We start from the raw sequence: 54454 nt of genomic DNA on the forward strand, positions 1-54454 counted from the left end.
CGCCGTCGACCACGACCTTCTCTCCGGACGCCGCCCGCACCGCGCTGTACGACGACGCGTATGCGCTCTTCCTCGCGACGCGCGATGCTCTGCGCCCGCACTGGGGCGGACTCCGCCGCCTCCGCGAGAGCGCCGAGCAGCATCCCGCTCCCGAGTCCTCGGCTCACTGACCACCACCTGAAAGAAGACACATGACTGAAACGTCCCGCCCGAAGGTGCTCATCACCGCTCCGTTCGACGCCGGCATCGCCGATTCCCTCGCCGACGCCTTCGACGTCACCCTGATCGACCCGACCATGGACGGCGGATCCCTCGCCGACCGTGGAGTCGACGACGCGCTCGCCGCAGCGGATGTCGTCATCGCCGAGCTCGACGTGGTCGACGAGAGCGCGCTCGCAAAGGCGCCCGAACTCAAGGCCGTCGTCTCCTGCCGTGCCAAGCCGGCGAACGTCGACCTCGACGCCTGCACGGCCCGCGGCATCCCCGTCTTCACGACCCCCGGCCGCAACGCCGAGGTCACGGCCGATCTGAGCTTCGCCCTGCTCCTGGCCACCGTCCGCAAGGTGAGCCAGTCGGAGCGCTGGCTGCGTGCCGGCAACTGGACCGAGGACGACGTGTTCGAGCCCTACGAGGTCTTCCGCTCGATCGGGCTCGGTGGGCGCACGCTCGGCATCCTGGGCGGCGGCGCGATCGGCCGTCGGATGGTCACTCGCGCCCGCGGATTCGGCATGACCGTCAAGGTGTACGACCCGTTCCTCGCCCCCGATGCGTTCGGCGACGAGGCCAGCGTCGTGCCCCTCGACGAGGTGCTCTCGACCTCCGACATCGTCACCGTGCACGTGCCGCTGATGCCCGAGACCGAGGGGCTTCTCGGTGAGCGCGAGCTCGCGCTCCTCCGCCCGGACGCCTATCTGATCAACGCCGGCCGCGCCGCGATCATCGATGAGGAGGCACTGATGGCCGTCCTGCGCGACGGCCGGATCGCCGGTGCCGGCTTCGACGTCTACTACCAGGAGCCGCTCCCGCAGGATCACGAGCTCTTCACCTTCGACAACGTCACGCTGACGCCGCACATCGCGGGCGCCTCGGATGACGTCATCGTCGAGCACTCGCGCATCGCTGCGGCGGCGCTGCGGGGCTGGGTCGCCGGGCAGCGCGTTCCCGGAACCGCGAACGAGAAGGCTCTCGCCGCCGTCGGCTGAGCGTCTGAACGCGGGGAGCGGATCGTGCGTCGCGCGGTCCGCTCCCCAGCGCGTCAGTCGAGCAGCGCCGTGACGGTGTTCGAGTCGGTCACGAGCATGTTCACCATGCCGCTCGAGAGGGCGGTGCGAACGGCGTCGAGCTTCGCCGCGCCCGCCGCGATCGCGAGGCGGTGCGGGATGGCGCGCAGCTGATCGAGGTCGAGCCCGACGACGCGGGAGTCGAGCTCGCCGCGGACCGGGGCTCCGTTCGCATCGAAGAAGCGTCCGCCGATGTCGCCGATCGCTCCGGCCTCGAGGAGCGCGGCTCGCTCGCGCTCGCTCAGCGACCCGAAGAGCAGCCCGCGGCTGTCGTGCGTGCTGCCGATGCCCGCGATCAGGGTGCTGGCCTCGGCCGCTCGTGCGAGCACCTCGCGCACACCGGGGTCGGCGTAGGCACTCTCCGCGGCCTGCGGCGTCGCGGCGACCAGGGGGGCCGGGAGGTGGAAGGCCGATCCGTCGGTGCGGCGTGCCAGCGCGAGGGTGAGCTCGTGCGGGTTGGCACCGTTCGCGAGACCACTGCTCGATCCGGTGAGGGGCACGAAGCGGGCGCCGAGCGGTCGGGCCGGGAAGGCATCGACCACGGCGGCGACTGCCGTGGAGAGACCCATGGCGACCGTGGTGTCCTTGTCGATGACGCTCGCGAGCGCCTCTGCGCCGACCGTCGCCATCGCGCGGGACGCCTTCGCGGGGTCGTCCACGCTCGGGGCGATCCAGGCCTGGCGCAGTCCGTAGCGGCTGAGCAGTGCCTGCTCCTCGGCGGCGAACAGCGATTCCTCGACGTGCACGATGATCTCGACCATGCCGCTGTCGCGGGCCTCGGCGAGCAGTCTCGTGACGCGGACGCGGGACAGGCCGAGTGCGTCGGCGATCTCCTGGTGCGTGAGCCCCAGCTCGTAGTACATGCGCGCCACGCGACCCATCAGCATGCTGAACATCCTCCCACGCCGACTCCTCCGGTCCTGCTTGACAATTCCGCGACGCGTGCCCAAGATGTCCATGGGCATTCGTTCACGATGCTGAACAAATGTACACCACATCCCGAAATCTCTACGCGCTCAACGAGGAGACACCCATGGTCACCCCCGCATCACCTCCCGCCGAGGGCCGCTTCGCGCGCCTCCTCAGCTCTCAGGGCATCTCGCGGCCCATCGCCTGGGGCTTCGTCGCCCTGACGATCTTCATGATCGGCGACGGCATCGAGGCCGGCTTCCTCTCGCCGTACCTCGACGAGCGCGGCTTCGACGGCGGTCAGATCGCCCTCCTCTGGTCGGTCTACGGCATCGTCGTCGCGGTGGCCGCCTGGTTGAGCGGCGCCCTGGCCGAAGCCTGGGGCCCCAAGCGCGTCATGATGCTCGGCTTCGGCATCTGGGTCGTCTTCGAGGTGCTCTTCCTCGTGTTCGGCGTCATGGCCGGCAACTTCGAGATCATGCTCCTCGCCTTCGGGATCCGCGGGCTCGGCTACCCGATGTTCGCCTACGGGTTCCTGGTCTGGGTCACGATCGACACCGACGAGCAGGTGATGGGTCGCGCCGTCGGCTGGTACTGGTTCTTCTCCACGCTCGGACTCGGCGTGCTCAGCTCCTACTTCGCCGGGGCCGTCATCCCGATCATCGGCGAGCTCGCGACGCTGTGGATGGCGCTCGCCTTCGTGGTCGTCGGCGGAGTGATGGTGCTCGTGCTGCTGCGCAATCCCGTGACCAAGAAGGTCACCGTCGCCAGCAGCGTGAAGGGTGTCGTCAGCTCCCTCACCATCGTCGCGACCAACCCGAAGGTCGGCGTCGGCGGCGTGATCCGCATCATCAACACGCTCTCCTTCTATGCGTTCGTCGTGTTCCTCACGACCTACATGGTCCGCGACGTGGGCTTCGACCTGGCGCAGTGGCAGATCATCTGGGGCACGATGCTCGCCGCGAACGTGGCCGCGAACCTCCTCTCCGGCTACCTCGCCGACTGGATCGGTCGCGTGAACGTGGTCGCCTGGGCCGGTGGCATCGGATGCTTCGTCACCGTGCTCGCCCTCTTCTACGTGCCCACCCTGATCGGACCCAACTTCTTGGTCACGATCGCGATCGCCATCGTCTACGGCCTGGCCCTCGGCATGTTCGTGCCGCTGTCGGCTATCGTCCCGCTGCTCGCCCCCAAGAACAAGGCTGCCGCGGTCGCCATCCTGAACCTCGGCGCCGGCCTCAGCCAGTTCATCGGGCCGGTCATCGCGGGCCTCGCCGCACCCATCGGCGTCGAGGGCACCGTCTGGATCATCGCCGTGCTCTACCTCGTCGGCTTCGGCCTGACGTTCCTGCTGAAGGCGCCCAAGGAGGCGGATGACGTCGTCTCGGCGAACCTCGCCCCGAGCGCCGTCGCCGCCTGAATCCCCCACCCTGACAAGGAGTCACCCATGACCACGCGTGTGGAATCACTCATCGAAGAACTCTCGGCCGTCGGCGTCGACATCGTCGCCCGCGGGCTCGCCCTCGCCTCCGGAGGCAACATCTCGGCGCGCATCGATGAGGACACCTTCGTGGTCACCGGCTCCGGCACCTGGCTCGACAGGCTCACGCCCGAGGACTTCTCGGTCATGAGCCTGTCGGGTGAGGTGATCAGCGGCTCCCCGAGCCCTTCGAGCGAGTGGAAGCTGCACCAGCGCAGCTACGCCACACGGTCCGACGTCAACGCCGTGGTGCATGTGCACCCGCAGCACGCGGTGCTCCTGAACGCCCTGGGTCACGACGTGCGACTGATCACCCTCGACCACGCCTACTACGTGCGCTCGGTCGGGACCACTCCGTACTACCCGAACGGATCGGATGAGCTCGCCGACTCCGCCGCCGAGCAGGCCGCACACCACGACTGCATCATCATGGGGCACCACGGCTGCTCCGCCCTCGGCGACTCCGTGAGCATGGCCTTCCGCCGCGCGCTCAACCTCGAGGAGGCGGCCACCGCGACCTACCGCGCGCTGCTTCTCGGTGACACCGAGACCGCCTTCCCCGCCGAGGCGCTCGCCGCCCTGCACCACGCCTGAACAGGAGCCGCGATGACGACCGTCCCCACGCACATCAGCATCGATCCCGATATCAGCGAGGCGACGAAGCGCTTCCTCGCCCAGCCTCCTCGCCTGCTCATCGACGGAGAGCTCGTCGAAGCCCACTCCGGGCGCACCATCGACATCGTCGACCCGGGCACGGGCGCCGTCATCGCCCGGTCGGCGGCGGCGGATGCGGTGGACGCCGACCGCGCGGTGCAGGCTGCGCGTCGCGCCTTCGCACCGGATGCGCCCTGGCGGAAGATGAGCGCGCTCGATCGCGGACGGATCATCCTGCGTCTCGCCCGCCTGCTCGAGGAGCGCGCCGACGAGTTCGTGGAGCTCGAGGTGCTCGACGGAGGCAAGCTCAAGGGTGCCGCCGCGAGCGTCGATCTGCCGCTCGCGATCAACCACTTCGAGTACTTCGGCGGCTGGCCGTCGAAGATCGAGGGCAACACGATCCCCGTGTCCGTGACGGATGCGATGGTGCGCACCGAACGTGTCCCGGTCGGAGTCGTCGCGCAGATCGTGCCCTGGAACTATCCGCTGCTCATGGGTGTGTGGAAGATCGCTCCCGCGCTCGCCGCGGGCTGCACGATCGTCATGAAGCCCGCCGAGAACACCCCGCTGTCTCTGCTGCGCCTCGGGCAGCTCGCGCTCGAAGCGGGCATGCCGAAGGGCGTCCTCAACATCCTCACCGGATACGGTGCCGAGGCCGGCGAGGCGCTCGTCGACCACCCCGACGTCGACAAGGTGGCCTTCACCGGATCTACGGCTGTGGGTACGCGCATCGCCCAGCGTGCCGCTCCGATGGTGAAGAGAGTGACACTGGAGCTCGGCGGCAAGAGCCCGAACATCATCTTCGACGACAGCCCGGTCGAAGAGGCGGCGGCCGCTGCGGCCAGCGCGATCTTCTTCAACGCCGGTCAGGCCTGTGCGGCGGGCTCGCGGCTGTACGTGCAGAAGCGCTCGTACGACGACGTGGTCGGTCGGCTCGCCGACATCGCCTCGTCGATGACGGTCGGCCATGGCTTCGACCCGTCGGCGCAGATCGGGCCGGTCATCTCCACCCGTCAGCACGAGCGCGTGCTCGGCTACATCGACGGCGCTCAGGAGCAGGGGGCCACGGTCGCCGCGGGAGGATCCGCCTTCCCCGATGCCGCGATCCCCGGTGGCTTCTACATCCGTCCGACCGTGCTGACCGACGTGGACGACACCTTCACCGCCGTGCGTGAAGAGATCTTCGGCCCCGTCGTGGTGGCGCAGCCCTTCGACGACATCGACGAGATCGCGCGCCGGGCGAACGACTCGCCCTACGGCCTCGCGGCGGGCATCTGGACGCGCGACATCAGCAAGGCGAACCGACTCGCACGACTCCTGCAGGCGGGAACCGTCTACATCAACATGTATGGTGCGACCGATGCGGCCGCCCCCTTCGGCGGATTCAAGATGTCGGGCTACGGCAGGGACATGGGCCACGCCAACCTGGAGTCGTACCTGGAGACGCGCACGGTCTGGACCAACCTGGCGCACTGATGTCGCCGATCATCCCCGCTGCGTGATCGGGCCCGAGTGGCGTGCTGAGTCCGGCTCGCCACTCCGGGGCTTCCCGACGAAGGGAAGTCCGAGTCGCCACGCGACGAGAGCCGCGGCGGCGAACACCGCGCCCAGGATCGAGGATCCGGCCCATCCCCACGCGCTGAAGGAGACGGTCGTGGTGACGGCGCCGACGGCAGACCCCAGCGAGTAGAAGACCATGTACCCGCCGATGGTCGTGGAGACTCGATCCGGATGCAGCGCGGTGAGAGTGTGCTGGTTGCTGACGTGCACGGCCTGAACCGCGAAGTCGAGCACGACGATGCCGACGATCAGCAGCGTCAGTGACCAGGGGAGCTGTGCGATCAGCACCCAGGAGACGATCAGGGCGAGGAGTGCGAGTCCGGTGACGCGATTCGCCTCCCCGCCGTCCGCCCAGCGGCCCGCGCGAACGGCGCCCAGAGCACCCGTCAGGCCGGCGAGGCCGAAGAACCCGATCTGCGTCTCGGAGAGCTCCCAGGGCGCGTCCGACAGAGGAAGCGCCATTCCGCTCCAGAGCGTTCCGAACGAGGCGAAGAGGAAGAAGGCGATCGCGCCGCGGCTGAGGAAGACGGGTTCGGTGAGCAGGCGGCCGATGCCTCCGACGAGGTCTGCATATCGACGGGCGGGTGGACGCACGTCGGTGGGCAGTAGACGTAGTGCTGCGACCCCCAACACGATCGAGAGGGCCGCGAGGACGACGTAGACGCTGCGCCACCCCCAGAGATCGGCCATCATGCCGGCGATCAGCCGCGACCCGAGGATGCCGACCACCACGCCCGACGTCACGAAGCCCAGGTTCCGTCCGCGCTCGCCGGGATCCGACACCGCTGCGGCGTAGGCCACGGTCGTCTGCACGACGACGGCGAAGATCCCCGTGAGTGTGAGGCCGGCGAACGCGACGCCCGCGGCCGGGGCGACTGCGACCGCGAGCATCCCGGCGGCCACGAGGCCGAGATGGAGGGCGATCAGCCTCCGCCTGTCGAAGCGGTCGCCGAGGGGAACGAGCAGGACGAGTCCCACGAGGTAGCCCAGCTGTCCCGCCGACACCAGCCAGCCGAGCGCATCGGTCGGCAGCTGAAGGTCTCGCCCCATCTGCGCGAGCACGGGCTGCGCGGCATAGACCGTCGCGACGGCGACGGCGCAGATGGCGGCCAGCAGTGTCTTCTTCCGGAGATCCACACAAGTCCTTTGGTTTCAAATTGCTACCAAAGTGACCGTAGGGCATACTGGTTGCAGATTGCAACTCTTGGAGATCTCATGAGCGATGCCCCCGATCGTCCGCAGTGGACCGATCCGACCTGTCCCGTCGCGCGCACCGTCGACCTGGTCGGCGACCGCTGGAGCATGCTGATCATCCGCGATGCCATGGACGGCGCCCGCACGTTCACCGACTTCCAGCAGCGCACGGGGATCGCGCGCAATATCCTCGCCGACAGGCTCCGCCGCCTCGCCGCGTACGGGCTCGTCGAGCAGGTCGATGCTCCCCCGGCCAAGCGGAAGCACTATGAACTGACCGCTGCCGGCGAGGAGCTCTTCCCGGTGATCCTCGCCCTGCGGGGTTGGGGAGAGCGCCATGCCTTCGTTGCCGGGGAAGCTCATTCAACTCTCGTCGATGCGGCGGGTGAGCGGGTGGTCGCATCTGCGCCCCTCGGCGCCGACGGTGCGCCGCTGACCAGTGGGAACACCCGCGTCGTGAGGTGAGTGCGTCCTGCCTTCGCGACGAAGTCGGCCCGGTAGGACCCTGGGTCCGGGCTTTAGGGCGCTGCTCTGCGGTTTCTGACAGGGTGGAACGCAGGACCTGCCCCTGGACGATGAAGCGGTGAACGATGAGTGGACCTGATTCCCCGGTGATCGGGGTCGACGACGCACCGTCGCGGTGGTCACCATGGTGGCTGGCATCCGGAGCGCTGTTCATGGCCTCGGCCCTGCTGGCCGCGTTCCGCAGTCTTCCGGGTTCACTTGACCTGGGTGCTCTCAGCGGGGTCTCGACCGCGGTGACACTGACCTTCAGTCTCGCGCTCGTCGCCGCCGGCGTCGGAGCTGCGCGCCACGACGACACCCTCCGCCTGCCGAGGGCAGCGATCATCTCGCTCTTCCTCCTCGCCGTCTGGCTCCCCGTGGCCCCGCCAGCGCTGACCGCTTCATTCGGAATCGCCTCGGCGGCACCGCTCTACCTGAACGCTCTCGTCGAGCTGGGGCTGAGCGGTGCGATCGTCGCCGGAGTCCTCCGCAGTCCGCTGCCGAAACCCTGGAGGTTCATTCCGGCGATTGCGCTCGCCGCCGTGGTCTTCGGGTCGCTGCTCCAGGGCGCCTTCCTGTCCGGCAGTGTGACCGACCAAGGCGCGATGATCCTCGTCTCGAACGTGCTGACCTTGGCGCGCATCCTCGCCACCGGAGCGCTGGGCGCCGTGGCGCTCCGGGCCGCGCGTTCGCGTGCCGGGTCAGTGGTCGTGTTCGGGGGATCGGTCGCGTCCTGAACCCCGGCCGGCGGCCCGTTCGTCAGGCGACAGTGAGGTACCCGCTCGAGGAGTCGTCCTCGACGAGGGTGTATGACAGCACTCCGTCTCCGTGCGCTCGCGTTCGGCGCCACACTCGCTCGTGACCGCCGGTGGCGTAGTCGAGGACGATCCATCGGGGCGCCTCGGGATCACGTCGACCGACGATGTAGGAGACGCTGCCGAGCCCGGTCGAGCAGAGGTGCGCGACGAACTGATCGGCAGCCGGTCTCTTCGGCGGCGTGCGGCACAGGTCCGTCGGGCGGATGCGCAGGGTCAGGTCCGCCTGCGCCGGCCGGGCCTTCACGCGGCACCCCCGGCACGGGCGCCCAGCTCGGCGAGATCGCGGAGGCCGTGCGCGTCGAGATAGGCGCGGATCGTGTCCTGGACGATGCGGATCTGCGACTCGTTTCCCATGGCGGCCTGCATCGCGCCCATCGTGGGCGTCGGCTTGCCGTTCACGCGTTCGAGCGCCTCCCACACGATGTCTTCGCGTGAGCCGCGGCCCATCGAGTGCGGCATCGAACTGAACACCGGGTTCGGCTTCCAGCCGGATCGGGTCTCTTCCATCAGCGGTTCCTCTCGTCTCGCCGGACGCGGTCGAATGCGGGTGCACTCGGTCTCGTGCGCGGGCACGCCGAATAGCCCTGGGGCGAGGTGCCCCGGTGGACGGCGCGCGGTCCTGCGGCCAGGGGTCTTCCCGAAGACTGTCGGATGTCGACGCGGGAAGGACGATCTGGCCGTCCGGTTCCCTCCGACCGTATCACGTTATTTTGAGTCATTCAAAATAACGACGACGATGAAATGCGAAAGGGCCCGATCCGCTGCGGATCGGGCCCGGTCATCCCCTGCGCGTCAGCGTCGAGGGGCGTCGTTCCACGACCAGATGTCGTCGCCGCGGAGCACTGCGTCGGCGCCCCCGTCGCAATAGATGGTCTGGCCGGCCATGTGGGTGTTGGCCGGGCTCGTCAGCCACATCAGCAGTTCGGCGATGGACGACGCCGGCTGGTGGTAGTTGAGCGGCATCGGCACCGCGGCGTCGACCTGCGCCAGACCCTCCGGGTTCCCGAGCAGCCCTGCCGTCATCGGCGTGGTGACGGTGCCGGGGGCGACGGCGTTCAGCGGAATCCCGGCGCCGGCCCATGCCGGTGTCACGGATTCGCGGCGGACCCAGCGCGACAGTGCGCGCTTGCTCGACGAGTAGTTCAGGAATCCGGCCTCCGGGGTGGTCGCGAGCTGGTCGCCGATCTCGAGCGCCAGCGTCTCGTCGCCGCTCAGCGCGGCGTCGACGAGTTCGGCCGATACCGGCTGCAGCGAGGCCATCGACGAGACCACGGCGGCGCGCGGCTGGTCCGCCAGGCTCAACGTCGGCTGAAGCGCTTCCAGGAACTCGGTCACGCCGAAGTAGTTGATGGCCATCGTCTTCGAGATCGGCGCGGCGATGCCGGCGCACGCGATCACCGCGTCGATCATGCCGCCGGCGGCCGTGATGGCCGCTTCCGCCGCCGCCCGGCGGCCGTCGGGGGTCGACAGGTCGCCGGAGACCTCGACGCCGGCGAGGTCCACGCCGATGACGGTGTGTCCCTGCGCGCGGAGCAGCTGAGCAGTGGTGGCGCCGATGCCGGATGCGGCGCCCGTGATGACGTAGGTGCGTGTCATGTTTCCTCCTGAGTTGATGGGACGGTGTCGGGTGGAACGGGGGAGACCGTCGCTCGAGACGCTCCCGGCAGCGCGACGACGAAACGACTGAGGCTGGTCTGGAAGTCCGCGATCTCGTGCGGAGTCCAGCCCGCGAGGGCCTCTCCCACCATCTGCTGCCCAGCGGCCACGAGTCGCGCATATGATTCGATGCCGTCATCCGTCAACCGGACCACGACCGTGCGTCCGGAGCGGATTCGATCGAAGAGCCCCTGGGCGGACATGCGGGAGACGAGCTTCGAAGCGGTCGGGCGCGACAGAGACGCTCGTTCGGCGAGCTCGCTGAATCCGAGGGAGCCGCCGCCCGCACCGACCGTGTACAGCGCGCGGACCTCGGTGGCATCCAGAGGGGCGTCGAGCTCCGCGGCGACCGAAGCCTGCAGGTCGTTGCGGCTCCATTCGGCCACCACCCGCACGAGCGAGTCACGGATGCTCTCGATCTCTCTGTCGATCGCCACAGTTCGACAATATCAGCTCAGTTGCGTGAGGCAACTGTTGATGCCGCGCATCCGGGAGTGGCGGGCGACCTTCCCTGGTGCTCCCGAATGACGGTGTGATCAGCGTGACGATCACCACGCCCGCGAGCGAGGGAGCCGAACCGCCGACCTCTCAGGTCGCCGCGATCACGAACGTGTACCCGGTGCTGCCTCCGGATCCGACTCCGGATGGCGGCGGCGGTGACGGCGGCGCGATGCCGGCGACCGGGCTGGACGGGTCCTCCGCGTCGTTGTACGCCGCGCTCGGAGCACTCCTCCTCTTGGCGGGAGCTGTCCTGATCCGCCGGCGACGGGGCGATCTGGTCGGTCGGGGGGTCAGTCCTCAGGAATGACGATCATGCTGAGGCCGACCCGGCGCCGCCCCTCGCCCTGCTCTGTCGTGTAGGGAGCGATCAGCGTGGCCAGTCCGGCTTGCAGTTGCTCCAGCGCGGCCTCGTCCACATAGAGCGGGACGGAGCCGAAGCCGAGGAAGCCACGCGCGCCCGGAGCCTCCTGGTCGGCGAAGCGGTCGAATCGGCCGGCGAGATCGCCGAGAAACGTGAGGAATGCGGAACGGAGCTGCAGGTCGCTCATCGCCTGCAGCTCGGCCTCCGGCACGTGCGCCATACGGTCGCCGAGGGTGAGCGTGCGCTCGGTCGTGCCCCGCACTTTCCGCTCTTTCGCCACGGCGAGGACGCCGGCGTCGATGAGGGCGGCGACATGCCGGTAGAGCGTGGGCTGCGACACGTCGGGGATCGCGTCGCGGAGCTCGGCGGTCGTCAGGTCGCGTCCGCCGAGCTGCTGGACGATGCGGATGCGTACGGGGTGCAGGATGACGTCGGCGATCGAAGTCTCTGGGGTCACGGGACGCCTCCATTATTATCACTGTGATAATGTTCTCGTTCTGTAGTCAGTTTACGGGGAGGGATCAGATATGGCAGCCATCGAGGTCACGGGTGTGACCAAGCGCTACGGCACGGTCGAGGCGGTGTGCGACGCCGACTTCGCCGCCGAGAAAGGTCGCATCACGGGTCTTCTCGGTGCGAACGGCGCGGGCAAGTCGACGACACTGCGGGTGCTGCTCGGACTGGCCCGCCCCGATGCCGGGTCCTCGCTCATCGACGGCGTCCCCTACCGAGCGCTGCACGCGCCCGCGCGCACGGTGGGTGCGCTGATCGACATCGCCGGCGCGAACCCGAGGATGACCGCCCGCGCGCACCTGCGCACGTACGCCGCTCTCAGTCGGCTGCCGAAGACGCGTGTCGAGCAGGCTCTCGCCGAAGTCGGCGCTCTCGAGTACGCCGACCGACGCATCGGGACGTTCTCGACCGGGATGCGCCAGCGCCTCGGGCTGGCGACCGCCCTCCTCGGAGAGCCCGAGATCCTCGTGCTCGATGAGCCGCTCAACGGACTCGACCCCGCGGGGATCGCCTGGCTCCGCTCCTTCCTCCGCGACTTCGCCGACGCCGGGGGGACGGTTCTGCTGTCGTCGCACGTGCTGAACGAGCTCGAGCACACGGTCGACGACGTCGTGGTGCTCGACCGGGGCCGCGTCCGCTGGTCCGGGACGCTCGCCGAGACGATCTCCGGGCGCGAGTCGCTCGAGGCGGCCTTCCTGCAGATCACCCAGGAGGTGGCGGCGTGAGCGTGCTGCGCGGAGAGCTGATCCGCGTCACCTCGACCCGGTTGCTGCTGTGGACAGCGGTCACGGCCGTCGTGGTCGCCGCCTTCCTCTCCGGGGTGCTCGCGATCGTCGGGCCGGAGAACGCCAACCCGCCCATGCCGGGCATCGACACCGCCGAGGGTGCGGGCCTGATCCTCGGCCTCTCCACCGTCACCCTGTTCATCCCGGCGCTGATCGGCACTGTGGCCGTGACCGGCGAGTATCGGCATCGCACCATCGGGACGACCTTCCTGGCCGTACCGCGCCGCGGGCGGGTGCTGGGCGCGAAGCTCGTGGTGTTCGCGCTGGTCGGCCTCGTCTACGGGGTGCTGTCCTCGCTCACGACGGGGCTCGTCCTCGTGTCGGCCGCGGCTGTGCGCGGTGTCCCTCTCGCGATCGGCGTCGATGACCTGCTCCAGTCTCTCGGCAAGCTGGCGGTCGCCTCGGCGGTGTACGTGCTGCTGGGTGTGGCGATCGGTGCGCTCGCACGCAACCAGATCGTCGCCATCGGCATCGTGCTCGGGTACTTCTACTTCCTCGAGAACGTGATCATGATCGTCCCCGGAGTCAACGCCCTCTACCCGTACCTGCCCGGCGGCGCGACGGCGTCGCTCACGCGCTTCACGTTCCTGACCGATGCGATCTCCGAACAGACGCCGCTCGCTGCCGCCCCGCTGGTGTCGCCGATGCTCGGCGCGCTCATCCTGCTCGGATACACGGCCGTGGGTGCTCTGGTCGCCCTGGCGGTGCCGCTGCGGCGGGACATCGCCTGATCATGCCCCGCCGCACGCCTCAGCTGAACAGGACGATCACGTAGACCGCGAACGTCACCAGGTGCGCGGCGCCGTGCATCGCGGTCACCCGCTTCGCCGCGAACGTCGTGACCGAGAGCAGCAGCGTGACGCCGAGCATCAGCAGGTTCGCCGGAGACTCCGCCAGGACGACCGTCTGACCGGTGAGCATCCCGATGATGAGAACCGCGGGGATGGTGAGGCCCACCGTCGACACCAGTGCTCCGTGGCACAGATTGTTGACGCGCTGGGCCTCACCGCCGAGTGCTGCCCGCACCGCCGTGATGGACTCCGGCAGGAACACGATGCCGGCGATGAGCACGCCGGCGAGGGCGACCGGAGCGCCGAGCCGGCCCAGACCGTCGTCGAGCAGCGCCGCCATGTCGTGCGACAGGAGCACGATCGGGATGACGGTGACCACCAGGAGCCCGAGGCGCACGAGGACCTCCGTGCGATGCTCGGCCAGCACCTGCCGGATCCCGCCGGCGTTTTCCGCCTTCTCCTGACGCTCGGCGCTCTGCAGCAGCCGGGGATCGACCTCGGTGAAGTCGCTCGCCTGTGCGCCCATCTGCCGGTAGAGGAAGAACGCGTAGAGCACGAGGGTGAGCACGATGATGGGGATCTCCTGCCCCGTCGTGTACGAACCGTCCGCGCCGATCAGGGCAGGGAGTCCGAACGCGAGGGCGACCAGCACCACCAGCATCGACAGGTAGGCCGAGGTGCCGGTGCGGTTGTGGGCCATGCCGCGGTGGCGGAGCCCGCCGAGGAGGAGTGCCAGACCGATCACGAGGTTCATGATGATCATCGCGACGGCCATGACCGAGTCGCGGGCGATGGTCGCATGCTCGCCCGGTCCGAGCATGACGGCCGAGATCAGGATGACCTCGATCAGCACGATCGAGAGCGTCAGGACCAGGGATCCGTAGGGGTCGCCGAGTCGATGTGCGAGGGCCTCGGCCTGTTTCACCACGCCGAATGCGCAGACGAGGATCACGGCGATGATCCCGAGGAGAGCGATCACGAGGACAGGTCCCGGCACAGGCGGCGCCAGCACCGGGTGGAGGAGGAGGAGAGCCGCGAAAGCGCCCCATCCGAGGGCGACTCGGACGATATCCGTGACGCCGATCAACTGCTTAAGCTCCGTGCGTGACATCGCCGGACTCCTTCGAGGTGGGGCCGTCCCCGACTGATGACCGCGAGCGGGTCGTCCCGGTCGCAGCGTTGTGTCAACGCACTTTCTGACTCCACAAGCTTAGCAAAAATTTCCCGATCAGGAGGAAATTTGACTTCCGCTGGGCGCTGGCTATGGTCGGAGGTTACGCCAGCCACCGAAGGGGAAGCGAGTAACCATGTCCGGAAAGTCCATCCAGGGTCGCGACAGCAAGAAGGCGCCGCAGCTCTCGCTCAAGGAGAAGCGAGCTGCGAAGCGGGAGAAGAACGCACCAGCCGAGTTCATCAAGCCCCGCAAGGGCGCGAAGGGCTGACGGGGATCCGGCCCGGCCGGCGGCGCATCGTCCCGGATGCGGGTGATGCGCCGCCGGCGTTCGGGCGTCAGCGGAAGACGCGGGTGATGCCGCTTTCGAGCTGCGTGAGCTGGATGAAGAGCACGAAGCGAAAGAGCGGCTTCATCAGCACGCGGACGATGCGACGGCCGCCGCGGCTCGGAGGGGTCAGCCATGTCAGGGTCACGCGGAGTTGCATTCCGCCGGCGGCATGTTCGAGCGCGAACGCCACCGACCGCGGATTCGAGCGCGCTGCATCGGGGTGAGTGAAGAGCCACTGGATGCTCGTCGGCTCCTCGCGCTGGGCGATGTGCACGCGCTGGCGCCGGAACTCATCCTTGACCTGCATCGGCTTGCCGTCGGGCAGGGTCGTCGCGGTCTCCGCCTCCCACGACCCGCTCGTCTCGTCGTCCGCATCGACCGCGGCGATGCCCTGGTCCCACTCGGGGATACGGGCGGGAGCGGACAGCAGCGCCCACACATCCTCGATCGGCGCAGGCACGAAGACCGAGCGGGAACCGGAGAGGTTCTGATGGCCCGCCGGGGCAGGGGTGATGAGGCGAAGCCGCTGCACCTCGTCCAGCCGGGTTCGCAGAGTGTCGGGATCGGCATCGAGTCGTCTCAGGATCTGGTCGATGAGCCCGCTCGGCTCGTCGACCAGAGCGCGGAGCACGGCTGCCGAGTCACCGCGCCGCTCGCCGCTCGACGCGTCTTTCAGCACCGTGATCGCGCGATCCGTCCATTCATAGCCGCTGGTCTCGTGGAAGACGATGCGACCCGGACTGTCCGGATCGGTGGCGATGCCCACGAGCCCGAGTTGAGACGCGTGCTGCGCCGCGACGGCTGCGCGCGCCGCCTCCAGGCTGACGCCCATTCCGCGGAGGGTCTGGCCGCCGGTCTCGGAATCGATCGTCAGCGCGAGGAGGAGGTGATCGATGTCGGTGTCGCGGACGCCGAAGCGCGAAGCCTCTTCCATCGCCGCGAGCGAGAGGGTGTGCATCGTGGCGGCGGCGTGCGTGATCCGGCTCATGAGTTCCTCCGAGGGACGGTGATGGTGGGGTCGATCCGCTTCGAGTGCTTTTTGTGCACTGCCTGCCTCGTGACGCCCAGGGCATCGGCGATGGCCTGCCAGCTCATGCCGGAGCGGAGTCCGGCTTCGACCTGGCGCAGTTCGAGTGCGTCGGCGAGGGTGCGGAGCGAGGCGACGGCACGCAGCCCCGCGCGTGGGTCGGTCGTGTCCGCGGCGATCTGTGCGACATCGAGGGATTCCATGCTGTCAACCTACGTTGCTCGACGCAAGAATGTCAACCCGAGTTGCTTAGATTGTCACGACGTGAAGTGTCCCTCGGCCGATGATCACGGGTACCGAGCCTGGATCTCGAGAATCTCCTGCGGCGTGGGCGCGGTTTCGACCGAGACACGGCGCTGGAGCGTCTGGAACGGCGTCAAGCCCTCACCGGTCGGCGCGGGTTCGATCTTCTGCTTCCAGGTCGGCTCGATCACGTCGAGCATGTAGCCCAGCTGGGCACCTGTTTCGTAAGCGATGTCGCGTTCCAGGATCTCGAACTGCTCGTTTTCCTCGATGTAGTCCAGAACAGACACGAAGGTCGCGGTCCCGCCGGGCTGGGTCGTAAGGATGTTGATATCGCCATGCGTGAGGTCGGACATGCGTCGTTCGACATACTTCGCCGTGCCTTCGATCGCCTCGGTGTTGTCCTGCACGCGCAATTCCGGCCACTTCTCATAACGTGCGACGCGGATCTGCGCGAGGTCGTGGGCGGCGATCTCCATGCGGGCGGGATCTGTGACACCAGTGGCGGAATCGAGGATCGCGAACTCGGTGCGCAGCATTGCCAGCTGCTCGGCTGACGTCGGGTAGTCGAAGATGCGGTCGCCCTCCGCCCCGCGGTCATACGTCCATTCCTGCTGCTTGCCCACGTGGAAGGCTTCATGGAGCAGGAAAGTCCCGAATTCGTGGGCAGGGTCGCCGGCTCCGTCCAGGACGTCGGCGGAGTACTTGAAGGTCAGCACGGGAGTGTCCCCGAGCGTCTCGATGGTGAAATTGAAAGGCGCCCAGAACGGCAATGATGCTGTCCCGAGGGTCTTGGTCACGCGCACATCCTCCGGCAAGGAGCCGTCGGGAAAGTCGATCTTCTGCATTCCCGTGGTGTCGATCACGTCCGACATGTTGATGAGGTAGGCATAGTGCCAGATGACACCGCCCACCTCGTCGCGGCGGATCAGTGTCAGGGGCTGTTCGTCGAAACGGTAGCCCGTCGACCAGATCGCCGCAGGGTCGGCCTGGAACTGCTTGTAGAGGGTGCTCAAAGACGTGAACATGCGCTGATCGGTGTCGTCGAGCTCTGCATAGTGCGTGCCGGGGAGCTTCTTGACGCCGAACCACACCACGGCCGCGCCGACAACCACGAGGATGACCACCACGATGAGTGCGATCCACCCGCGCCTGAGTCTTCTGGAGGCGGGTGCGCCCGCCAGCGCGGTTCGTTCGGCCATGATTCTCCCCCTGTCGGTCTTCGGGACCGCGTCCCGACAACACCGCCTAACATTATAGATGGCGAACCTGGGAGCGGAGAGTGATACGCCAGCGCCGGCACCGCTGTCAACGGGCGTGTGCTGCGGCCGGAAGCGGCGGATCGTGGTCGTTCCGAGAGAGGAGACCACGATGTCGAATCCTGATCAGCCACCTGCCCACGAGCACGACGACATGCCAGATGCTGCCCGCGACAGCATCGCCGCGCACCTGGCCGAACGCGGGACCGGCGACTCCGCTCCGGCCGACGGCGTGCCGGCGGGGGGCGCCGGCGCCGACTCCGGGGCTGTGGAGGCGGTGCGTGTCGACCCCGAGTCGCGCTCGTCGGTCCCGGACGAGTCGACTCACAATGACGAACCCGGCATCGGCACCCGCCGTGCCGACGTCGACGAGGCGAACCGCGACGACGGGGACCCCGGCAGCCGAGCCTGAGCCCCTCCGCCCTCAGACGGTCGACGGATGCAGGACGACCTTGATGCAGCCGTCCTCCTTCTTCTGGAACGTGCGGTAGAGGTCGGGCGCGTCCTCGAGGGGTGCGTGATGCGTCGTCAGGTCCATGACGCCGAGCGGATCAGCGGGATCCTCCACGAGCGGCAGCAGGTCGTCGACCCAGTTCTTCACGTTGCACTGCCCCATCCGCAGGGTGATCTGCTTATCGAACAGGGTCTTCATCGGCATGATGTCGGCGTCCCCTGCATACACACCGCTCAGCGACACGGTTCCGCCGCGGCGCACGACGTCGATCGAGGCGTAGACGGCGGCGAGCCGGTCGACGCCCGCCTTGTCGAACACTTGGCGAGCAGCGGGGTCGGGAAGGAGGCCGACCGCCTTCTGCAGGAACTCGACTCCCGAGTTGCCGTGCGCCTCGAGCCCCACGGCATCCACCACCGAGTCGGCGCCGCGTCCCTCGGTCAGGTCCCGCAGCTCCTCGACCACGGTGTCGGTCAGGTCGAACGTCTCGATGCCGTGACGCTCCGCCATCGCCCGCCGCTCCGGTACCGGGTCGACCGCGAGCACCCGATACCCGCGGTGCCGTCCGACGCGCGACACGAACTGGCCGACCGGCCCGAGGCCCATCACGGCGAGCGTCCCGCCCTCCGGCACCTGCGCGTACTCGACCCCCTGCCAGGCCGTGGGAAGGATGTCGCTGAGGAAGAGGTAGCGCTCGTCGGGCAGGTCGGGCGCCACGGGGATGTGGTTGTAGTCGGCGAGCGGCACCCGCAGATACTCGGCCTGTCCGCCCGGCACCTGGCCGTAGAGCTTCGTGTAGCCGAACAGCGCCGCCCCGCTGCCGTACTCCCGCACCTGCGTGGTCTCGCACTGGGACTGCAGTCCGCGCCGGCAGAGGAAGCACTCGCCGCACGAGATGTTGAACGGGATCACCACACGGTCGCCGACCGACAGCTTCGTGACGCCCGCGCCGACCTCGACGACGACGCCCATCGGCTCATGGCCGAGGATGTCTCCGCGGTCGAGGAAGGGGCCGAGCAGCTCGTACAGGTGCAGATCCGATCCGCAGATCGCGGAGGAGGTGACACGGATGATGGCGTCCGTGGGCTCCTGGATGACCGGATCGGCGACCTCCTCGACCGTCACGCTCCGCTTCCCCTGCCAGGTGAGTGCCTTCATGGTGTCCTCCGATCATCGGTCCGTGTCGGCCCACGCTCGTCGAACGATGCGCCGCCGCCAACCGGGTTGACAGAAGTACCGCGCTCCGTGTCAAGCGTCTTCTGCGGTCGGCCGCGGGCGTGCAGGATGATCGCGGACGGAGGAACCATGGCGACGAACACTCGTGACCTGGCCTGCACCACGGATGACGTGTTCCGGGTGCTCGCGAACGGCTGGCTGTATCCCGGATGGGTGGTCGGTGCCTCGCGGATGCGCGACGTCGATGCCTCCTGGCCGGCGGTCGGCGCGCAGTTGCACCACTCCTTCGGCGTGTGGCCGGCGCTGCTCGACGACAGGACCGAGGTGCGGGAGTGGGAGCCGCCGCACCGGATGGTGCTCATCGCCCGGGGCTGGCCGATGGGCGAGGCCAAGGTCACTCTGCGCGCGCGCACGACGGCATCGGGCTGTCAGGTGCGCATCGACGAGGAACCCGTGAAGGGGCCGGCGGTGCTCATCCCCCGCTTCCTCACGACGCCGATGCTGCGCTGGCGCAACGCCGAGACGCTGCACCGGCTCGCCTACCTCGCCGAGGGCCGAGCGGGAGGCGACGGCAGGGCGTCGGGCGAGGTCACTCCCCCGAGTTCTTCTTGAACTGCCGCTCCCAGTCGCGCAGCTCCGACCGGCCGATGAGCGAGTCGAGCGACACCTGGAACAGCAGGCCCTTTCGGGCGTTGACCTGCTTGATGTTGTCGATGATCTGCGTCGTGACGGCCGCCAGTGCCTCGCGCACCTCGGCGACGCGCTCCTCCGGTGCATCCCACAGGTCGGGCCGCGTGAGCAGGTCGAGCAGATAGTCGCGTTCCAGCGCGGCGACGAGGCGGGCGAGCTTGTCGGAGTACTCCGCCTCGGCCAGTGCGACCTGGTCGGTCTCCGCCTTGGCGTCGAGTCGTACGAAGAGCTGCTCGACGTGGGAGGCGAGCGCCTCGATGCCCGCGGCTGTCTCCGTGGCCACAGGGTTGCCCGGGAGGTTCGCATAATCGACCCGCAGCTCGCGCAGCCGGTCCACCCGCAGGCGGATGCCGGGAGGAACAGGATCCACCGCGGTCTTCGGCGTGCGACGGCGACGGGCGAGCAGTCCTATCGCCGTGCCGCCGGCTGCGAGCAGGACGGCTCCGCCAATCACGACGGGCAGCAGCCAGTCGGTCCCTCCCCCGGCTTCCAGGCCCGGGGAGGACGGATTCTCCTCGACGATCTGCTGCACGGTCTCGACGAGAGCGGTCTGGGTGTCGCCTCCCGCCGCCGCTTCGTTCTCGTTGGCGATCCGCAGCACGTCGTTGCTGTCGATCACGGTGGAGCCCGCCTGCAGGTCGTCGCCCACGGCGAGCACGACGGTCGTCTGCGGCACTCGCTCGCTGAGCCGGTCGAGCAGTTCCAGCGGGTAGACGGTGCCCAGGTCGGCATCCTCCGGCAGCACCACGACGGCGATCGTCCGGTCCCCCGGCACGGCGGCCGACAGGGCATCGGTCATCGCCGACTGCCCCTGCACGCCGGGGGCGACGTAGACGTCGCCGGACTGCAGGGCGGCGATCGCGTCGGTGACCCCGCTCGGGTCGGATGCCGTGGAGCTGATCATTCCCACCTCAGAAGTTGTTGATCACGGAGGCGAAGACGAGGTCGATGCGCTCGGCGTCCGACGCGTCGAACATCTGGCCGCCGGTGGCATCGGCGATCCGCTGCAGCACCGAGGTGTCGGCGGCCGAGCTGTACGCGATGGGGAAGATCCGCACCGGGGCATCGGTTCCGCCCTCCTTCGTGCTCTTGCCGATCTTCGCGATCAGCGAGTCGAGGGATGTCGTCGAGTCGGTGTCCTCGCCGTCCGACAGCACCACGATCGCGTTGATCCGTCCGGGCTCGGCGCGCTCGCTCATGGCCTCGTACGCCGTGAGCACCGCGTCGTACAGCGGTGTGCCGTTGCGCTCGGCGTAGCGGAGGTCGTCGAGGGAGGAGTCGAGCTTCTCGCCGTCGGCGCCCAGCGGAGTGACCCCGCGGAGCACCTCGATGTTCTCGCCCTCGTCGGAGGAGACGCCGGTGGTGAACGCCCAGACGCCGACCTCGTCGGTGGAACGGAAATGGTCGAGCGTCGTCTGGGCGCCCTGGATCGCCCCGTCGAGCCGGGAGCGGCCGTCGCCGATCGGCTCGTCCATGGAGCCGGAGATGTCGATGAGCTCGAGCACCGATGAGGGCTTGCGAACCTGCGTCCACTGGTCGATCGCGGTGGAGATCACGTCGACCTCGGGCTTCGGCAGCGTCACGGCGGGCTGTGCGGGATCGACACCGAAGTTCGCGGTGAACAGGTCGCCCAGGGGGACCGATTCGTCGAGCGGACGGAAGCCGTACTCGGGAAGGATCGTCTGCGCGGCCTCGGTCTGCAGGAACGCGGCGAAGGCCTCACCCGCCGTGCGCTGCTCCGGCGTCACCCAGTCGGCACCGAGCACGGTGACGGGGTTGTCCGACCACATCGACCCGCCCGCGGGGTACACCGCGACCAGCTTGGTCTTCGGTGGGACCAGGGTCTCTCCCGGCTGCACGGTGTGCGAGTCGGGGTTGCCCTTGTTGTAGTTGAGCAGCGAGGTCTCCTCGAGCGCGACCGCCGAGACGTAGGCCGAACCGTTGGCGCCGTTCTGCGTCTCGTCGTACAGCGTCGACAGCACGTTGCCCGTGGTGTCGCCGTAGTGGATCACGCACTCCTCGAACACGCGGGAGAAGTCGGCCGCGGCATCCACATCGGCCGAGGTCAGCCCCTCCGCCTTGCCGGACGCCTCGTACGACTGCATCAGGATGGTCGACAGCCCGGTGGTCGAGGTGTTCGGGTTCGTCTTCGAGATCTTGAAGGCGCCCCAGATGTCCTTGCCCACGCTCCCCCAGCCGTCGGGGTCCTGGCACAGGCCTTCGAGGTCGGTGATGCTGATCGGCTTGTCCGGCCACCCGAGCGCCTTGGCCATCGGCTCGGGCATACCGAAAACGACGGGGGTGCGGGTGAAGGATGCGGGTGTGCCGACGAGGTTCTGCGAGGCGGCCGCCGCGACGCGGTCGGTCCAGACGGTGGAGGCGGGCGACCACAGGGTGGGCCACAGTGCGCGGTCGTCGCTCGGCCAGTCCTCGCCGGATGTCAGGTAGCTGGCGGCGTTGCCGGACGAGACGTTCGTCGGCCGCACGGTGGCGCAGGTGTCGAGCGACTCGTGCTCCGGGGAGTCCTTGAACGCGGCCGCCAGCTCGTCGAGCATGTTGACCTTCTCCGACGAGGTCGCCACGGTGATGTGCGTGCAGCCGTCGTCGGGAAAGCCCTGGCTGCCGTCGGGGGCGGGCTCTTCTCCCCCACCCGTGCAGGCTGCCAGCACCAGTGCGACGATCGCCGCCGTGGCCAGGGCGGCAGGTGTGCGGCGGATGGTGGTCCTTCGTGCGGTGCGAGGCGCGCTCATGCGCCAAGGGTACCGATGTATCGGGCTCCCGATCACGCGGTTCCGGCGCGCATGAACTCCTCGGCCGCCTGCACCTGCGCCGCGCTCGGACGGATTCCGGTGTAGAGCACGAACTGCTCGAGCGCCTGCAGGGTCGCGACTTCGGCACCGGTGATCAGGGTCTTGCCGGCGGCGCGACCCGCGATGATCAGGGGTGTCTCCGCGGGCAGCGCGACGACGTCGAAGACGACGGATGCCGCAGCGATCGCCGCCTCCGAGAACGACAGGGCGTGCTCCTCCGAACCGCCGGCCATGCCGATCGGGGTGACGTTGACGAGGATGTCCGCCGTCGAATCGGACGCGTCCGCTCGCCAGTGGAATCCATACAGGTCGGACAGCGCGCGCCCGTTCGATTCGTTCCGAGCGACGATGGTGACATTCGCGAAGCCGGCGTCGCGGAAGGCGGCTGCGGTCGCCTTGGCCATGCCGCCCGAGCCCCGCAGCAACACGGAGGCAGCAGGATCCAGCTCGTTGCGCGCGATCAGCTGCGCGATCGCGGAGTAGTCGGTGTTGTACGCCGTGAGCACGCCCGCATCGTTCACGATCGTGTTGACCGAATCGATCGCGGTCGCCGAGGGGTCCATCCGGTCGACCAGCGCGATCACGTCTTCTTTGTACGGCATGGAGATCGCGCAGCCGCGGATGCCGAGTCCGCGCACGCCGGCGATGGCCTGGGCGAGGTCGATCGGAGCGAAGGCCTTGTAGATCCAGTTGAGTCCGAGCGCCTCGTAGAGGTGGTTGTGGAAGCGCGTCCCGTTGTTGCTCGGCCGCGCCGACAGCGAGATGCAGAGCGTCATGTCCTTGTTGAGCAGCGTCACCGCATCAGGCTACCTCCGCGTCGTCTCGGCGCCGGGCGAGCGGCGGCTGACCTCGGTCGATCTCACCAGGACGAGGTCCGTGACGAGACGGTGCGTCCTCCCCTATGGTGAAAGTGCATGCACACGGGGATTGATCGTCTTCGTCTCTCCCCAGGAGACGAACGGCCCACCCCAGGGGCAAGACGATCCGTGCATGCGATTGGGCCCCCTCGAGTGGTTCAGTCCCCAATGGACCGCTCGAGGGGGTCGCTATCGCCCTCCGCGCACTGATTTTCGGATTTGTCCCCCAAAAGGGGGACAAGCGCTCCGAAAAGGAGTTAGGCTGTTCTTGACGCACCCTCCGGTCGTCTTCGGCCCTCATCGCTCCCCCCGCGGTGAGGGCCACACCATTTTCTGGGCGTCGTGCGTTCGCGCGCCCCGGGAATCCGCCGGATGACGGCCGTGTGCCGCTCGTGCAACATTTGGATTACCTTCTTGCAGCGGCTATTCCGCTCGGGGGCTCCTCCACTAGCGTTAGCGATGTCGGGGCACCCCTGCGTCGGCTTCTTCATCAGCAGAACAGGCAGTACATGAGCACCCAGGGCACGGTCAAGTGGTTCAACTCGGAGAAGGGCTTCGGCTTCATCTCCCCCGACGACGGAGGCGCTGACGTCTTCGCGCACTACTCCGCCATCCAGTCATCCGGCTACCGGTCTCTCGAAGAGAACCAGCGAGTCGAGTTCGATGTGGCACAGGGTCCGAAGGGCCTGCAGGCAGAGAACATCCGCCCCGTCTGAGACGGGCCGGGAACACGTACTCCCCGACCGGAGCGCCATGATGGCGTCATCCGGCGGGGAGTTCTGTGCTTCTGATGGGTCGCTCCGATGTGCCGGCACGGCAACCGCCGGATGCGCGCGGGTCGCCGGTGCCGGCGTCAGTCGATCAGGAGAGCGCGCAGCTCGGCCACGCTCGTCACACAGAACTCGGCCTCGTCGCCCTCGTGTGCGTCGCTGAATCCCCACCCGACGAAGATCACGGGGACGCCGTTGGCCTTGCCGCCATCGACATCGTGGTGCCGGTCGCCGATGAGCACCGGTCGTGACGTGTCGGCACGGAGCTCGCGGAGCCGGCGCAGCGCCTCGGCGACGATGTCGGTCTTCGAGGCGAGCGTCGCCTCATCGGGTGTGGCGCCGACGGTCGTCAGGAACGACGGGCGGAGGCCGAAGTGGTCGACGAGTGCGTCGACCTGGTGCTCCGGCTTCGAGCTGGCCGTCGCCTGCGGGATGCCCGCCGCCGCCAGTTCGTGGATGAGGTCCGTGACGCCGGGGTACGTGGCCACATCGGTGGTGTAGCCGTCGGCTTTGCCGAGCGTGCGATAGAACGTGACCGCCTCGCGGGACTCCTCGGGGGTCATGCCCGCCTGGTCCTGGAACGACTGGAACATGGGTGGCCCGATCCAGTGCACCAGTTCCTCACGCGTCGGCGCCGGCCGGCCGAAATGGGTGAGGGCGACGTTCAGCCGGCGGAGGATGCCGACGGACGCATCGATGATCGTGCCGTCGACGTCCCACAGCACGCAGGAATAGGGGGAGTGGGGCATGCCTCCAGCCTATGGGCCCGGCGGCGAGGGCCATTCCTCCTGCACAGCTGTGCTCCGAAAAAGCTTGTTCACACCTTATGTGAGAGCGCAATGTCCTCATATAAGGTCGTGACAAGAGCGGAGTTGCAGGTCAGAATGGGGGAATGTACGTGTCGGTGGAAGTCATCACGATGCTGGCGACAGCAGCGGCGACTCTGGTCGCGATCGTCAGCGGGTTCGGCTGGATGATCACTCGGATGGACGCGCGCTTCGAAGCGCAGGATGTGAAGCTCGAACTGCGGTTCGATCGCATCGACCGCCGCTTCGAACGGGTCGATGAACGGTTCGAGCGGATCGATGAACGGTTCGAGCGGATCGATGAACGGTTCGACCGGGTCGATCAGCGGCTCCGTCTTGTCGAGCTCGAGATGACCGAGGTGAAGATCGCGGTCGCTCGGCTCGAGGGACCGACGCCGCGCCTGATGGCGGCTCGCTGATCCGTGCGGGGGTCAGACGGCAGAGGCTCAGAACAGGCGGGGGATGCCCGACTCGATGCCCTTCATGTCGTCGTAGTCGAGCACCAGGCAGCGGATGCCGCGGTCCTCGGCGAGCACACGGGCCTGGGGCTTGATCTCCTGTGCCGCGAAGACGCCCTGCACGGGGGAGAGGTGCGGGTCGCGGCCGAGAAGCTCGAGGTAGCGGGTCAGCTGCTCGACGCCGTCGATGTCGCCGCGGCGCTTGATCTCCACCGCGATCGCGGCGCCGTCGGCATCGCGCACCAGCAGGTCGACCGGGCCGATGGCCGTCGGATACTCGCGGCGCACGAGGGTCGCGCCCTCGGAGATGCGCTCCACCTGCTCGGCGAGCAGCCGCTGCAGGTCGGCCTCGACGCCGTCCTTCTGGAGTCCCGGATCGAGGCCCAACTCGTGGGAGGTGTCGTGGATGATCTCGTAGATCTGCACCCGCAGCGCATCGCCCGTCTTCTTGTGGGTGACGCGCCAGACCTCGACGACGCCGGCGCTCGCCTCCTCCTCGCCCGGTTCCTCGCTCGACAGCGAGCACGGCGGGCTCATCCAGTTCAGCGGCTTGTAGCTGCCGCCGTCGGAGTGCACGAGCAGACTCCCGTCTCCCTTGTGCACGAGCAGACGCGTGGCGAGCGGGAGATGGGCATTGAGCCGACCGGTGTAGTCGACCGAGCAGCGGGCGATGACGAGACGCACCCGTCGAGCCTACTTCGTCGAAGTCCTTCTGGTCGCCGCGTCGGGCTGCGTGGCGATCAGTTGCCGAGAAAGCCGCCGAGTGCGTCGAAGAGTCCGAGTTCGGTGGCCGCGGAGCGGGCGATGAGGAACCCGATGATGCCGATGATCCAGGCGGTGTTCTCCGCGCCGGTGCGCTCCATCCACGCCGCGAAGCGCTCCAGCGGGCGCTGAACGAGGGGAGCGGCGACGATGCGCAGGACGAGCAGGACGATCGCCGGCAGGATCATCAGGGCGCAGTAGCCCGCGAGTGCGAGCACACGCAGCGGGGTGTCGACGGCGGCATCCGCGAGCATCGTCATCGCGACGATGTACGGGAGCATCGTGGCGACTTCCACCACCCCGGCGGCGATCGCGACGGCCATGACGGCGGTGCCACGGGTACGCGGATCGAGCAGGCGCTCACGCCAGCGTGTTATGCGGCCGGGGCGGACGGTCGCTGTTCCGGCCTGATCCGCAGCGGGCGACGCCGGGAGCGGAGTCGCCGATACCGGAGCAGGGGCATCGCGCACGGGCATCCCCGTCCACGGGGAGACCTGCGCCGGCGCGACGGCCGGACTCGCGGGGACAGCGGAGGCACCTTTCGGTTGCGTGTCACCCGTCGGCATCACGAACGCGGTGATCAGGAGCGCGGCTCCGACGAGGAGGCGGACGACCAGGCCGGTCGGTGACGCGAGGAAGTCCGACGCGACATCGACGAGGTTCACCAGCCCCCACAGGAAGAGGAGGCCGACGGCGAGGTAGAAGGCCGCGATCGTCACGAGGTAGAGGAGGATGCGTCCGGCGCGCACCCGCCCGGGGTGCAGCAGGAGGAAAACCGGGATGAGGAGTGTGCCGACGCTGAGCCCGTCGATCAGCGCCAGCAGCGCGAGGGAGAGGGGGAGCGGGAGCCCGCCGAAGAGTTCCATGGCTCCACTGTCGCCGGGGCGGGGGCGGCGGCGGATCGGGCGAAAGTACCCTTCGTCGTGCGCTCCTCATCCCTTCGACGGATGCGACCCCAGCCGTGCCGTGGTTGCATGAGGTCATGCACGAGCAGGTCGACGGCGGCATCGGTGCCTGGTATCGCCGGCACCGCGGGTGGGCGGACCCCGCCGGGATGGCGCTCCTCGCCGTCGTGATGGCCGCGCTCGGATTCCGCGGTGTCTGGGGCTCGTTCTCCCTCCTGTCGGGGCCGGTGTCGCCGTGGTGGGCGCTCGCCTTCGCGCTTCCGGCCTGTGCGCTCGCGCTCGTCAAGCGACGCCTGCCGATGACCGTGCTCGGCATCGTGACGATCCTCTTCGTCGCCGACCTCCTCACGGTCGGCGGCATCGGGACGCTCTTCGTGCTGCTCGACGTGCTGTGGACCGCGGTGTTCCTCGCCGGCCCACGACGTCGTCGCACTCTGCTGGTGCTCCTCAGTGCCTCGACGGTCATCCTCTTCATCGTCGCCTGGCTCTTCACCGACATGCCCTTCGCCGTCGCCTTCCTCATCGGGGTGCAGTTCGGCGCGATCTTCGGCACGGACTACTGGTGGGCGGTCGCCGTCTCCCAGGCGCACGAGCTGGCCGAGCTGCACCGTCAGCGCGCGGAGGACGCCGCGGCTGTCGCCGAGCGCGACCGCGCCGAGGCCGTGCAGCGCGAGCGCGAGGCGATGGCGCGCGAGCTGCACGACGTGGTGGCCGGTCATGTGATGGCGATGGCGATCCGAGCGGAGGCTGCTCTCTCCACGACGCCCGACCAGACGAAGGACCGCGAAGCGCTCCAGGCCGTGCGCGATGCGGGCCTGGATGCGCATGGAGCCCTGCGGTCGATGATCTCGGTGCTCCGCCGCGGCGACGGCGCCCTCGTGGCCACACCGCGCTGGGCCGATCTCGACGGCATCGTGCGCGATGCCGAGCGTGCGGGGCTCGTCGTCGGCTTCGACGCCCCGGACGTGCCGGAGCTCGGAGCCGCCGCAGAACAGGCCGTGGTCCGCATCGTGCGGGAAGCCCTGACGAACTGCATCCGGCACGCGGGCGGCGCCGAGGTCGACATCGAGATCGTGGAGAGGAACGCCGAGGTCCAGGTGCGCGTTCGGTCCCGTGGAGGTGTGGCCAGCGCCGCGGCCGCGCACGGAGGCGAAGGCTGGGGCCTGCAGATGCTGCGGGAGCGCGTGGGAGCGCTCGGCGGATTCTTCACGGCGGGCCCCGCCCCGGACGGATGGTCGGTCGAGGGCCGGCTTCCGCTCGAGGTGCGGGTATGAGCGCGCCGACCGTGCTGCTCGCCGACGATCACGGCGCCATCAGGGCGGGGTTGCGAATCATGCTCGAGGCGCACGGGATCACCGTGGTCGGCGAGGCGGCGGACGGCGACATCGCCGTGCGCAACGCGGCCGCGCTGCGCCCCGACGTGGTGCTCATGGATCTGCGGATGCCCGGCAGAGACGGCGTGTCCGCCACCCGGGAGATCGTCGCGCGCGGACTCGGCGACGTGCTCGTGCTGACCAGCTTCGATGAGGATGAGCTCGTCCTCGGGGCGATACGCGCGGGTGCGGTCGGCTTCCTCCTCAAGACGGTCGATGCGCCCGCGCTCGTGCAGGCGGTGCGCTCCGTCGCTGCCGGAGAGGGCGCGCTCGACCCTCGGGTGACGCGTCGCGCGCTGGCCGCAGTGGTCCAGGGCGTGGCGGCGCCGTCACCGGCAGCGAGTACGGCGGAGCGGACCGATCTGACCGTTCGGGAACGGGAGGTCCTCGACGGCATCCTGCAGGGGTGGTCGAATGCGCAGCTCGCGGCACGGCTGCGCATCTCGGTGCCCACGGTGAAGACGCACGTGTCGAACGTGCTGACCAAGCTCGGCGCGCGCAGCCGCTCGCACGCGGCAGCGATCGTGCGAAGCCGCGAGGGCTGAGCGCTCAGCGCTGCTCTGTGCTCGCCGCCGGGGTCTTCTCGTCGTCGCGCAGCGGGCGGGCGGCGCCCGAGAACAGCCCGGACATGACGACCAGGGCGACCAGGATGAACAGGGTGTTCAGCAGGCCGATGTGCTCGCTGATGACGCCGAGCACGGGCGGTCCGCCGAGGAACGAGATGTAGCCGATCGTGGCGGCCGCGCTCACGCGAGCCGCCGCCTTGGCCGGGTCGTCTGCGGCGGCGGACATGCCGAGAGGGAAGCCGAGAGAGGCCCCGATGCCCCAGAGCGCCGCGCCGACGAGCACCAGCGGGAAGGTGGGCGCGAGGATGAACAGCAGGATCCCCGATGCCGCGGCGACGGCGAGGATGCGCAGCACCGCGACGCGTCCGAATCGGTCGACGAGCGGGCCGCCGAAAAGGCGCACCGTCGTCATCCCGATGGAGAACACCGCGAGCGACACGGCTCCCGTGCCCTCGGCGAAACCATGACCCTGTTCGGTGCCGAGCGCAATCCAGTCGTTGGCGCCGCCCTCGGCGAACGACATGCCGAGCATGACGACGCCGATCAGGTAGGTGCGGGGTTCGCGCCAGGCCTCGAGCGCGGTGTGCATGCGCTCGCGGAACGGCGGCTTGACGTGATCCTCCGGGTCGAGGGCGGCCTCGCGCACCGGCACCTGGAAGAAGCAGACCACCGCGATCACGGCGATCAGCACGCCCATGGACACCGCGTGCGTCGCGACATCGATCGCGAGGTGGGCGGCGAGGGCGCCGATGCCGGCGCCGAGGACGGTTCCGAAGCTGAAGAAGGCGTGGAAGACGGGGAGGATCGTGCGGCCCATCTGCTGCTCGATCGCGGTGGCCTCGACGTTCATCATCACGTCGACGCAGCCGTTGCCGAATCCGAACAGGGCCATGCCGAGGAGGACGACGGCCACCGAGCCGAACACCGTCGCGCCGAGGCCCACGAGTGCGATGCCCAGCGCGAACAGGAGCATCGCCGCCAGCATGCCGCGGCGGGCGCCGGTGCGCGCCATCACCGCGGGGCTCGTCGAGATGCCGATGATCGAGGCGACACCCATGCCGAGAAGCAGCATCCCGACCTGCGCGTTGTCGAGCTCGAGCGCCTGCTTGATCCCCGGCACGCGCGACGCCCAGGTCGCGATCGAGAGGCCGCTCGCCAGGAAGATGGCGAAGATCGCGGCGCGCCAGCGGACGAACTGCGAACGGGTCAGGACTGCTTCCATGCCGGACAGCCTATCGAATCGATTCGACCCGGGGGAGCGGAAGCGAGCTATCCTCGAAGCATGAGCAGTCAGGAGACGCCGCGTCGGCCCACGATCGCCGACGTCGCACGCGAGGCGGGCGTGGCCACGTCCACCGCCTCGGTCGTCTTCAGCGGCAAGGCCAAGGTGGCCCCCGCGACGCGCGAGCGCGTGCTCGCCGCAGCCGCCGAGCTCGGCTACGCCGGACCGGATCCCCGCGCCGCCTCCCTGCGCCGCGGACGCAGCGGCATCGTCGCCGTCGTGCTCGAAGGACACCTGCGTGCGGCCTTCCTCGACCCCGTGACGACGGCCATGATGGACGGCCTCACCGACGGACTCGCCGAACTCAGCGCCGGCATCCTGCTGATGCGCGACGAGCCGGGGGAGGGCACGGCGATCGCCGATGCCCCCGTCGACGCGGTCGTGCTGATCGGCTGCTCCGGACGCACACGGGCATCCCTCGAGGTGGTCGTCGGCCGGGGGCTCCCGGTCGTCGTGATCGAAGGCGACGCCGGAGAGGCGATCCCGCGCGTCACGCTCGACAACGCGGCAGCCTCCGCCGACATCGCGAAGCACGTGCGCGACCTCGGCCACCGCGATGTCGCCCTGGTCACCCTGCCGCTCGACAGCGACCGCGAGCGTGCAGCCGTCACACCGGAGCGTCTCGCCAACGCGACCGTCGACGTCACGGTCCACCGGTTGGCCGGCACCCGGGAGGTGTTCCCCGACGCTCCGGCGATCTCGGCATCCGGCAGCCTCATCGACGAAGGCGTGCGCGTCGGCAGGATGCTGCTCGCGGACCCCGCCACCCGGCCGACCGCGGTGCTCGCCCAGAGCGACCTGCTGGCCGTCGGGGTCATCCGCGCGGCCGAGGAGAAGGGACTCCGCGTCCCCGAAGACCTCTCCGTCGCGGGTTTCGACGGTATCGCGCTGGACGGTCTCGGCGACCTCACCCTCACGACGAGCGTGCAGCCGGCCGTCGAGAAGGGCCGCGCGGCGGGGGAGCAGGTCGCCCGCATGCTGCGAGGCGAACCGGGGATCACGCAGCATCTCACCTGTCGGTTCCGCGTCGGCACCACCACCGGCCCGGCCTCACGCTGAGCTCCGCCCTCCGCCCCGGCGGCGGCCACAGTCAGCTGCGCTGCGGGCCGAGCGGAAGCGCCGTGTCGCCGAGATCGAGGATGCGGTAGCGGCCGCAGTCGATCACCTCGTCGGGAATGGCCGGTGCGGGCAGGTTCCAGGGAACCGTCTGCGCATCCTCCACGAGGAACGTCACCTCTCCGACGTCGAAGTCACGACGGTTCACCAACCAGGCATAGCCGCGCAGCTCATGATCGACCTGCACGAGCTGCGCAGGATCGTCGAGGTGCAGTTTCGGCAGGCGTACGGTCCAGAACTGACCGGCCCCGGTGCGGCCGGAAGCGTCGACCCAGTCGGTCACGCAGGTGAGGTCGGGGTCGGCGACCTCGGCGGCCGCAGCGAGGCGCGGGATGCTCAGGATGCCGCCGAGCGCGAGCAGCACCGCGGCGATCGCGGCGACGAGCGACCGGGGGCGGAGCGGCATCCACCCCGCGCGCGGCGGGGCGACCAGGGCCAGAACGGGCGCGAACACCACAGGCTGCAGGTAGCGGGCCGCGTGGGTGCCGAGCGCGATCGCGCCGATCACGACGAGAACGGGCATCAGCCAGGCGACGGCGGCGACGAAGCGCGAACCCTCACTCGCGGCGCGTGTCGTGCGGACGACCGCGAGCACGATGAGTACCAGCACGATCAGGCAGCCGAACACCCCGCCGGGGGTCGAGAGGCGGTCTGCCGCGAGTCCGCCGTAGTAGCCGAGTGAATCGGCCCATCGCGCCGGCTGCACGTAGCCGGCGCCCGTGTTGGCGATCCATGCCCGAAGTGGAATGCGTCCGACGAAGCCGAGAGCCGTGCCGATCAGGAGCACACCGAGGAGCAGGGTCAAGCGCGACCGCTGCCGCGAGCGGATGGTCAGCAGTGCGAGCAGCACCGCGATCGGAACCGCCGCCCACGCCGCGTACAACGGATTCGACAGGGTCGACAGGGCCGCCGTGGCGCCGAGCGCGACCAGGAGACCGACGATCCCCGACGCGCGGTCGAGCGCGCGACGCACCAGACCGACCGAGAGCGCGACCGCGACCACGGTCGCCGAGTAGTAGGTCGTCGTGAGTTGCAGGGACGCGAGCTCGAGCGCATCGCGCGATGCGGAGACCTCGGTCACGGCGATGGCGCAGAAGGCCGCGAGTCCGAGAAGAGCCCACGCGACGGGTGCCCGGTCCTCTCTCCGCCGACCGGCCACGAGCCGAAGTGCTCCGTAGAGGGCGAGCATGTTGATCACGGCATTGATCGCGAGCAGGCTGTTCACATCGACCGGAAGGAGCAGGTCGAGCCCCGCGAACACCGCGGATTCGGGGAGGAAGAGCACGCTCGACATCGCCCAGTCCAGCGGCTCACCGGAAAGCGCCGACTGCCCGAACATGGCCACGATCAGGGAATCCCCGTCGCGGAACAGCAGGTCGGAGCGCGCCGAGGATGCGACCTGCGCGGCGGTCATCACCGCGATCGCCAGGGCGCCGAACCACCCGGCCAGTTCCCGCACCCAGACCCGCCGCATGCGACCACTCTTGCACGATCACACTCCTGCGGACCGAGTGGAGTCTTCGCCCGGGTAAACTACTTATGACACCCCCCCGCCTGGCCGCAAGGCCGACGACCCCCGAGGGAGCCGCGTATATGCTGACGCTCCTCGCCGTGTTCCTGCTCGGGTCGCTGTTGATGCCCGTTCTGGTGCGCTGGCTCGGAGCTCAGGCCTTCGCCATCGCCGCACTCGTCCCCGCAGCGGCCTTCGTGCACGCGCTCGTCATGACGCCGCAGGTGCTCGACGGCCCGGTCCCGTACGAGTCGGTCGAGTGGATCCCGCAGCTCGGACTGAACCTGTCCATGAACATGGACGTGCTCGGCTGGGTGCTCACCCTGATCGTGACCGGCGTCGGCGCCCTCGTGCTCCTCTACTGCCGGTGGTACTTCTACGAGGACTCGGCCGGCGTCGGCCAGTTCGCGGGCGTCCTTCTCGGATTCGCCGGAGCGATGTACGGCCTCGTGCTGACGGACGACCTCGTCATGCTGGTCATGTTCTGGGAGGTGACGAGCATCCTCTCGTACCTCCTCATCGGCCACTACCGCCGCCGCGCCGCCAGCCGACGTGCGGCACTGCAGGCCCTGCTCGTGACCACCCTCGGCGGACTCGTGATGTTCGTCGGCGTCGTGATCCTCGTCGTGGACACCGGAACCTCGAGCATCCGCGAGATCCTCGAGATCGCACCGACGGGCCCTGCGGTGGATGCCGCGATCGTCATGCTCCTGATCGGCGCGATCAGCAAGTCGGCCCTGTTCCCGTTCCACTTCTGGCTCCCCGGTGCGATGGCAGCACCCACCCCGGTGAGCGCGTATCTGCATGCCGCGGCGATGGTCAAAGCCGGCATCTATCTGATCGCCCGGTTCGCGCCGATCTTCGCGTTCAGCGCCCCCTGGCGCCCGATCGTCATCACCCTCGGCATCCTCACGATGCTCATCGGCGGCATCCAGGCGCTGCGCGAGACCGACCTCAAGCGCATCCTCGCGTTCGGCACGGTCAGTCAGCTCGGGTTCTTCGCGATCGTCGTCGGCTACGGCACGCAGGCCGCAGCACTGGCCGGACTCGCGCTGGTGATCGGCCACGCCCTGTTCAAGTCGGCCCTCTTCCTGATCGTCGGCGTCATCGATCGGCAGCTGTCGACCCGTGACATCACCGAGCTCTCCGGCGTCGGGCGGCAGGCGCCGGTCATGGCGACGGCGGCATTCATCTCGGTGGCATCGATGGCGGGCATCGCTCCGACCATCGGGTTCGTCGCCAAGGAGTCCACGCTCACGGCTCTGCTCGACGACGCCCTGGGGGGTTCTCCCTGGGGTCTGGTGGCGCTCATCGGCGTCGTCCTCGGTTCCATGCTCACTGCGGCATATGGGGCGCGTTTCCTCTGGGGAGCCTTCTGGAAGAAGCGCGACGCGCAGGGGCAGCTGCCCGACACCGCCTGGCCCGATCCGCCGGTCGGGTTCCTCTCGGCGCCGATCATCCTCGCCGGCGTCACGCTCGCCGCGGGTATCGGGGCGCCCGCGCTCGACGTGGCTCTGCAGGGCTACGCCGTCACCGCGACTCCCGGGCTCGACCACGCGGGCGAAGCCGTCGAGGGTCCGGGGCACCTCGCGCTGTGGCACGGTCTCGAGCCGGCGCTGGGCATCTCGATCGTGTCCATCCTGCTCGGCATCGGCCTCTTCCTGCTCACCCGCCGGACCGGCTGGGACCGCAAGCCCCGCCTCCTGCGCTTCACCGCCGCCGATGTCTATTACCTCGTCATGCGCGGCATCGACCGTCTCTCCGTGCTCAGCACCACCCTCACGCAGCGCGGCTCGCTGCCGGTGTACGTCGGCACCATCTTCGTGGTGTTCGTCGCCGCTGAGGTCACCGCGCTCATCGCCAGCGACATCGATCGGTACAACCTCTCCGCCTGGCACACGCCGGCACAGATCGTCGTCGCGCCGATCATGGCGATCGCCGGAGTGTTCGCGGTGCGTGCCCAGAAGCGTTACACCGGCGTCGTCCTCGTCTCGGTCACCGGGCTCGGGATGGTCGTGCTGTTCGCGACGAGCGGCGCACCCGACCTGGCGCTCACGCAGATCCTGGTCGAGACCGTCACGATGGTGACGTTCGCTCTGGTGCTTCGCCGCCTCCCCGCCCGGATGGGCGAGCACAACGCCTCGGTCGGCCGCGTCCCCCGGGCGCTGCTGGCGATCGGCGTCGGCGTCACGATGGCCTTCGTCGCGGTCGTAGCCACCCAATCCCGCATCGCCGATCCCATCTCGGAGGCGTTCCCACAGCTCGCGTACGAGATCGGTCACGGCAAGAACGTCGTCAACGTGGCCCTGGTCGACCTGCGTGGCTGGGACACGATGGGCGAGCTGTCGGTGCTCGTGCTCGCCGCGACCGGCGTGGCCTCGCTCGTGTTCGTCACCCATCGAGCCGACCTGCTGGCCGCCACCAAGAACCTGCCGAAGGCGACCCGCAAGGCCGCGCGCAGTCGCCCGCTCGTCGAGACGACCGAGGGCATCCGGTTCCAGAACTCCGAGAACGAGAGCAGCCCGCGGGCATGGCTCGTCGGTGGGCAGAAGATGAAACCCGAGAACAGGTCGATCCTGCTCGAGGTGATTGTCCGCATCCTGTTCCACACGATCATCGTGGTGTCGATCTTCCTGCTCTTCGCCGGGCACAACCTGCCCGGCGGCGGTTTCGCCGGCGGACTCGTCGCGGGCATGGCGCTGGTCATGCGCTACATCGCCGGAGGCCGCTGGGAACTCGGCGCCGCCGCACCGACGGATGCCGGCCGACTGCTCGGAACCGGCCTCATCCTCGCCGTCGGCACGGCCGTCGTCCCGCTCTTCTTCGGGCTCGCGCCGCTGACGAGCACGTTCTGGGAATGGGAGATCCCCGGTATCGGGCACATGGAGTTCGTCACCTCGACCATCTTCGACGTGGGTGTCTACCTCGTCGTGATCGGGCTCGTCCTCGACGTGCTGCGCAGCCTCGGCGCCGAGGTCGACAGGCAGGCGGCTCTGCGCTCGACCCCCGGTCCTGAAGGCTTCCTCTCGCGCGGCAGGGGGAGCAGCTGATGGATGTCTCGCTCACCCTGATCGTCATCATGGCCATCCTCTTCGCGTGCGGCGTGTACGCGATGCTGGAGCGCAGCCTCACCCGCGTGCTGATCGGCTTCCTCCTGCTCGGCAACGCCACGAACCTGCTCCTGCTGATCGTGATGGGCGTCCCGGGCAACGCACCGTTCTTCGGCACCGAGGGCGAGATGAGCGACCCGCTCCCCCAAGCGCTCACCCTGACCGCCATCGTGATCACCTTCGCGGTCTCGGCCTTCCTCCTGGCTCTGATCTATCGCTCCTGGCAGCTGGGCCAGGCCGACACCGTCGAGGACGACGAGGCTGACATCGCGCTCCGCGAGCGCACCGACGCCGACGAAGATCTCATGGACGACGAGTCCGAGACCGACGAGGACGAGGCGACCACCGACTTCGTCGGCGTGCAGACCGCACCGATCACTGTGCTGCACATGCGCGACCACCCCGCCATCCACGACGATGCACCGTTCGACGCGCCGACGGGGTGGGGCGACGAACCCTCCTCACGCTCAGCCGAGGGCGACCAGGCGCGCCCCGATGAACCCGACGACCACGACGAGAACGAGGAGGGCCGGCCATGACCGCACTGGTCCCGCTCCTCGTCGGGCTCCCGCTCCTCGGCGCCGCCATCACCCTCGTGTTCGGCCGGAACGCGCGGCTCCAGGTCGTCGTGACCGTCGCCACACTCGCCGCGGTCTCGGTGATCGCCGCCGTGCTCCTGGTGGTGGTGGATTCCGGCGACCCGCTCGCCGTCTCGGTCGGCGGCTGGCCGGTGCCCTTCGGCATCGTGCTCTACGTGGACCGGCTCGCCGCACTCCTCGTGCTCATCTCGAGCATCGTGCTCCTCGCCGTCCTCCTCTTCTCCATCGGTCAGGGCGCCGCCGACGGCACCGACGAGACCCCGATCTCGATCTTCAACCCCTCGTACCTGATCCTCGCGGCCGGTATCTTCAACGCCTTCATCGCCGGCGACCTGTTCAACCTCTACGTCGGCTTCGAGATCCTGCTCGTCGCCTCGTACGTGCTGATCACCCTCGGGAGCACCGAGTCCCGCATCCGCACCGGCGCCGTCTACATCGTCGTCTCGCTGGTCTCATCGATCCTGTTCCTCGCATCGATCGCCATGATCTACGGCGCACTCGGCACCGTGAACATGGCCCAGATCGCCGAGCGCATGTCGGAGCTTCCACAAGAGACGCAGCTGGTGCTGCACCTGATGCTGGTGGTGGCCTTCGGCATCAAGGCCGCCATCTTCCCGGTGTCCTTCTGGCTGCCCGACTCGTACCCGACCGCCCCCGCCCCCGTCACGGCGGTGTTCGCGGGCCTGCTGACCAAGGTGGGCGTCTACGCGCTGATCCGCACCGAGACCCAGCTCTTCGCCTCGAACAGCATCGACACGGTGCTGCTGATCATCGCGCTCGCGACCATGATCGTCGGCGTGCTCGGCGCCGTGGCGCAGGCGGAACTCAAGCGAATCCTGTCGTTCACGCTCGTCAGCCACGTCGGCTACATGATCTTCGGCCTCGCGATAGCGACACCCGCCGCGATCGGCGCGACCGTGTACTACATCGTCCACCACATCGTCGTGCAGACGACCCTTTTCCTCGCGGTGGGACTCGTGGAACGACGAGCGGGGAGCACCTCGATCCTGCGGGTCAAGGGGCTGCTCAAGGTCGCACCGGTGATCGCCGTGCTCTACTTCGTGCCCGCGATCAACCTGGGTGGCCTTCCACCGTTCTCCGGCTTCATCGGCAAGTTCGCGCTCTTCGAGGCGGCGGCTTCCGTCGGCACTCCGATCATGATCGTGCTGATCTTCGGCGGCATCGTCACTTCGCTGCTCACCCTGTACGCGCTCATGCGCGCCTGGAACCTCGCCTTCTGGCGCGAGGAGGAGGACTCCACCGAGACCGAGGGCCGCATCTCGTACCTCGGCAATGCCCCGGCCGCCGACGAGCAGCAGGAGCGTCGCCGCATCCCGAAGATCATGACGATCGCCACGGCCGGCATGGTCGCCGTCACCGTCTCGCTCACGATCTTCGCCGGACCCCTGTACGCGCTCTGCGACCGCATCGGCGCCGCTCTGCTGCAGCCCGTCAGCCTCGTCCAGCTGGAAGAGGAGGTGGGCGGATGAGACGACAGACCAAGCGTCACCTCTGGCGCGACATCCGGGTCCAGCTGCCCTTCCTGGCCTGGCTCGTCGTGCTGTGGATGCTGCTGTGGGCGCAGTTCACCGTGCTGTCTTTCCTGTCCGGACTCGTCGTCGCGATCTTCGTGACCCGCGTGTTCCGGCTGCCGACGGTCGAGCTCTCGGGTCGGATCAATGTCGCCTACGCCGCGCTGTTCGTGGTGCAGTTCCTGTTCGCGGTGCTCAGCGGAGCCATCTCGGTGACTCTGCAGGTGTTCGACTTCCGCCGCCAGCCGGGCACCGCGATCATCGCGGTGCCGCTGCGCTACGCCGACGACCTGGTCATGACGCACGTCGCCGTCGTGTCGTCGCTCGTCCCCGGTTCGCTGGTGGTCGAGACCGACCGCGACCGTCGCATCCTCTACCTGCATGTGATCGGGGTCAGGAACCGCGCCGAGGTCGAGAAGCAGCGTGCCGGAGTGCTCCGCTGGGAGCGACGGGTCGTCCGGGCGCTGGGCGACCCCGCGCAGTACCGCGCGCTCAAGGCCGACCAGCGCGCCGGCCTGACCGGATCGACGAAGGGCGGTGCCCGATGAACATCCTGCTGATGCTGATCATGGTGGTCTTCGGCATCGCCGCCGTCCTCACCCTCGTCCGCATCGTTCGAGGACCGTCGATCCTCGACCGTGCCGTCGCCTCCGACGTGCTCCTCACCGAGGTCATGTGCGTGCTCGGGGCGGAGATGGCCATCAACGGTCACACCCGCAACATCCCCGTGCTCCTCATCATCGCCGCGATCGGGGTGTTCGGCTCGATCTCCGTCGCCCGGTTCGTCGCGAGAAGGGACAACACGACCTCATGAACATCCTCGGTCTCGTGATCCCCGACCCCGTCATCGACGTGGCCGTGCTCGTGCTGATCCTGCTCGGGGCGCTGCTCTGCCTGTCGGCGGCGGTCGGGCTGCTGCGCTTCCGCGACGTGCCGTCCCGGCTGCACGCGGCGACCAAGCCGCAGGTGCTCGGGCTGCTGCTGATCTGCATCGCGATCGCCCTGTCGCAGCGGTCGGTCGGCGGCATCCTGCTGGGTTTCGTGCTCGTCGCGCCCGTCGTGCTCATGCAGTTCGCGACGGCGCCGCTGTCTGCGCACATGGTCGGGCGACAGGCCTACCGTAACGGCACCATCGAACAGCGTGGCCTCGTCGTGGACGAGCTCGCCGAGTCGAAGCAGACCCCGCCCGCCGCCGGCTGAGCTACCCGCCGGGGTGTGCTCTGTCGGCTGAGCTCGTCCGGCTGACCGCGCTGCCGCCGTGAACGGTCGGTGCACAACTCCTCAAGAATCCGCGCGACTCTGCCACCGAAGCGGATTATCCCGGCGTGAAGCCAGATTTCTGAGGAGTTGCGCACACCGCATGGCTGCCAACGGGGTCGACACTGCTCCTACCCAAGGCGAGATTCGGGACGAACCTTCCCTTTCGTGAGCCTCGCCCCTCAGCTGTCCTCTCCAGGACCCAGACTCGCTCGAATGAGGCCATGGACCATAAACGAACGCGCAGCCGCGCTGTACAGCAGCATCGTTCTCGACCGAGCGGAACTCCTCGCCCGACGAATGACCGGACGAGCAATCACGCGAGCCATCGACTCCGGCCAGCTCCGACGGCTGCGCCGCGACCGTTACGCAATCGAACCCGTCGATCCTGATATCGCGGAAGCGGTCCGCATCGGCGGGCGCCTGTCGTGCATCTCGCTTCTGAGCCAGATCGGTGTATTCGTGCATGTCGTCGACGCACTGCATGTGCACGTCGTTCCAGGGTCGTCGCGAATTCGTCCTCCTCGATCGAGGCGAACCATCCTGCACTGGCAGTCGTGGTCGGGGCAACCGAGCCCTCTCCATGTCGCTCCCCTCGCGGACGCCGTCGCGCAGGCCATCCGGTGCCAGGCTCCGCGGGCATCTGTCGCCACCGTCGACAGCGTGCTGCACCACGGATTGATGACTCGGGAGGAAGTGATCCTCATGTTCTCTCAACTGCCTGTCCGGTTCCGTCCGTTGCTCGCGCTGATCGATGCCTCGGCGGGGTCGGGGCCCGAGACTTTCATGAGGCTCATTCTGCGAGCGCTCGGGGTCGCGTTTGAGACCCAGGTGCTGATCGAGGGTGTCGGCCGGGTCGACTTCCTGGTCGAGGGGTGGCTCATCATCGAGTGCGACAGCAAGGAGTTCCACGAGGGTTGGGCCAAACAGGTCGATGATCGGCGGCGGGATATGGCAGCTGCGATGCAGGGGTATGTGACGATCCGGCCCCTTGCGGTCGACATTCTGCGGAACGATCCGACCGTCCGACAGGCAGTCGCCGAGGTCATCCGGGTAATGGGACCGCGCTTTCGGCCCACGACTCGTTCATGACTCCTCAAGGATTGGCTGTAAGGGAGCCCAGATGCCGGCGAAAGCGAGGTCGGTGCGCTTTCTTGAGGAGTTGTGAACACCGGTCGCGACGAACCCCCGCGAGACCGACCGGCCGTCAGAGGCGGGCGGCGAACTCGTGGATCAGGCGGGCAGCGGGCTCGGAGTCGCTGATGAGTGTGCCGTGTCCGTGGTCGGGGATGACCTCGAGCGCGGCACCGGGGATCGCGTCGAGGATCTCGCGGCACCAGCTCATCGGCGCGAGCGGGTCGTCCTCACCGCGCAGCACCAGCACCGGGCACTCGATGCGCACGAAGGCGTCCTCGGGCTCGTGCACGACGGTGGCACGGATCTTGCGGATCAGGTGCGGGCCGCCCCGGAGGTACTCCCGCGCGCCGCGCCAGATCACCAACGGCCGCTCGCCGACGAGATCGGTCAGGAGGTAGCGGGCCTGTGCCGCGATGTTGCGCGCCGCCTTGTTCACCGTGGGGCCCGCCAGCACCACGCCTTCCACCAGCGACGGATGCCGCGCGGCGAGCTCTGCGGCGATCTGGCTGCCCATCGAGTGGCCGATCACGACGACGGGGCCCGAATCCACCTGCTGCAGGTAGGCGGCGACCAGGTCGGCGTGGCGTTCCATGGTGAGGGTGCGCGTCGGCTCCGGAGCCTCGCCGAATCCCGGCAGGTCCAGGGCGATCACCCGACCCTCGAGCCGCTGCACGACGTCGAGGTAGACGCTCCGACCCATCCCGATGCCGTGCAGCAGGAGATACGTGTGCGGGCCTTCGCCGAACGTCTCGGCGATGAGCGTGGCGCCGCCGTGCTCGAACTCGAGGAGCGTGACGGTCGTGCCCTTCGGGGCGAGGTAACTGGATGGCACCTCCCCACGGTAGCGGAGCAACCTGCACCGTCCCTTCAGGTCGGCGCAGCCCACGGATCAGCCGGTCGGCGACAGGATCAGCGTGTCCACCTCCGACGCATCCACCGCCTTCGCGGAGTACGCCCACGGCTTCTGCAGCCCGACCGTCCAATCGGCGGTCTGGTCGGTGTAGTGCTCGTGGAAGGCATGACCCGACGCGCCGGTGAGGTGGTTCCAGGTCGAGGCATCGAAGTCGGAGAGATCGATCACCATGCGCATCGACGGCACCGTCGTGGTGGCGTACGAGACGCCGAGCTCCCACCCGGTCGCGTTGACCACCGATGCGCCGCCGCCCACCGGGTACGGCCCGCGGTTGAAAAGGGCCTCGACGGGCGCGATCCCCGAGGTGCCGAGGGTGTCGCTGGTGAGGGTGATCGCGTGCAGGTCGCCCCAGTTCCAGCGCGTGGGAACGTCTCCCTGCAGGGTGACGAGCTCGTCATAGGCCTCTTCGGCGGACAACGCCAGCATTGCCTCCATCCCGTCGACGTCGATCTGCGGGTTGCTCCAGAGCGGATCGGTCGGGTCGTCGAGCATGTCGGCGACGACCGTGAACAGGCGCCCCTGTCCGTCGATCGGCAGGGGCTGCTCGCGCTCGCCGAAGATGTTCTGCACGAGGTTCGACCAGAGCACGTTCGCGTAGGCGGCGGCGGGGGAGGAGACCGTGTTCTGGCCGTCCCACGGGAGCAGGAGGTCCACGGCCGACTGGACGTCCGCGCGGCTCACGTCGACGTCGGCCATGGCGGTCGCCAGCTGCGTGCCGATCCACATCTCGTCGTCCATCTGGATGTCACGCATGTCCTGTGCGGTCAGCGGAGCGGCGGCCGCGCGTCGTTCGATCAGGTGGGCGATGCGCGCCGCGCGATACCCGTAGTCCCAGTCGCGGGACAGGAAGAAGGCGTAGTCGTCGGTCACGATCGCGTTGTTCGCGGTGACGATGTACCCCGAGGTCGGGTTGTACGAGACGGGCAGCTCGTCGAACGGGATGTAGCCCGTCCAGTCGTAGCTGCTGTCCCAACCCGGCTGCGGCATCCATCCGTCGCCGGCACCGCGGATCGGGAGGCGCCCCGGTGTCTGGTAGCCGATGTTGCCCTCGGTGTCGGCGTAGATGAGGTTCTGTGCCGGCACGTCGAAGAGGGAGGCGGCGTAGCGGAAGTCGTCGAAGTCCTGCGCGGTGGAGAGGGCGAAGATCGCGGTCGCGGTCGTGCCGGGGTCGAGCGCCGTCCAGCGCAGGCTGACGGCGTACTCGGCGTCGTCCTGACCGACGGGCGGAGCGGCGGGCGCCTCGGTTCCTTCCGCGAGCGCCGGCTCCGGGTCATCGGCGATCGCGGTGAAGTCGTCCGTGAGTCCCGAGATGATGGGCCCGTGCACGGTCGAGCGGATCGTCAGTTCGATATCCTCGCCGCCGGCGACCTTGATGGTCTCGGTGCTCTGCTCGAGCGGGACCAGCGCGCCATCGCGCCAGTACTCGTCGCCGACCACCCGCTCCACGTAGAGGTCGGTGACGTCGGTGGTGAGGTTCGTGAACCCCCAGGCGACGTGCTGGTTGTGGCCGATCACGATGCCGGGAAGCCCGGAGAACGAGAAGCCGCCGACGTCGAACGGGCACGCGTCGTTCACGGTCGAGCACTTCAGCTGCACCTGGTACCAGACCGATGGCAGCGACGCGCCGAGGTGCGGGTCGTTCGCGAGCAGCGGCATCCCGGTCTCGGTGAGATCCCCCGAGACGACCCAGGAGTTCGATCCGATGCCCTCGCCGACATCGCCGACGAGCTCGCTCGCGGCCTCGATCACACTCGAGGTCTCCTGCCACTCGATCGTGGTGGTCGCCTGCTGGATCTCGCCGTCGGATTCGGAGGGCGTGTACGCGGCGGGTTCCGCACCGGTGTCGAGTGCGGGCACCGTCGAGATCTTCGGGACGATCACCGGATTCTCGTCGAACGGGTAGTCGGGGTAGAGCTTCGCGAGTACTTCCCCGGTGTCGACCGCCTCGCCCGCCTCGTCCGCACCGGCCTTCAGCTCGGCGGCCAGGAGCGAGCGCTCGGTCTCATCCTCGATGTTGCCGCGCAGATCCCAGGCCATCGCCTTGAGCCAGGCGACCGAATCCGCGGGCTCCCACGGCTCGGGAGCGTAGTCCGGGTTCTGGATGCCGAGAACGGCATACTCGAGCGAGAGCTCGGCGCCGGACCGTGTCGCGAGGTAGGCGTTGACCCCGTCGGCATAGGCCTCGTAGTAGCCGCGCGTGGTGTCATCCATCGCCTCGACCTCGGCTTCGGCGACGGTTCGCCAGCCGAGTGTGCGCAGAAAGGCGTCGGTCGCCGCCTGGGACTCTCCGAACATCTCGGCGACGCGCCCTGCGGTGACGTGGCGGCGGAAGTCCATCTCGAAGAAACGGTCCTGCGCGTGCACGAACCCTTCGGCATAGAACAGATCGTCGGTCGAGTCGGCCGTGATCGTCGGGATGCCGCGGTCATCGCGCTGCACGGTGACCTCGGCCTTCAGACCGTCGAGCTCGACCGTTCCCGAGGTCTGCGGGAAGGAGCGCTGGATCGTCCAGGTCACGAAGAAGGCGGCGGCAACGGCGATCACGACGATCCCGGCCACAACGAGGAAGGAGATCCGTCCGATCCGGGCGCCCAGTGAAGGGCGCGCGGATACGGCGGACTCCTGCGAATCGGTCATCATCGTCGAGAACTCTTTCGGGTAGACAGGTGGAACTCAGTCCCACCGAGCCCCAGTGCGCGTTTCAGGGTCGCGCCTTCGCATCATATCCGCCCTAGCGCTCGTGGATCATCCATTCAGACGAATGTGTTATGTTACCCGTTGCGCTCTGCGCAGAGCGGGGACGATGCGGAGGCTCGGCGCGATTGCGTCCGGGCCGCCATGTCGGCCGCAACGAGTGGTGGGGGAACCACTGTGGTCGAAGGAGGGTGTGATTTGGTGGGCATGGATGGTGCGCTGGAACGGCGTTCGGTGAGTGACGACGTCTATCACCGGCTGCGGGACGCGATCGTCGACGGTGAGCTTCGGCCGGGCGAGCGGATCCGCGACTACGAGCTGGCGGCGGATCTCGGGACGTCGAAGACGCCGGTGCGGCACGCGCTGGCGCGACTTGCCGAGGGGGGACTCGTCGAGATGCAGCGTAACCGCTACACGCGTGTGGCACCCCTCGATCTGGACCGCATCCGAGACGCGATCGCGCTCTTCGGTGACATCTGGATCGGTTCGGTACGCCACGCGATGCCGCTGATCCAGGCCGACGACGTCGCCTATCTCGTCGATCTCACCGAGGACATGTCCGCTGCGGTCGTGGACCACGATGTCGTCGAGTTCGGTAAAGCGTTGCGCGCCATCGTGACCGGGTTCGCGCGCATCGAGGGCAACACCACTCGGGTGACCGTCATCGAGTTCCTCGGCCCGCAGATCCGTCGCTTCACGCAGCACGCGCGCGGCGTGTTCGACTGGGTGGCGGTCGAGCGATCCACCGTCGCCATCCGTGAGGCCATCCGACAGCGCGACGCGGCCGAAACCCGTGCTGCCATCGTGACGCTCTTCGACGAGGTGCTGCCGGGCATCATCGACCGCGCCGAGGAGCTCGACGCCGCTGACGAACGGCGCAGCGCCGGCGACTCACCCGCCTAGCGGGTGCACCCGTCCGGCGCCGGCAGCCCGGGCTGCCAGCGCCGGCAGTACGACGTCAGTCGGTGCCGGAGTCGAACGCCGCGCCCTCGGACGCCGTGTCGACGGCATCCGCCAGGTTCTCGTCGGCTTCGGAGATCGACCCGTGGACCGACTCGGTGATCTCGGCGGACTCTCCGGCGGTCACCCGGCCGACCAGCTCGCCGGTCGCGCCGCCCACGAGGCCCAGGCCCGCATACTGCTCGAGGCGGGCACGCGAGTCGGCGATGTCGAGGTTGCGCATCGTGAGCTGGCCGATACGGTCGACCGGGCCGAAGGCGGCGTCGCCGACGCGCTCCATCGACAGCTTCTCGGGACCGTAGGACAGGTTCGGCGAGACGGTGTCGAGGATGGTCCAGTCGTCGCCGCGGCGCAGACGGATCGTCACGGTGCCCGAGATCGTCAGGCCGACCCAGCGCTGGATCGACTCGCGCAGCATGAGCGACTGCGGCTCGAGCCAGCGGCCCTCGTACATCAGGCGGCCGAGGCGGCGACCCTGCTCGTGGTAGGTGGCGAGGGTGTCCTCGTTCAGGATGCCGTTGACGAGGCGCTCGTAGGCGATGAATAGCAGCGACATGGCGGGAGCCTCGTAGATGCCGCGCGACTTCGCCTCGATGATGCGGTTCTCGATCTGGTCGCTCATGCCGAGGCCGTGGCGTCCGCCGATCGTGTTCGCCTCCATGACCAGGGCGACCGGGTCGGAGTACTCGACGCCGTTGATCGCGACGGGACGGCCGGCCTCGAACGTGACGGTGACGTCTTCGGTCTCGATCGCGACGGACGGGTCCCAGAACTTCACGCCCATGATCGGGTCGACAGTCTCGAGCGAGACGTCGAGGTGCTCGAGGGTCTTGGCCTCGTGCGTCGCGCCCCAGATGTTCGCGTCGGTCGAGTAGGCCTTTTCGGCGGAGTCGCGGTAGGGGAAGTCGCGGGCGACGAGCCAGTCGCTCATCTCCTTGCGACCGCCGAGCTCGGTGACGAAGTCGGCGTCGAGCCACGGCTTGTAGATGCGCAGGCGCGGGTTGGCGAGCAGGCCGTAGCGGTAGAACCGCTCGATGTCGTTGCCCTTGTAGGTGGAGCCGTCGCCCCAGATGTCGACGCCGTCTTCCTTCATGGCGCGCACCAGCAGCGTGCCCGTGACCGCGCGGCCGAGGGGTGTGGTGTTGAAGTACGTCTTGCCGCCGGAGCGAATGTGGAAGGCGCCGCAGGAGAGGGCGACGAGGCCTTCTTCGACCAGGGCGGTCTTGCAGTCGATCAGGCGCGAGGCCTCGGCGCCGTACTCCAACGCACGGCCCGGGATCGACGCGATGTCGTCTTCGTCGTACTGACCGAGGTCGCCGGTGTAGGTGAAGGGCACGGCGCCCTTCTCGCGCATCCACGCGACGGCGACGGAGGTGTCGAGTCCTCCGGAGAAGGCGATGCCGACGCGCTCGCCGACGGGCAGGGACTGGAGGACCTTGGACATGCTTTCCAGTCTATCCGCGTGCGGCGTGTCGCCCCGTGCCGCGTCAGATCACGCGCACATCGACGCCGAGCGTCGCGTACGTTCCTATCGCGCGGCGATCGCATGTGACGAGCGTCATCCCGGCGGCTCTGGCGCACAACGCGACCAGGCCGTCGTAGACCGCTCCACCGGCGATTCCAGCATCGGCGAGGACGTCGACGGCGGTGCGCGCGTCCTCTTCCGAGAGTGAGATCGACCGGGGGAATGCGGCCCGGATCGCGTTCGCCGCTGCCAGAGGGGTCAGGCGATTGGGGCCCGGCAGGCGCGTCAGCACGGAGTATGTCTCTGCTGAGGCGTGGCCGGCGAGGCCGAGGATTGCCCCGGCGCAGGCGCTCTGGACCGCGATGTGCGCGGTGTTGTCTTCCACGAGGAGAGCGAGCGCTGCGCTCGTATCGAGGACGAGGTCAGCGCTGGTCGGCAAGGCGCAACTCGCGGATGTCGTCGGGTGTGATCGCCATGCCGGACGACGCGATGACGAGACGCCCGTCCTTCTCGATGAGGTTGTCCGGGGCATCGATCTCGATGCGGATGCCGTTGCCGTCGAGGATGAGATCGATAGGACCAGGGATCAATCCGACGCGCTCGCGGAGCGCAGCGGGGATGACGATTCGCCCTGCCTTGTCCATGGTTGCTTTCATGCCATGAGAATACCATTCGAATGGCGCGTCGCGAGGTGATGCGGGTGCTTCATATCGGTTACGGCGACGTTCGTCACCCCGAACGCCGACTACTCCGACTGAACGGCATCTTCATGGCGTAGTCGAGTGTGAGCTAGCGGTGAAACGAGGCGCGCGTGCGGGGGAGCCGATGCGCGACGTGCCGATGGACGAGCGACACGTCTCCGCTTTCGCCGATGTCGCGCAGGCAGAGTGCCGCAGTGGTGGGAGAGTAGGCCCCACGGAGGTGCGGCATGGGCGAAGCAGTCCTGTGGGGAGTGATCGCGGCGGCGCCGCTGTTCATCGGCGCGGTGCTCGCTCTGCTCCGGAAGTGGCCGCCGCGGTGGCTCGGCATCGTCCTCGGGTTCGGCGCCGGCGCCCTCATGGCCTCGATCGCCTTCGAGCTCTGGGAAGAGGGGCTCGACCTCGCCGGTCCGGTCCCGCTGGTGGTCGGCGTCGCGGCCGGTGCCATCAGCTATTACATCGCCGACCGCATCCTCGATGCCCGTGCCGCGAAGAGCAAGTCGCAGGCGGGCGGTGGCCGGCTCGCCGTGGGCGCGCTGCTCGACGGCATCCCCGAGCAGCTCGTGCTCGGCATCGGGCTGGCATCAGGGGAGCCGGTCAGCATCGCGCTCGTGGTGGCCATCCTCGTCTCGAACCTGCCCGAGTCGATCGGGTCCGCCGCCGACCTGCTCGAGGGGGGCATGGCGAAGTCGCGTGTGCTGCTGCTGTGGGCAGGGGTGGCCGTGATCTGTGCGGCGGCGACCGTCGCGGGCTTCGCGCTGGCGAGCGTGACGGGTGACGCCTTCCGTTCCGCGTCGAGTGGCTTCGCAGCCGGGGCGCTTCTGGTGATGCTCGTCGACTCGATGGTCCCTGAGGCGCAGTCCAAGGCCAAGGAGTCGACGGGTCTCGCGACCGTCCTGGGCTTCGCGCTCGCCGCGGGGCTCGCGTTGGCGTGAGAGCGCGCGCGACGGCAGACCCCGCCGCCGTGTCTCAGATCTTCGGGTGTGCCGGCTCTCGGCGTACGTTGCGACCGGAGATGCTGTCGATGTGCAGGACCAGAGGGAGGCTCCGATCCTCACCCGCCCAGGGGTGCACACGAGCGGCGATGCCGGCGGCTTCTTCTTCCGACGCACGGGAGAGACTGCCGTGCAGCAGCACGTTCCACGCCGTGCTCCCGATCGGATCGTGGTAGTCCACCTCGAACGCGACGTCGACGGGCGCCTGCGTCAGATCGGCCAGGAGGCCATCGGGCGACGTCCTCAGAAGCAGCTCCTGCCCCGACACCGCGAAGTTCACCGGGTGGATCTGCACCCGCCCGTCATGGACGAAGCCGATGCGTCCTATCGTGGTGGTGCTCAACAGGTCGTAGGACTGCTGTTCATCGAGTTCTCGGATCATGCGCATTCCTTCCCTCTGGCGCCAGGCTATCCGGGGCGACACGCCCCTTCAAGGGAGTCCGCCACCGGCGGAACCGCGACCCCGCCACCCGGCGGACGGGAGGCGTCGGATCCGCCGTGGCTGGCGGGTTACCCTCGGATGCGGCGTGCACGAGGCTGGCGGGTAGCCGCCGCGATGGCGGCCGAGGACAAAGGAGTTCTGATGACTGACACGACCCTGGCGCGCCCGCCCTTCGATCCCGAACTCGAAGCCGCTCTCGCCCTCGTGGGCGACCAACTGCCGTCCACGCTCACTCCGGAGATGATCCCGTTCCTGCGCCAGTCGCCGGTCGGCGGCGAGGAGGAGATCTTCGCTGCGCTCGCCGAGCGCGGGTTCACCTTTCGCGACGTGTCGATCCCCGGCCACGGGGGTGACGAGATCGTGGTCTCCGTGATCGAGAAGGAAGGCCGCACCGGCACCGGTCCCGGCTTCTTCCACACCCATGGCGGCGGGATGATCATCGGCAACCGCTGGCTCGGTGTCGTCGGCTTCCTCGACTGGGCCGAGCGCTTCAACGGCGTGATCGTCACGGTCGAGTACCGGCTCGCCCCCGAGTTCCCCGATCCGTACCCGGTGGAGGACTGCTACGCCGCGCTGCTGTGGGCGGCCGAGAACGCGGGCGAGCTCGGCATCGACCTGTCGCGGCTGATGATCGGCGGCGGGAGCGCGGGCGGCGGTCTGGCTGCCGGCACCGCTCTGCTGGCCCGTGACCGGCGAGGCCCTGAGCTGATCGGGCAGCTGCTCATCTACCCGATGCTCGATGACCGCGACGAGTCGGTCTCGACCCGTCAGATCGACGGCATCGGCGTCTGGGACCGCGGATCGAACATCACTGGCTGGACGGCGCTCCTGGGCGACCGCAAGGGCACCGACGACGTCTCGATCTATGCCGCCCCGGCCAGGGCCACCGACCTGAGCGGACTGCCGCCCGCGTTCATCGACTGCGGCAGTGCCGAGGTGTTCCGCGACGAGGATGTCGCCTACGCCACGAAGCTCTGGGAGGCCGGAGTCCAGGCCGAGCTGCACGTGTGGGCCGGCGGCTTCCACGGCTTCGACATGTTCGCCCCGCACACCGCCGTCGCGCAGGCCATGCTCGCCGCTCGCGACAACTGGGTGAACCGCCTGCTCTCCTGAGTCCGATCCCACCCTGCGGGGCCGAACCGACCCCGTAGGGTGGAATCCCCGTGCGCGATGGAGCCCGACATGCAAGATCTGCTGGGGCGGCTCACCGCCCTCGACCCGGATGCCAGCGAGACGCTCAAGGTCGTCACCTACTTCGATGCCCTCGTCGCCCGATCCGTCGGCGTGGAGAGCATGCTGCGCGGTGCCGCGGTGCTCAGCGGCGCGACGGTGGGGCAGCGCGACGGACGGCAGATCGTGCGCGTGCGGGCCGACGGCGTGCGCATCGACCCGATCGAACCGTCGCATGCCTGGCCGGTGCGGGAGAGCGGGCCGGGAGCGATCGCGTGGATCGAGCGGGAGGGGCCCGCGCACACGAACGACACGATGATCTTGGAGCGGCTGAGTCTCGCCCTCGGCATCATCCGAGCGCGCCGCTCGGTGGGACCGGAGAGCGCGGTCGAACTCGCGATCAGCTCGTACGCGGGAGCCGACGAGCGCGCTGCCGCTCTGCCCCGGCTCCGGCTCGGCGCGCGCACGCTGCGCCTGGTCGCCTCACCGCCCGATCCTGCGCCCCTGCCGCAGCATCCGTCGGCCGTGGTCGCCACCCGGCACGGCCTGACCCGCGCGACGATCCTGGATGCCGAGACGGATGCCGTGAGCGCGTGGCCTGACAGCGAGGGGCTGCGCCTCGGTCTCGGAACCGCGGGGCCGGGGGAGCACCTTCCACGGTCGTGGTCCTCGGCGTTGGTCGCCGTCCGATTGACCAGTCCCGCAGAACCGGTCGTCGATGTCGCCGACCTCGGAGCCCTGCTGCTCGTCGCGGAGGCCGCGGAGCAGGGGCCTCTCCATCCGGATGCCGCCGCGCTCGCCGCCCTCGACGACCGCAGTCGCGAGCTGCTCGACGCCGTCGCCGAGGAGCAGAGCGTGCGCGCCGCAGCCCTGCGCCTGGGTCGTCACCATTCCAGCGTGCAGGAGCGGATGGCGGTTCTCGTCGAGACCGTGGGCTACGACCCGCGCACCTCCCGAGGGCATGCTCGGTACGTGCTCGCCCGGATGCTGCTGACGCTCGGGTCCTGAGCGGGGAGGCTCAGTTCAGCGCCGACGTCAGCCGGAACACCCCGTCGAGGAACGTCGACCTCGCGGGCTCGCGCAGCCACTCGTCGAGGGTCAGCTCACGCCCCGCGGTGCGGTACTTCTGCTCGACCTCGCGCATCTGCGCCACGAAGGACTCTCCGCGCACGAGCAGTGACATCTCCGAGTTCAGGCTGAACGAGCGGATGTCCATGTTGCTCGAGCCGATCACGGCGATGTCGTCGTCGATGGAGAAGTGCTTCGCGTGCAGGATGTACGGCGGCGGGTAGAGGAAGATGCGCACGCCCGCGCGCAGCAGTGTCTCGTAGTAGGAGCGCTGCGCGTGATAGACCATCCCCTGGTCGCCGAGCTCGGAGACGAACAGCTGCACATCGAGTCCACGCTGGCAGGCCGTGGTGATCGCGTAGATCATGGCCTCGTCGGGCACGAAGTACGGGCTGGTGAGGATGACCCTCTCGGTGGCGCCGTGGATGAGGGAGAGGAACATCCGCAGGTTGTTCTCGGTGCCGTACGCCGGACCGCTCGGCACCATCTGGCAGTGCAGGTCGCCGCCCGCGGGTCGCGGCACGGCGGAAGCCGGAACCCGCTCGACGGTGGACAGATCCTCGCCGGTCTCGATCAGCCAGTCGGAGAGGAAGACGGCGTCGACCTGGGCGACGACCGGACCCTCGACCCGCGCGATCAGCTCCTGCCACATCAGTCCGCGCTTGATGTTCTTCTCCGCGTTGTAGTCGCGCGAGATGAGGTTCTGCGAGCCGACGAACCCGACCCTCCCGTCCACGACGACGAGTTTGCGGTGGTTGCGCAGGTCGGGTCGCTGGTACTGACCCTTGAACGGCCGCACTGGCAGCATCCACGACCAGGACACGCCGATCCGGTCGAGCTCGGCGAACGTCTCCTCGGACTTCGGGATCTTGCGCGAGGCGATGTAGTCGGCCAGCAGACGCACGGAGACGCCGCGGGCGACGGCCTTCTCCATCGCCGTGAAGAATCCGCGGGTCGTGGCGTCCGACGCGGCGATGTAGAACTCGACGTGCACGTACCGCTCGGCCGTGTCGATCGCGGCGGCCATGGCATCGATCGACCCCTGGTAGTCGTCGATCAGCTCGGCCGACGAATCGCCGACCACCGGCAGCCCGGTGAGCGCGTGATTCTGCTGAGCAACGCGCTGGAGCCACCGTGGAGCCTGCGGGTCCGGATCCTCCACGGCCGCGGCGGCGATCATCGCCGTGATGCGCTGCTGCTCGTCGCGGCGCTTCTTCGGCAGCCGGAAGTTTCCGATCAGCAGGTAGAGGCCCATACCGACGAAAGGCACGAGGAACACGAGCAGCAGCCAGGCCATCGCGGCCGTGGGCTTGCGGTCGCGGGGGATGTAGATCAGTGCGATCACATTGATGGCGAGGGCCGCGAGGGCCAGGATCGTCCAGATCAGGTTCGCGGAGAGGAGCGCGTCCATGGGGCCTCCTTCGAGGGGATGCCTGAGTGTGGCACGCGGTGCGACGGGCGCGGTGCGCGGCTCATCCTGCACGGGTGGGGCGTCCGCGGCGTCGGAGTGTGCCGCGCGTGACGAGGTATCAGCGCGAGGGCAACTTCACGACGTCGAACTGCACCTGCGCGTCACCGGGGATGTCTGCGACGACGCTCTGGGTCTTGCTCGTCCCGGGAGCCAACCGGTCTTCGGGGAAGGCGGCCGTGATCGTGTACTCGCCCGGGTAGACGAGGTACAGCGACGGGGCGGTCCCCGCATCGGAGGACACGGTGTCGGCGATGCCGGGGATGCGGAACGGCGCCGGCTCGAAGGAGACCTTGCTCTGCACCGCGTCGACGAACAGCGAGAGCGTCAGGGACTGCGTGAGCATCCACTCGGATGACTCGTCGTCCCAGCGCACGTCCAGCGACGACTCGTGCGGTCGCCCGGCCAGCTCGTAGCGGAAGAGCACGCGGCGCGTATCGTCGTCCCCCTCCACCGCGCGTGCTTCCGGCTCCACCGAGATGTCCGTGATGCGGCTGTCCGCCGCCTGCAGGATGGCATCGGTGCGGAGCGACTCGAAGTCGCCGGCTTTTTCGGTCGTCGTGCCCTCGTGCTGAGCGACGACGGCTCTATCGTCGAGGGCAGTCGCCGTGGTGGCATCTCCTTCGGAGATCGCGGTGAGGTACTCGCTCACGACCGCTGTCGGATCGGATCTCTGGGCGCCTCCTGCGCACGAGGTCAGGACGATGCCCGACAGCACGATGAATCCTGTGGCCGCCAGGACTGATTGTCTCTTCGATCTGCGCAATGTACAGCTTCCTCCATGTGATCAGGTCAGAGCGCCGTGCCGTTTTCTCGGTTCGGGTTCCGTGCTGCACCGAAGCACGGTCACTCGAAGCCGGGATACTCCTGCAGCTTCGTCTCGAACTCGTCGCGGTCGGCCTCGCCGAGCACACCGCTGGCGATCACGACGAGCTGCAGACCTTCGAGCGGTTCCCCGGTGCGGGCCGTCTGGGCTTCGCGCGCGGCGAGGAAGCCGCCGTCCCGGTCGTTCGACAGGTCGTAGATGTTGGCGTAGAAGCGCATCGGATCGGGGTAGTTCTCGGTGTAGTACTCCCACGTGTGCTGCGTGCGGGGATCATCGCTGCCGTAGAGCTTCGCGATCATCGACGGGTCGATGCCCGACCCGGTCGGGTCGTTGAAGGAGTAGAGCTCCCACAGGCCGTGCTGCACGACCTCGTCGTTGATCGCGGCCATCACCGCTTGCTTGCGCGCGTAGCCCTGCACGGGCTGCTCGGTCGCCCACGCCGCGGAGGTGTACTCGACGAGCATCGATTCGCCGCCGTAGCCGTTGCGTTCGGGGCGCAGGTCCTCGTCGCCGACGGGGACCCAGGTGTATCCGAATTCCCGGGTGAGCCGAGTCCGGATGTCGGCGAAGAGCTCTTCGGACTGCGCGCGCACCTCCTCCAGGGACTGCTGCCCGAGCGTCTCCTGCGGATCGGTGCCCTTGATGCCGGGGTACGCCTCGGCGTGCTTCTGATCCGCGGACTTGGCGCCCTGGTAGCTGCCGGCGGCCGAGGTCTGCAGCGCGCTCATGCCGCCGACGGTCGCGACGTTGAACAGGACGGTCACGATCAGCGCGATCGCCCCCAGCTTCCGTGCCCGCGGTGAGAACAGGGCAGCGACGACCGTGCCGACGACCACGAGTTGCGCCGTGAGCATCGTGACGCCGTAGAGCACGTCGGTGCCGCCGGCGACCAGCGTGCCGAGCAGGGTCAGCGCGAACAGGACGGCGACGGTGAGGGCGATCCACCCGAGTGCGTTCGCCGGCTGCTTCGGCTCCTCGGGCGTCGGGGTCGCGGTCGGGGCGACTGCGGATTCACGGGCGGGGGCCGAAGCCTGGCGTCGCGCACCGTGATAACCGCCGGGCGGAGGGACGGGAGGAGCCCCTTCGGCGCCGGCGAGGTAGCGCGCTCGTTGCTGCTCGTGATCGCTCACCACGGCTTGTCCGTTCCCGTGCCGCCGGGCTCGTCGCCCTGCTGCTGATCCCGCTCCTGCGTGCCCTGCTCGAGCTTGCCCTCGAGCTCGTCGAGTTTGCCCTCGGAGGGCTGCTCTTCTTCACCGGGCTGCTGCTCGGGTTCCTGCGGCTGCTGCTGTTGCTCCTGCTGCTTCTGCTTGAGCCGATCCTCGGTGCCGTCGAGGGTGTCGGACATGTCGCGCTGCGGGTCGGAGGACTGCTGCTGCGCCTCGTCGCTGTGGCATTCCTCCGGCGTTTCGACCGTGATGGTCAGCGCCTCGCCGTAGAACTCGGCGGCAGCGGCGCCGTCGCCGTCGGCTCGCGCGGCGTCGCCCATCCGCTCGACGACGAGCGCGAGGTTGATCCGCACCCCGCACACCTCCAGTCCGGTGGCGAGGCCGA

Annotated in this window: 59 protein-coding genes (2 of these 59 only partly in view); 29 read left to right on the forward strand and 30 right to left on the reverse strand. The window is 68.7% G+C overall.

Annotated elements, in window-relative coordinates; translation table 11 throughout:
• Together ACCO44_RS00260 and ACCO44_RS00265 are read left to right on the forward strand one after the other, a co-directional pair.
• Positions 1–170, forward strand: partial view of an FGGY family carbohydrate kinase gene (locus ACCO44_RS00260; protein ID WP_372467787.1) — the 3' end only. It extends 1375 nt beyond the left edge of the window; the window shows 170 of its 1545 coding nt (coding positions 1376–1545); its start codon lies off the left edge, out of view; its stop codon occupies positions 168–170.
• 21 nt (positions 171–191) lie between these two features.
• On the forward strand, positions 192–1202 hold the full coding sequence (locus tag ACCO44_RS00265; protein ID WP_372467788.1) for an NAD(P)-dependent oxidoreductase: 1011 nt from the start codon (positions 192–194) through the stop codon (positions 1200–1202).
• 53 nt (positions 1203–1255) lie between these two features.
• Here the strand turns inward: ACCO44_RS00265 and ACCO44_RS00270 are convergent, their stop codons facing one another.
• A complete protein-coding gene (locus ACCO44_RS00270; protein WP_167381513.1) occupies positions 1256–2167 on the reverse strand; it encodes a sugar-binding transcriptional regulator in 912 nt (303 codons plus the stop codon).
• A 98-nt stretch (positions 2168–2265) separates the two neighbouring features.
• On the opposite strand from ACCO44_RS00270, the gene ACCO44_RS00275 reads away from it, so the two are divergent.
• From ACCO44_RS00275 to ACCO44_RS00285, 3 genes are read left to right on the forward strand one after another with little or no spacing between them, the layout of a single operon-like run.
• A complete protein-coding gene (locus ACCO44_RS00275) occupies positions 2266–3609 on the forward strand; it encodes an MFS transporter (RefSeq protein ID WP_372467789.1) in 1344 nt (447 codons plus the stop codon).
• A 27-nt stretch (positions 3610–3636) separates the two neighbouring features.
• Positions 3637–4263: a class II aldolase/adducin family protein gene (locus tag ACCO44_RS00280; protein WP_372467790.1), complete on the forward strand. Its 627-nt coding sequence runs from the start codon at positions 3637–3639 to the stop codon at positions 4261–4263.
• Between the two features lie 12 nt (positions 4264–4275).
• Positions 4276–5799 (forward strand): aldehyde dehydrogenase family protein, encoded by a 1524-nt coding sequence (locus tag ACCO44_RS00285; protein WP_262002449.1) that lies wholly within the window; start codon positions 4276–4278, stop codon positions 5797–5799.
• 9 nt (positions 5800–5808) lie between these two features.
• Here ACCO44_RS00285 and ACCO44_RS00290 read toward each other — a convergent pair whose 3' ends face one another.
• Positions 5809–7020 carry an MFS transporter gene (locus ACCO44_RS00290; protein ID WP_372467791.1) on the reverse strand — a complete coding sequence of 404 codons (1212 nt, stop codon included), beginning with the start codon at positions 7018–7020 and terminating at the stop codon, positions 5809–5811.
• Positions 7021–7098: 78 nt separating this feature from the next.
• Between ACCO44_RS00290 and ACCO44_RS00295 the strand changes: the two genes are divergently transcribed.
• Both ACCO44_RS00295 and ACCO44_RS00300 read left to right on the forward strand, forming a co-directional pair.
• Positions 7099–7542 carry a winged helix-turn-helix transcriptional regulator gene (locus ACCO44_RS00295; RefSeq protein ID WP_372467792.1) on the forward strand — a complete coding sequence of 148 codons (444 nt, stop codon included), beginning with the start codon at positions 7099–7101 and terminating at the stop codon, positions 7540–7542.
• A 125-nt stretch (positions 7543–7667) separates the two neighbouring features.
• Positions 7668–8318, forward strand: coding sequence for a hypothetical protein (locus tag ACCO44_RS00300; RefSeq protein WP_372467793.1), 651 nt, complete (start codon positions 7668–7670; stop codon positions 8316–8318).
• A gap of 22 nt (positions 8319–8340) precedes the next feature.
• Here ACCO44_RS00300 and ACCO44_RS00305 read toward each other — a convergent pair whose 3' ends face one another.
• From ACCO44_RS00305 to ACCO44_RS00320, 4 genes are all read right to left on the reverse strand, one after another.
• Entirely contained in the window at positions 8341–8643 is a 303-nt protein-coding gene (locus ACCO44_RS00305) for a hypothetical protein (protein ID WP_372467794.1), read from the reverse strand.
• Positions 8640–8906, reverse strand: coding sequence for a hypothetical protein (locus tag ACCO44_RS00310; protein ID WP_372467795.1), 267 nt, complete (start codon positions 8904–8906; stop codon positions 8640–8642). The genes ACCO44_RS00305 and ACCO44_RS00310 overlap by 4 nt, the downstream gene beginning before the upstream one ends.
• Before the next feature lie 285 nt (positions 8907–9191).
• A complete protein-coding gene (locus ACCO44_RS00315) occupies positions 9192–9995 on the reverse strand; it encodes an SDR family oxidoreductase (RefSeq protein WP_372467796.1) in 804 nt (267 codons plus the stop codon).
• Positions 9992–10492 carry a MarR family winged helix-turn-helix transcriptional regulator gene (locus ACCO44_RS00320; RefSeq protein WP_372467797.1) on the reverse strand — a complete coding sequence of 167 codons (501 nt, stop codon included), beginning with the start codon at positions 10490–10492 and terminating at the stop codon, positions 9992–9994. The genes ACCO44_RS00315 and ACCO44_RS00320 overlap by 4 nt, the downstream gene beginning before the upstream one ends.
• Positions 10493–10596: 104 nt before the next feature.
• On the opposite strand from ACCO44_RS00320, the gene ACCO44_RS00325 reads away from it, so the two are divergent.
• Positions 10597–10863, forward strand: a complete 267-nt coding sequence (locus tag ACCO44_RS00325; protein ID WP_372467798.1) for an LPXTG cell wall anchor domain-containing protein — start codon at positions 10597–10599, stop codon at positions 10861–10863.
• On the opposite strand, the gene ACCO44_RS00330 is transcribed toward ACCO44_RS00325, so the two are convergent.
• Positions 10847–11374 (reverse strand): helix-turn-helix domain-containing protein, encoded by a 528-nt coding sequence (locus tag ACCO44_RS00330; protein WP_029264152.1) that lies wholly within the window; start codon positions 11372–11374, stop codon positions 10847–10849. The genes ACCO44_RS00325 and ACCO44_RS00330 overlap by 17 nt on opposite strands.
• 70 nt (positions 11375–11444) lie before the next feature.
• Between ACCO44_RS00330 and ACCO44_RS00335 the strand changes: the two genes are divergently transcribed.
• Both ACCO44_RS00335 and ACCO44_RS00340 read left to right on the forward strand, forming a co-directional pair.
• Positions 11445–12155 (forward strand): ABC transporter ATP-binding protein, encoded by a 711-nt coding sequence (locus tag ACCO44_RS00335; RefSeq protein ID WP_372467799.1) that lies wholly within the window; start codon positions 11445–11447, stop codon positions 12153–12155.
• Complete coding sequence (locus ACCO44_RS00340) at positions 12152–12946, forward strand: ABC transporter permease (RefSeq protein ID WP_372467800.1); 795 nt, start codon at positions 12152–12154, stop codon at positions 12944–12946. The genes ACCO44_RS00335 and ACCO44_RS00340 overlap by 4 nt, the downstream gene beginning before the upstream one ends.
• A gap of 19 nt (positions 12947–12965) precedes the next feature.
• On the opposite strand, the gene ACCO44_RS00345 is transcribed toward ACCO44_RS00340, so the two are convergent.
• Entirely contained in the window at positions 12966–14117 is a 1152-nt protein-coding gene (locus ACCO44_RS00345; RefSeq protein ID WP_372467801.1) for a calcium:proton antiporter, read from the reverse strand.
• Between the two features lie 196 nt (positions 14118–14313).
• On the opposite strand from ACCO44_RS00345, the gene ACCO44_RS00350 reads away from it, so the two are divergent.
• On the forward strand, positions 14314–14448 hold the full coding sequence (locus ACCO44_RS00350) for a hypothetical protein (protein ID WP_017829963.1): 135 nt from the start codon (positions 14314–14316) through the stop codon (positions 14446–14448).
• 67 nt (positions 14449–14515) lie between these two features.
• On the opposite strand, the gene ACCO44_RS00355 is transcribed toward ACCO44_RS00350, so the two are convergent.
• From ACCO44_RS00355 to ACCO44_RS00365, 3 genes are all read right to left on the reverse strand, one after another.
• Complete coding sequence (locus ACCO44_RS00355) at positions 14516–15496, reverse strand: Clp protease N-terminal domain-containing protein (RefSeq protein ID WP_372467802.1); 981 nt, start codon at positions 15494–15496, stop codon at positions 14516–14518.
• Positions 15493–15738 (reverse strand): hypothetical protein, encoded by a 246-nt coding sequence (locus ACCO44_RS00360; protein WP_372467803.1) that lies wholly within the window; start codon positions 15736–15738, stop codon positions 15493–15495. The genes ACCO44_RS00355 and ACCO44_RS00360 overlap by 4 nt, the downstream gene beginning before the upstream one ends.
• An 84-nt stretch (positions 15739–15822) precedes the next feature.
• A complete protein-coding gene (locus ACCO44_RS00365; RefSeq protein WP_372467804.1) occupies positions 15823–17148 on the reverse strand; it encodes a hypothetical protein in 1326 nt (441 codons plus the stop codon).
• Between the two features lies 1 nt (position 17149).
• Here ACCO44_RS00365 and ACCO44_RS00370 point away from each other — a divergent pair, with 1 nt between their 5' ends.
• Positions 17150–17449 carry a hypothetical protein gene (locus ACCO44_RS00370; protein ID WP_372467805.1) on the forward strand — a complete coding sequence of 100 codons (300 nt, stop codon included), beginning with the start codon at positions 17150–17152 and terminating at the stop codon, positions 17447–17449.
• Positions 17450–17461: 12 nt separating this feature from the next.
• Here the strand turns inward: ACCO44_RS00370 and ACCO44_RS00375 are convergent, their stop codons facing one another.
• Positions 17462–18646 carry an alcohol dehydrogenase catalytic domain-containing protein gene (locus ACCO44_RS00375; RefSeq protein WP_262002460.1) on the reverse strand — a complete coding sequence of 395 codons (1185 nt, stop codon included), beginning with the start codon at positions 18644–18646 and terminating at the stop codon, positions 17462–17464.
• 147 nt (positions 18647–18793) lie between these two features.
• On the opposite strand from ACCO44_RS00375, the gene ACCO44_RS00380 reads away from it, so the two are divergent.
• Entirely contained in the window at positions 18794–19276 is a 483-nt protein-coding gene (locus ACCO44_RS00380) for an SRPBCC family protein (protein ID WP_372467806.1), read from the forward strand.
• On the opposite strand, the gene ACCO44_RS00385 is transcribed toward ACCO44_RS00380, so the two are convergent.
• Genes ACCO44_RS00385 through ACCO44_RS00395 form a run of 3 tightly spaced genes read right to left on the reverse strand, consistent with a single transcriptional unit; the run spans position 19254 to position 22961 of the window.
• Positions 19254–20258 (reverse strand): hypothetical protein, encoded by a 1005-nt coding sequence (locus tag ACCO44_RS00385; RefSeq protein WP_372467807.1) that lies wholly within the window; start codon positions 20256–20258, stop codon positions 19254–19256. The genes ACCO44_RS00380 and ACCO44_RS00385 overlap by 23 nt on opposite strands.
• A 7-nt stretch (positions 20259–20265) precedes the next feature.
• Positions 20266–22104 carry a substrate-binding domain-containing protein gene (locus ACCO44_RS00390; RefSeq protein WP_372467808.1) on the reverse strand — a complete coding sequence of 613 codons (1839 nt, stop codon included), beginning with the start codon at positions 22102–22104 and terminating at the stop codon, positions 20266–20268.
• 32 nt (positions 22105–22136) lie between these two features.
• Entirely contained in the window at positions 22137–22961 is an 825-nt protein-coding gene (locus tag ACCO44_RS00395; RefSeq protein ID WP_372467809.1) for a shikimate 5-dehydrogenase, read from the reverse strand.
• Positions 22962–23530: 569 nt separating this feature from the next.
• On the opposite strand from ACCO44_RS00395, the gene ACCO44_RS00400 reads away from it, so the two are divergent.
• Complete coding sequence (locus ACCO44_RS00400; protein ID WP_017203899.1) at positions 23531–23737, forward strand: cold-shock protein; 207 nt, start codon at positions 23531–23533, stop codon at positions 23735–23737.
• 137 nt (positions 23738–23874) lie between these two features.
• On the opposite strand, the gene ACCO44_RS00405 is transcribed toward ACCO44_RS00400, so the two are convergent.
• Entirely contained in the window at positions 23875–24540 is a 666-nt protein-coding gene (locus tag ACCO44_RS00405; protein WP_372467810.1) for an HAD hydrolase-like protein, read from the reverse strand.
• Between the two features lie 143 nt (positions 24541–24683).
• On the opposite strand from ACCO44_RS00405, the gene ACCO44_RS00410 reads away from it, so the two are divergent.
• Positions 24684–25016, forward strand: coding sequence for a response regulator (locus ACCO44_RS00410; RefSeq protein ID WP_372467811.1), 333 nt, complete (start codon positions 24684–24686; stop codon positions 25014–25016).
• A 27-nt stretch (positions 25017–25043) separates the two neighbouring features.
• Here ACCO44_RS00410 and nucS read toward each other — a convergent pair whose 3' ends face one another.
• Both nucS and ACCO44_RS00420 read right to left on the reverse strand, forming a co-directional pair.
• On the reverse strand, positions 25044–25739 hold the full coding sequence (nucS, locus tag ACCO44_RS00415) for an endonuclease NucS (protein ID WP_029264137.1): 696 nt from the start codon (positions 25737–25739) through the stop codon (positions 25044–25046).
• Positions 25740–25795: 56 nt separating this feature from the next.
• Positions 25796–26683: a GAP family protein gene (locus ACCO44_RS00420; protein WP_372467812.1), complete on the reverse strand. Its 888-nt coding sequence runs from the start codon at positions 26681–26683 to the stop codon at positions 25796–25798.
• Between the two features lie 116 nt (positions 26684–26799).
• Between ACCO44_RS00420 and ACCO44_RS00425 the strand changes: the two genes are divergently transcribed.
• The gene (locus ACCO44_RS00425) at positions 26800–27996 is read left to right on the forward strand and encodes a sensor histidine kinase (protein WP_262002463.1); all 1197 of its coding nucleotides are present in this window, start codon (positions 26800–26802) and stop codon (positions 27994–27996) included.
• Complete coding sequence (locus ACCO44_RS00430) at positions 27993–28640, forward strand: response regulator transcription factor (protein WP_262002464.1); 648 nt, start codon at positions 27993–27995, stop codon at positions 28638–28640. The genes ACCO44_RS00425 and ACCO44_RS00430 overlap by 4 nt, the downstream gene beginning before the upstream one ends.
• A 4-nt stretch (positions 28641–28644) precedes the next feature.
• Here ACCO44_RS00430 and ACCO44_RS00435 read toward each other — a convergent pair whose 3' ends face one another.
• Complete coding sequence (locus ACCO44_RS00435) at positions 28645–29883, reverse strand: MFS transporter (protein ID WP_372467813.1); 1239 nt, start codon at positions 29881–29883, stop codon at positions 28645–28647.
• 60 nt (positions 29884–29943) lie between these two features.
• Between ACCO44_RS00435 and ACCO44_RS00440 the strand changes: the two genes are divergently transcribed.
• Positions 29944–31002 carry a LacI family DNA-binding transcriptional regulator gene (locus tag ACCO44_RS00440; RefSeq protein ID WP_029264132.1) on the forward strand — a complete coding sequence of 353 codons (1059 nt, stop codon included), beginning with the start codon at positions 29944–29946 and terminating at the stop codon, positions 31000–31002.
• A gap of 31 nt (positions 31003–31033) precedes the next feature.
• Here ACCO44_RS00440 and ACCO44_RS00445 read toward each other — a convergent pair whose 3' ends face one another.
• Positions 31034–32533, reverse strand: coding sequence for a hypothetical protein (locus ACCO44_RS00445; RefSeq protein WP_372467814.1), 1500 nt, complete (start codon positions 32531–32533; stop codon positions 31034–31036).
• A gap of 119 nt (positions 32534–32652) precedes the next feature.
• Here ACCO44_RS00445 and ACCO44_RS00450 point away from each other — a divergent pair, with 119 nt between their 5' ends.
• From ACCO44_RS00450 to ACCO44_RS00480, 7 genes are all read left to right on the forward strand, one after another.
• A complete protein-coding gene (locus tag ACCO44_RS00450; RefSeq protein WP_372467815.1) occupies positions 32653–35619 on the forward strand; it encodes a Na+/H+ antiporter subunit A in 2967 nt (988 codons plus the stop codon).
• Positions 35619–36218, forward strand: a complete 600-nt coding sequence (locus tag ACCO44_RS00455; protein ID WP_105711432.1) for a Na(+)/H(+) antiporter subunit C — start codon at positions 35619–35621, stop codon at positions 36216–36218. Before ACCO44_RS00450 ends, ACCO44_RS00455 begins: the two co-directional genes overlap by 1 nt.
• The gene (locus ACCO44_RS00460; protein ID WP_029264128.1) at positions 36215–37768 is read left to right on the forward strand and encodes a Na+/H+ antiporter subunit D; all 1554 of its coding nucleotides are present in this window, start codon (positions 36215–36217) and stop codon (positions 37766–37768) included. Before ACCO44_RS00455 ends, ACCO44_RS00460 begins: the two co-directional genes overlap by 4 nt.
• Positions 37765–38358: a Na+/H+ antiporter subunit E gene (locus ACCO44_RS00465; protein ID WP_372467816.1), complete on the forward strand. Its 594-nt coding sequence runs from the start codon at positions 37765–37767 to the stop codon at positions 38356–38358. The genes ACCO44_RS00460 and ACCO44_RS00465 overlap by 4 nt, the downstream gene beginning before the upstream one ends.
• Positions 38355–38624, forward strand: a complete 270-nt coding sequence (locus ACCO44_RS00470) for a monovalent cation/H+ antiporter complex subunit F (protein WP_372467817.1) — start codon at positions 38355–38357, stop codon at positions 38622–38624. The genes ACCO44_RS00465 and ACCO44_RS00470 overlap by 4 nt, the downstream gene beginning before the upstream one ends.
• Positions 38621–39010: a monovalent cation/H(+) antiporter subunit G gene (gene mnhG / locus ACCO44_RS00475; RefSeq protein ID WP_029264125.1), complete on the forward strand. Its 390-nt coding sequence runs from the start codon at positions 38621–38623 to the stop codon at positions 39008–39010. Before ACCO44_RS00470 ends, mnhG begins: the two co-directional genes overlap by 4 nt.
• A 273-nt stretch (positions 39011–39283) precedes the next feature.
• Entirely contained in the window at positions 39284–40159 is an 876-nt protein-coding gene (locus tag ACCO44_RS00480; RefSeq protein WP_372467818.1) for an endonuclease domain-containing protein, read from the forward strand.
• Between the two features lie 115 nt (positions 40160–40274).
• Here ACCO44_RS00480 and ACCO44_RS00485 read toward each other — a convergent pair whose 3' ends face one another.
• Positions 40275–41036 carry an alpha/beta fold hydrolase gene (locus ACCO44_RS00485; RefSeq protein WP_051662649.1) on the reverse strand — a complete coding sequence of 254 codons (762 nt, stop codon included), beginning with the start codon at positions 41034–41036 and terminating at the stop codon, positions 40275–40277.
• Positions 41037–41093: 57 nt separating this feature from the next.
• Positions 41094–43754 (reverse strand): penicillin acylase family protein, encoded by a 2661-nt coding sequence (locus ACCO44_RS00490; RefSeq protein ID WP_372467819.1) that lies wholly within the window; start codon positions 43752–43754, stop codon positions 41094–41096.
• Between the two features lie 291 nt (positions 43755–44045).
• Between ACCO44_RS00490 and ACCO44_RS00495 the strand changes: the two genes are divergently transcribed.
• Positions 44046–44714, forward strand: a complete 669-nt coding sequence (locus ACCO44_RS00495) for a GntR family transcriptional regulator (RefSeq protein WP_258134213.1) — start codon at positions 44046–44048, stop codon at positions 44712–44714.
• Positions 44715–44769: 55 nt separating this feature from the next.
• Here ACCO44_RS00495 and argG read toward each other — a convergent pair whose 3' ends face one another.
• The 3 genes from argG to ACCO44_RS00510 are packed head-to-tail and all read right to left on the reverse strand — an operon-like array spanning position 44770 to position 46892.
• Positions 44770–46215: an argininosuccinate synthase gene (gene argG / locus ACCO44_RS00500; RefSeq protein WP_091028311.1), complete on the reverse strand. Its 1446-nt coding sequence runs from the start codon at positions 46213–46215 to the stop codon at positions 44770–44772.
• Between the two features lie 43 nt (positions 46216–46258).
• Positions 46259–46675 (reverse strand): PIN domain-containing protein, encoded by a 417-nt coding sequence (locus tag ACCO44_RS00505; protein WP_372467820.1) that lies wholly within the window; start codon positions 46673–46675, stop codon positions 46259–46261.
• Positions 46659–46892 carry an AbrB/MazE/SpoVT family DNA-binding domain-containing protein gene (locus tag ACCO44_RS00510; RefSeq protein ID WP_258134212.1) on the reverse strand — a complete coding sequence of 78 codons (234 nt, stop codon included), beginning with the start codon at positions 46890–46892 and terminating at the stop codon, positions 46659–46661. The genes ACCO44_RS00505 and ACCO44_RS00510 overlap by 17 nt, the downstream gene beginning before the upstream one ends.
• Before the next feature lie 272 nt (positions 46893–47164).
• Between ACCO44_RS00510 and ACCO44_RS00515 the strand changes: the two genes are divergently transcribed.
• The gene (locus ACCO44_RS00515) at positions 47165–47869 is read left to right on the forward strand and encodes a ZIP family metal transporter (protein ID WP_372467821.1); all 705 of its coding nucleotides are present in this window, start codon (positions 47165–47167) and stop codon (positions 47867–47869) included.
• 34 nt (positions 47870–47903) lie between these two features.
• Here the strand turns inward: ACCO44_RS00515 and ACCO44_RS00520 are convergent, their stop codons facing one another.
• The gene (locus ACCO44_RS00520) at positions 47904–48311 is read right to left on the reverse strand and encodes a pyridoxamine 5'-phosphate oxidase family protein (protein ID WP_105711426.1); all 408 of its coding nucleotides are present in this window, start codon (positions 48309–48311) and stop codon (positions 47904–47906) included.
• 201 nt (positions 48312–48512) lie between these two features.
• Between ACCO44_RS00520 and ACCO44_RS00525 the strand changes: the two genes are divergently transcribed.
• Both ACCO44_RS00525 and ACCO44_RS00530 read left to right on the forward strand, forming a co-directional pair.
• On the forward strand, positions 48513–49484 hold the full coding sequence (locus ACCO44_RS00525) for an alpha/beta hydrolase (RefSeq protein WP_105711425.1): 972 nt from the start codon (positions 48513–48515) through the stop codon (positions 49482–49484).
• 69 nt (positions 49485–49553) lie between these two features.
• Positions 49554–50549 carry a hypothetical protein gene (locus ACCO44_RS00530; RefSeq protein WP_372467822.1) on the forward strand — a complete coding sequence of 332 codons (996 nt, stop codon included), beginning with the start codon at positions 49554–49556 and terminating at the stop codon, positions 50547–50549.
• A 10-nt stretch (positions 50550–50559) separates the two neighbouring features.
• On the opposite strand, the gene cls is transcribed toward ACCO44_RS00530, so the two are convergent.
• The 4 genes from cls to ACCO44_RS00550 all read right to left on the reverse strand — a co-directional run.
• On the reverse strand, positions 50560–52020 hold the full coding sequence (gene cls, locus ACCO44_RS00535) for a cardiolipin synthase (RefSeq protein WP_372467823.1): 1461 nt from the start codon (positions 52018–52020) through the stop codon (positions 50560–50562).
• A gap of 118 nt (positions 52021–52138) precedes the next feature.
• Positions 52139–52795 (reverse strand): hypothetical protein, encoded by a 657-nt coding sequence (locus ACCO44_RS00540; RefSeq protein WP_372467824.1) that lies wholly within the window; start codon positions 52793–52795, stop codon positions 52139–52141.
• 128 nt (positions 52796–52923) lie between these two features.
• A complete protein-coding gene (locus tag ACCO44_RS00545) occupies positions 52924–54033 on the reverse strand; it encodes a hypothetical protein (protein ID WP_372467825.1) in 1110 nt (369 codons plus the stop codon).
• On the reverse strand, positions 54030–54454 hold the 3' portion of the coding sequence (locus ACCO44_RS00550; protein WP_372467826.1) for a hypothetical protein. 364 nt of this gene lie beyond the right edge of the window; 425 of the gene's 789 nt are visible here — the last part of the coding sequence; its start codon lies off the right edge, out of view — the gene reads right to left on this strand; its stop codon occupies positions 54030–54032. Before ACCO44_RS00550 ends, ACCO44_RS00545 begins: the two co-directional genes overlap by 4 nt.

It is taken from the genome of Microbacterium maritypicum (assembly GCF_041529975.1).
Classification (GTDB): Bacteria; Actinomycetota; Actinomycetes; order Actinomycetales; family Microbacteriaceae; genus Microbacterium.

Excerpts from the sequence above, each read along its gene's own strand:
- ACCO44_RS00265 (WP_372467788.1), top strand. The coding sequence starts at position 192 with ATGACTGAAACGTCCCGCCCGAAGGTGCTCATCACCGCTCCGTTCGAC.
- ACCO44_RS00270 (WP_167381513.1), bottom strand. The coding sequence starts at position 2,167 with ATGCTGATGGGTCGCGTGGCGCGCATGTACTACGAGCTGGGGCTCACG.
- ACCO44_RS00275 (WP_372467789.1), top strand. The coding sequence starts at position 2,266 with ATGTACACCACATCCCGAAATCTCTACGCGCTCAACGAGGAGACACCC.
- ACCO44_RS00280 (WP_372467790.1), top strand. The coding sequence starts at position 3,637 with ATGACCACGCGTGTGGAATCACTCATCGAAGAACTCTCGGCCGTCGGC.
- ACCO44_RS00285 (WP_262002449.1), top strand. The coding sequence starts at position 4,276 with ATGACGACCGTCCCCACGCACATCAGCATCGATCCCGATATCAGCGAG.
- ACCO44_RS00295 (WP_372467792.1), top strand. The coding sequence starts at position 7,099 with ATGAGCGATGCCCCCGATCGTCCGCAGTGGACCGATCCGACCTGTCCC.
- ACCO44_RS00300 (WP_372467793.1), top strand. The coding sequence starts at position 7,668 with ATGAGTGGACCTGATTCCCCGGTGATCGGGGTCGACGACGCACCGTCG.
- ACCO44_RS00310 (WP_372467795.1), bottom strand. The coding sequence starts at position 8,906 with ATGGAAGAGACCCGATCCGGCTGGAAGCCGAACCCGGTGTTCAGTTCG.
- ACCO44_RS00315 (WP_372467796.1), bottom strand. The coding sequence starts at position 9,995 with ATGACACGCACCTACGTCATCACGGGCGCCGCATCCGGCATCGGCGCC.
- ACCO44_RS00335 (WP_372467799.1), top strand. The coding sequence starts at position 11,445 with ATGGCAGCCATCGAGGTCACGGGTGTGACCAAGCGCTACGGCACGGTC.
- ACCO44_RS00345 (WP_372467801.1), bottom strand. The coding sequence starts at position 14,117 with ATGTCACGCACGGAGCTTAAGCAGTTGATCGGCGTCACGGATATCGTC.
- ACCO44_RS00350 (WP_017829963.1), top strand. The coding sequence starts at position 14,314 with ATGTCCGGAAAGTCCATCCAGGGTCGCGACAGCAAGAAGGCGCCGCAG.
- ACCO44_RS00355 (WP_372467802.1), bottom strand. The coding sequence starts at position 15,496 with ATGAGCCGGATCACGCACGCCGCCGCCACGATGCACACCCTCTCGCTC.
- ACCO44_RS00360 (WP_372467803.1), bottom strand. The coding sequence starts at position 15,738 with ATGGAATCCCTCGATGTCGCACAGATCGCCGCGGACACGACCGACCCA.
- ACCO44_RS00370 (WP_372467805.1), top strand. The coding sequence starts at position 17,150 with ATGTCGAATCCTGATCAGCCACCTGCCCACGAGCACGACGACATGCCA.
- ACCO44_RS00375 (WP_262002460.1), bottom strand. The coding sequence starts at position 18,646 with ATGAAGGCACTCACCTGGCAGGGGAAGCGGAGCGTGACGGTCGAGGAG.
- ACCO44_RS00380 (WP_372467806.1), top strand. The coding sequence starts at position 18,794 with ATGGCGACGAACACTCGTGACCTGGCCTGCACCACGGATGACGTGTTC.
- ACCO44_RS00385 (WP_372467807.1), bottom strand. The coding sequence starts at position 20,258 with ATGATCAGCTCCACGGCATCCGACCCGAGCGGGGTCACCGACGCGATC.
- ACCO44_RS00390 (WP_372467808.1), bottom strand. The coding sequence starts at position 22,104 with ATGAGCGCGCCTCGCACCGCACGAAGGACCACCATCCGCCGCACACCT.
- ACCO44_RS00400 (WP_017203899.1), top strand. The coding sequence starts at position 23,531 with ATGAGCACCCAGGGCACGGTCAAGTGGTTCAACTCGGAGAAGGGCTTC.
- ACCO44_RS00405 (WP_372467810.1), bottom strand. The coding sequence starts at position 24,540 with ATGCCCCACTCCCCCTATTCCTGCGTGCTGTGGGACGTCGACGGCACG.
- ACCO44_RS00410 (WP_372467811.1), top strand. The coding sequence starts at position 24,684 with ATGTACGTGTCGGTGGAAGTCATCACGATGCTGGCGACAGCAGCGGCG.
- ACCO44_RS00420 (WP_372467812.1), bottom strand. The coding sequence starts at position 26,683 with ATGGAACTCTTCGGCGGGCTCCCGCTCCCCCTCTCCCTCGCGCTGCTG.
- ACCO44_RS00425 (WP_262002463.1), top strand. The coding sequence starts at position 26,800 with ATGCACGAGCAGGTCGACGGCGGCATCGGTGCCTGGTATCGCCGGCAC.
- ACCO44_RS00430 (WP_262002464.1), top strand. The coding sequence starts at position 27,993 with ATGAGCGCGCCGACCGTGCTGCTCGCCGACGATCACGGCGCCATCAGG.
- ACCO44_RS00435 (WP_372467813.1), bottom strand. The coding sequence starts at position 29,883 with ATGGAAGCAGTCCTGACCCGTTCGCAGTTCGTCCGCTGGCGCGCCGCG.
- ACCO44_RS00440 (WP_029264132.1), top strand. The coding sequence starts at position 29,944 with ATGAGCAGTCAGGAGACGCCGCGTCGGCCCACGATCGCCGACGTCGCA.
- ACCO44_RS00445 (WP_372467814.1), bottom strand. The coding sequence starts at position 32,533 with ATGCGGCGGGTCTGGGTGCGGGAACTGGCCGGGTGGTTCGGCGCCCTG.
- ACCO44_RS00450 (WP_372467815.1), top strand. The coding sequence starts at position 32,653 with ATGCTGACGCTCCTCGCCGTGTTCCTGCTCGGGTCGCTGTTGATGCCC.
- ACCO44_RS00455 (WP_105711432.1), top strand. The coding sequence starts at position 35,619 with ATGGATGTCTCGCTCACCCTGATCGTCATCATGGCCATCCTCTTCGCG.
- ACCO44_RS00460 (WP_029264128.1), top strand. The coding sequence starts at position 36,215 with ATGACCGCACTGGTCCCGCTCCTCGTCGGGCTCCCGCTCCTCGGCGCC.
- ACCO44_RS00465 (WP_372467816.1), top strand. The coding sequence starts at position 37,765 with ATGAGACGACAGACCAAGCGTCACCTCTGGCGCGACATCCGGGTCCAG.
- ACCO44_RS00470 (WP_372467817.1), top strand. The coding sequence starts at position 38,355 with ATGAACATCCTGCTGATGCTGATCATGGTGGTCTTCGGCATCGCCGCC.
- mnhG (WP_029264125.1), top strand. The coding sequence starts at position 38,621 with ATGAACATCCTCGGTCTCGTGATCCCCGACCCCGTCATCGACGTGGCC.
- ACCO44_RS00480 (WP_372467818.1), top strand. The coding sequence starts at position 39,284 with ATGAGGCCATGGACCATAAACGAACGCGCAGCCGCGCTGTACAGCAGC.
- ACCO44_RS00490 (WP_372467819.1), bottom strand. The coding sequence starts at position 43,754 with ATGACCGATTCGCAGGAGTCCGCCGTATCCGCGCGCCCTTCACTGGGC.
- argG (WP_091028311.1), bottom strand. The coding sequence starts at position 46,215 with ATGTCCAAGGTCCTCCAGTCCCTGCCCGTCGGCGAGCGCGTCGGCATC.
- ACCO44_RS00510 (WP_258134212.1), bottom strand. The coding sequence starts at position 46,892 with ATGAAAGCAACCATGGACAAGGCAGGGCGAATCGTCATCCCCGCTGCG.
- ACCO44_RS00515 (WP_372467821.1), top strand. The coding sequence starts at position 47,165 with ATGGGCGAAGCAGTCCTGTGGGGAGTGATCGCGGCGGCGCCGCTGTTC.
- ACCO44_RS00520 (WP_105711426.1), bottom strand. The coding sequence starts at position 48,311 with ATGATCCGAGAACTCGATGAACAGCAGTCCTACGACCTGTTGAGCACC.
- ACCO44_RS00525 (WP_105711425.1), top strand. The coding sequence starts at position 48,513 with ATGACTGACACGACCCTGGCGCGCCCGCCCTTCGATCCCGAACTCGAA.
- ACCO44_RS00530 (WP_372467822.1), top strand. The coding sequence starts at position 49,554 with ATGCAAGATCTGCTGGGGCGGCTCACCGCCCTCGACCCGGATGCCAGC.
- cls (WP_372467823.1), bottom strand. The coding sequence starts at position 52,020 with ATGGACGCGCTCCTCTCCGCGAACCTGATCTGGACGATCCTGGCCCTC.